Consider the following 56364-nt stretch of genomic DNA (forward strand, 5'->3'; position numbering starts at 1 on the left):
GAGAAAAAGGGCGGAGTCTTATTCGCTCCGCCCTTCTTCTTTGTTCGTTTTTTATTTGTTTCTATTTATTTTCTATCAATTTGCCATTTATTCGAGGAGGTTTTATCAGTGAAACGTTTGATGCAGGCGGCAGTTTTATTTCTGACATTCGCTATGTCCGCGGCGGCGTCCGCCACGGAGATCGCCGTGGTGGACACGGAAAAGCTCCTGGTCCAGTCCGAACCCGGCAAGCTGGGACGGGCCCATCTGGAGGCAGTGCAGAAAGTGCTCCAGAAAGGGTATAACGACCTGCGGGCGCTGTACCGCGGCCAGGAGAACACGGCCGAGGCGCAGAACGCGATCGCGCAGGGACAGGCGGCGCTGGAACGGCAGATGGAAGTGGAACGCGCGGCGGTGACGTCGGTGCTGCAGTCGGAACTGATGGCGTCCGTGGAAACGTGGCGGAAGAAGAATCCGAAGTTCCACGCGGTGATGGCGCGTCAGCTGCTGCTCGACGCGGCGCCCAGGCTGGACGTCACCGACGCCGTGCTGAAGGAGATGAACAGGCGCAGGCCGAAGTTCGCCGCCCTTCCCACGGTGACGGTGAAGAAGCCGGAAGTCCCCGCCAAGGCGGAACAGGCGTCTGCGGAAGCGAAGTAACGGCCGAAACAGGAAAAACGGAACGACAGGATCCCCGAGCGGGGGAGGCGCAAAAAATGCGTCCCCCGATCGGGGATCTTTTCGTCAGGGCTGGCGGGCGGCCGAAGCGGGCTCATACGTGATACGGAAGCGTGCGCAGGAACGCGTCGAGATGCCGTTCGAAGCGGGCGATCATCTTCGTCCGCCCGCTGCCGGGCGATTTGTGGAGGATGAGGAAGCATTCGCGGTCCGGGGGGTTTTCGGCAAAGGCGTGGATCTCGATTTCCTGAGTGTCTCGATAGGCCGCGACGACGGATTCCGGGCACATGGCCCATGTCCCCGGCGCCAGGTAATTCAGCAGCGCCGCCGGCGTGTCGACGTGGACGACGGGATGGGTCGACGGGTTCCACCAGTAATCGTGCCACTGCTGGATGGTTGGGCTCCAGGCGAGATAAATTTCGTCCTGCTTGCGAAGCTGCTGCGGATGAACGGCGTGTTCGTTCCAGGGGCTGCCGGGGCGGCAGATCATGGAGATGGGTTCGCGCAGGACGGAGCGGGTGACGATGTTGACGTAACGGGCGTCGCGAAAGACGAAGCCGACGTCGGCTTCTTTGTTGTCGACCAGGTCGTATATCTCCAGCGACTGCTGGGTGCGCAGGCGCGGAAAATAGCCGAGGCCCGGGAGCCGCTTCAAGAAAGGTCCCAGCACGAAGTTGATCAAACTGTCCGGACTGGCGATGACCAGCGACTGATCCGGTTCCGTGTCCTTTAAGCGGAGGATTTCCTGATAGCTGTTCTCCCACTTTTCCGCCAGTTCGAGAAAGCGCATGCCCTGTGCCGTGATTTCGACGCGGCGGATTCCCTTCTGCCGATCGATCAGTTTGATGCCCAGCTCCTGTTCGAGGCGCAAAAGTCTCTGGCTGATGGCGGACTGCGAGAGCAGCAGCGCCTGCGACGCCTGGGTGATGCTGCGGCTGCTGATGATGGCGCGGAAAAGTTCGATATCGAAAGAGTCCATTCTCCTGTCTCCCCGGGGAATAAATAGTGATTTTATTGATATTAAACATTAAAATTATTCGTTGGACGTTGTAATTAGCCAATGATACCATAAAAAAATAAAAAGATACATGATAATAATATATGAAGGAGGCGTCGGATATGTCTTTGAATTTGAACCGGGAGATCGCTGCGATCGTTCCGTCGGCTTCGATGGTGACCATGGCCAAAGCGAAAAGGCTGAAAGCCGTGGATGCGGAGATCGTGGATCTGGCCGGAGGCGAACCGGATTTCGATACGCCGAAGAAGATCTGCGACGAACTGTTCCGTCAGATCAACGCCGGCTATACGCACTACACCGTGGGCAACGGCCTGCCGGAGCTGCGCGAGAAGATTGCGGCCAAGCTCCGTACCGAGAACGGCTGCGCCGGCTATGACGCCGACAGCGTGATCGTCACGCCGGGCGGCAAGTACGCCATTTACGCCGCTGTGCGTGCGCTGGTGAATCCCGGCGACGAGGTCATGTACCTGACGCCGGGCTGGGTGTCGTATCCGGCCATCGCGCAGGCGGCTGCGGCCGTTTCCGTGGCGGTCCCCCTCGACCCCGACGGGGGCTACCGCATCACCGAAGAGGCTCTGGAAGCGAAGGTGACGAGCAAAACGCGCCTGCTCATTGTCAATTATCCCAACAATCCCACCGGCCGGGTGCTGACGCGCCCCGAAGCGGAAATCCTGCGCGGCTTCATGCTCCGCCACCCCGACGTCGTGCTGCTGTCCGACGAGATGTACGAGAAGATCCTCTTCGACGGAAACGAGAACATCAGCCCGGCCTCCTGCGCCGACATTGCGCTGCGCGTCGTCACGGTCAACGGTTTTTCCAAATGCGTCGCCATGACGGGCTGGCGCATCGGCTACATGGCGGCTTCTCCCGGGATCGTCAAGGTGGCGGGAAAACTGTTCCAGCACACGATCTCCTGTACGAGCGGCTTCATCCAGAAAGCCGCGGCGATGGCCTTTAAATGCGGCGAGGAGATCGAAGCGATGCGCCGCACATATCAGGAGCGCCGCGACTTTTTTGTCGGCGGGCTGAACGCCGTTCCCGGCGTGCACTGCGAGATGCCTGAGGGGGCTTTTTATGCCTGGACGAAATTCGATCTGCCCGGCATGGATTCGAACCAGGGCGGCGAGTATATCCTGAACAACGCCAAGGTGGTGGGCGTGCCCGGCGTTTCTTATGGGGAAGAAAAGGGCTGCTGGATGCGTTTTTCCTTTGCGACCGACGACGCGCAGCTGCGCCGTGCCGTGGAGAACATCGCGAGAATGATGAAAGGGCTGAGAAAATAACATGAGCACGATTGGCTGTCGGATCCGTACCGATTTTCCCCGTCCGCCCCGTGAACTGGTGGAACTGTTTCGCGGCGTTCCTGTGGCGAACATCGACGACTGCATGAACCGCATGGCCGCCGTCGACGCGGCGATTCGTCCGCTGAACGCGGCGCCGCTGCTGGGCACGGCTTTTACGGTCAAGGTCGCCGAAGGCGACAACCTGATGTTCCACAAGGCCATGGACATGGCCCAGCCCGGCGACGTGTTCATGATCGACGCCGGCGGATGCACGGAACGCTCGATTTTCGGCGAGCTGATGCTGACGTACTGCAAAGTCCGCGGCGTGGCCGGCGTGGTCGTGGACGGCGCGGTGCGCGACGCCGGCGCCATCGCCGGGATGGATCTGCCTGTTTACGCGCGCGGCGTCACGCCCAACGGGCCGTACAAGAACGGCCCCGGCGAGATCAACTATCCCATTTCCCTGGGCGGCGTGATCGTCACCCCCGGCGACATCGTGGTGGGCGACGCCGACAGCGTGCTGGTGATCCGCCCCGGCGAGGCCGAGGATCTTGCCAAAGCTGCCCGCGCGGTGGTCGAGAAGGAAGCGACGATCATGGCGGGCATTCTCAGGGGCGAATACCCGCGTCCCTGGGTGGACGCCAAGCTCGGGGAGCTGGGCTGCACGGTCGAATGACTCTTGGCCGTAAAAGAAATCGTCGCGTCCGGATGAACGAAACGGTTTTATCGCAGTTTGCAGAAGGAGGGGTATTATGAACTTTTGGTCCAAGCTGTCCATGTCCCGTAAGATCGTCGTCATGATGTGCGTCGGTATCGCCGCCGGCATTTACTGGGGCCCTGCCGTGACGGTGATCAAGCCTGTCGGCGACCTGTTCCTGCGCCTGCTCAAGATGCTGATCGTGCCGCTGGTGTTCTTCACTCTGGTCGCCGGGGTGACCAGCATGGAGAGCCCCGGGAGCCTGAAAAAGATCGGCGGTTTCATCGTCGCCTTTTACCTTTTGTCTTCTCTCGTTTTTGCCGCTATGGGCACCGGCGTGGCGCTTGCGCTCCGCCCCGGCAGGGGAGCCGAGGGCGTGCTCGGCTCCGTGGTCAAGGAAGTGACGGTCGGCAGGTATTCGGCGATCGACACGATCCTCAACTGGATCCCCGAGAATCCCGTGGCTTCCATGGCCAACATGAACATGATCCAGGTGATTTTCTTCGCGCTGATCACGGGCGTGGCGCTGCTGCACCTGAAAGACAGGGTCCCCGCGGCGATCGCTTTTTTCCGCAACATGGCCGACGTGATGATCAAGATCACCGAGTTCGTCATGGGCTTCGCCCCCTACGGCATCGGCGCGCTGGTCGCCTGCGTGGCGGGCACGATCGGCGGCAAGATGATGACGGCGATCGCCAAGTTCTTCGTCGCCGATTACGCGGCGATCCTAGCGGGCATGTTCGTCGTGTATCCGCTGGCGCTGAAGATCTGGAACGTCCCCGCTCTGCGCTTCTTCAAGCACGTGGCTCCGGCCATGCTGGTGGCCGCCACGACGACTTCCAGCGCCGCGACGCTGCCGATGGAGATGAACATCGCCGAGGAAAAACTCGGCCTCGACGAGAGCGTTTACGGGTTCTCGCTGCCGCTGGGCAACACGATGAACATGAACGGCATGGCCGCCGCTTTCGGCGTGATCGCCGTCTTCGCTTTCGACATCTTCGGCGTGGAGATCACGCCGCTCCGTCTCGTGCAGACCGTTCTGCTGGGGCTCATGCTGGCGGTCGGCGCCGCCGGCGTAAAGGGCGCGGGGATCGTTATGTCCGCCGTGTTCTTCGAGTCGCTGGGGCTGCCGCTTGGCCTCGTCCCCATCCTGGCGGCGATCTGGCCCGTGATCGACATTCCCCATACGACCGGCAACGTCACCGGCGACATGGTCGGCACGATGGCGGCCTGCGCCAGATTCGGCAAGGTGGACTGGAACGTTTTCAACGCCGACGCGTAGAAAACGCCCGGCCGCGCCTTTAGATCTTCGAAAATTCTCTCCGAATGAAAAAAGTTCCCCGCCGGACAGGGCGCGAAGGCGCCGCCGTCCGGCGGGGAACTTTTTTCATTCCTGTGGAAGAGCCGTCTTTTCGGCTTTCGTTCCCGGCTCGCCGGCGCGCAGCCACTGTTCGAGAGCGGCGTCTTCGCTTTTCATGGTCTCGACGAGCATCTGCCCGAGAGCGCTGATGAACTTGGCGGGGCGGGCGCTGCGCGGCGTGACCAGCTCGACGGCGAGCCGGTTTTTGTCCCGGAGCGGGAAGACGCGCAGGCGTTCTCCCGGTTTTTCGCGGCGTTTTTGTCCCTTCAGGCGGTGCAGCTGGCCCCGGGAGCAGATGGTCGCGCAGCCGCACTGCCGGCAGAGGTCGAGCATGATGTCGAAGTTGCTCACCTCGACGTGCAGATTCGGCTTGAGGCCGCTTTTCTGCCAGAGCTCGCGCACGAGCAGCGTCGTCGTGCTCATGTCGTTGCCCTGAACGAAGGGGACGTCGGCGAACGGCGTCAGGTCGGCGCCGCTGCGGCGGAGTTTTGCCGCGGCGGACTCGTCGCAGTCGGGGAACGCGCGGCTCAGCTGCGGTTCGGGAACGACGAGGTAGAGCGGCTCTGCGGCGATCGGCACGAACCGGAACAGCGGGCTGTGTTCGGCGCCGACGCCGACGAACAGGTCGAGCGTGCCCTCGACCGTCATCTTCTGCAGGTCGCGGGTGTCGCGAAGCGCGATCTTCACGTCGACGCGGGGAAAACGGCGCTGGAATTCGGGCATGATCCGGGGGATGAAGATGCGACCGCGCGTGAGGGGGATGCCGAGGCGGACGGTGCCGCGCATGCCCGCGCTGACGTCTTCCATCTCGAGCGCCATGTTCTCTTCCAGCTGGGCGATTCGGCTCAGATAATCCCGGAGCGTCCGGCCTTCGCGCGTCAGTTCGAGCCGGGGACGGCGGTGGAAAAGTTTCACGCCGTACCGCTCTTCGAGCCGGCGGATGTGGTCGCTCAGGCACTGCGGCGTGACGAAGGCCCTTTTGGCGGCGCGGGAAAAACTCAGCTCCTGGGCCGCCAGCAAAAACATTTCCTGTCCTGTGGTCATGACCGTTCTTCCTTTCCCGCGAATGTTCCACGTGGAACATCCGCTCTCGGTTAACGTGCGGCGGAGCTCTGTCCGGCACGCTCCGCGCGTTTTTTACGATGCTACCAGAACGGTCGAACGATGGCAAGTTTTTACTTGTAATAAACGGTGTTAAATATTGTTTTTCTTTTAAGACGGATCATTTTATAATCGAAACAAACGATGCGAACGCCTTCGCTCGTTTGCGAAACAAAAAGGGGGGAGCGCAGATGGGGCAATGGAAAGGACGCGACGCGGACGATCCTCAGGAAGCCTATTGGGCGGGGCTGATGAATTCCTGCGGCTATCGCGTCAAGGATCTGCACAAGCCGGTGATCGGCATCGTCAATTCGTACGCTGACGTCAACCCGGGGCATCGGCCGCTGAAAGATCTGGCGAATTTCGTCAAAGAGGGCATCTGGGCCGCGGGCGGCGTCCCCGCCGAGTTCAACGTGCCGGCGCCCTGCGACGGCATGGCCCAGGGCGATGGCATGCACTACATCCTGCCGCAGCGCGATCTGATCGCCGGCAGCGCCGAAGCGATGGTGAACGCGCACGGCTTCGACGGCCTCGTGTTCATGTGCAGCTGCGACAAGATCGTCCCCGGCATGCTCATGGCCGCCGCCTCGCTGAACAAGCCGACGCTGTTTTTGACCTGCGGCAGCATGATGCCGTGGGAGACGCAGGAACGCACCTTCGTCACTCCCGACCTGAAAGAGTCCATCGGCGAACGCGCCGTCGGGGCGATCAGCGAGGAGACCTTCAGCGAATACCGCGAGAAGATCTGCCATTCCTGCGGCACGTGCAGCATGTACGGCACGGCCAACACCATGGGCGTCTTCGCCGAAGCGATCGGCGTCTGCCCGATCGACAGCACCACGATGCTGTTCTGCTCGTCGGGCAAGTACAAACAGGCCCGCGACGTGGGGGAGCGCATCGTCGAACTGACCCGGGAGGGCGTGCGCTTCCGCGACGTCGTCGGCGAAGGCAGCCTGAAAAACGGCCTGCGCCACATCGCCGCCACCGGTGGTTCCACGAACGCCCAGCTGCACGTCTGCGCGCTGGCCAAAGTGATGGGCATCAAGCTGGACATCGGCGACTTCGACGCGATTCAGAGAGACGTGCCCTGCATCGCCAAGTTCAAGCCCTCGTCGAAGTACAACATCTACGACTACTACAAAGCCGGCGGCGTCGGCGCCACGCTCAAGGCCATCGAACGCCACCTCGACCGCGCGGCGAAAATGGCCATGGGCGGCACCATGGGCGATCTGCTCGACCGTTTCAGCCGCGCGGTCGATCCCGCGGTCATCCACAGCGAAAGCGCCCCGCTTTATCCCGACGGCTGTTTCGCCGTGCTTTACGGCAACATCGCCCCCGGCGGCTGCATCGTCAAGAAGAGCGGCGTCGATCCGGAGATGTTTCATCACCGCGGCCCCGCCGTGTGCTTCGAGTCCGAGGAAGAACTGCGCCGCTGCATGATCGACAGGAGCGTCAAGCCCGGCTGCGTGCTGGTGATCAAGTACGAAGGCCCCAAAGGCGGCCCCGGCATGCGCGAAATGTCCATTCCCGCCGCCATGCTCGTCGGCATGGGACTGCACAAGAGCTGCGCGATGATTACCGACGGGCGCTATTCCGGCGCCACCCGCGGCCCCTGCATCGGCCATGTCACGCCCGAAGCCTGGGACGGCGGCCCCATCGCCGCGGTCCAGGACGGCGACATGATCGAAATCGACATCGACCGGCGCAGCATCCATCTCGAAGTCAGCGACGAAGAGATCGCCCGCCGCCTTGAAAACGTCACAAAGCCCGACCATCCCGCCAAAGGCGTGCTGGCCGCTTACCGCAAAATGGTGAACGGCACCGATTCCGGCTGCACGTGGCTGTACTGAGGTCAAGGGTTCGCTTCAAAAAAATTCCCCTGAAATCGGATGAATCCGTTTTCAGGGGAATTTTTATGGAGCTGTCCTATTCTATTCCAGCGTCTTCATGAACTGGCTGATGCCGTCCAGGCCGGCCTTGAGGTACTCGGCGGTGTTGCCGGCGTAGCCGAGGCGGAAGCAGCCGGGCATTTCGAAGCAGTCGCCGGGGGACACGAACACTCCGGTCCGGTCGAAGAGTTTCTGGCAGAAGTCGTACGAGTTCATGTCGAAATCGTAGTAGAGCAGCGTGATCGAGCCGCCCTGCGGCTTCACCCAGGAGATGTGCGGCTCGCTTTGCACCCAGCCCTCGACGACCTGCAGATTGTCGCGGATCACGCGCTGTCCGCGCTCGATCAGAGTGCCGGCGTGTTTCAGCGCCAGCGCGGCGATGGTGTCGTCGAGGTTGCCACAGCTGACGAGGTTGTAGTCGCGGTGCGACAGGCAGGAGGCGACGAAATCGCGGTCGCGGCAGGCGATCCAGCCCATGCGCAGCCCCGGCATGGAGAACACTTTCGAGGTGCTGCTGGTGGAGATGCCTTTTTCGTACAGATCGGCCACCGAATCGATCCATTCGCCGTTCTGCGTCAGGTGCCGGTAGGATTCGTCGCAGAGTAGCCAGGCCCCCGCGGCGCGGGCGATGCCGACGACGCGGCGCAGCGCCTCGTTGGAGATGACGGAGCCGCAGGGATTGTTGGGGTTGATGATGCAGATCATCTTCGTCCCGGGGGCGGCCAGACGTTCCAGTTCGTCGAGATCGGGCTGGAAGCCGTCTTCCTTGCGGAGCTTGAGCCACTTCACGTCGGCGCCATAGCCTTCGGGGATCGAATAGAGCTGCTGATAGGTCGGTACGATGCTGACCACGCGGTCGCCTGGTTCGATGAGCGTGTAGAAGACGTGGTGGTTCGCGCCCGCGGCGCCGTGCGTGGGGACCACGTCCGCGGGCTTCAGCGTGCGGTACAGGCCGCAGACGCCCTGCAGCAGTCCCGGCGAACCGCCGATGTGGCCGTAGGACAGACGGCGCGAGCAGAGCTCCCCGAGAAACGCTTCCCGATCGGTTCCCGTCAGTTCCAACAGGCCGTCCAGCGTCAGGTTGACCACGCCGGTGCTGGAGATGTTGTATTTGGCGGTCTGTTCGTGAGCGTTGATCCACTCTTCGACTTTAAACGGCTTGATGTACATGGAAATCCCTCCGTCACAGCGGCAGGAACTCGGGCTGATGATTTTTGAACACGCAGTAATATGTGAAGCCCGCGTCTTTGAGAATGTCGCCGGCGATGTCGAAGCACGCGCCGATCCGTTCCGGGAAGTGCGCGTCGGAACCGAGCGTGACCAGTTCGCCGCCCAGCTCGCGGTAGCGTTTGAACACCTCGCGTCCGGGGCTGGAATCGCGCATGCCCACGACGAGAGATTTTGTGTTCAGCTCGACGGCCTTGTTCTTTCTGATCGCCGTGAGCAGCATGGCGTCGATCAGGTCGGCGTACTGCGCGTAAGCGAAGCCCTCGTTCTTGCCGGGGATGTCGCGCAGCACGTAATCCAGATGGCCGACGGTGTCGTAGCCGTCGGTGACGGACAGGTTTTCCAGCTCTGTTTCGAAGTAGGCGCGGATCGAGGCTTCCTTGCTGCGCCCCTCGTAAAGCGTCTGGTCCTCCGTGTCGCGCCCCTCGAAAATGTGCGTCGAGCCGATCACCATGTCGAACGGGTAGTCGGCGTAGACTTTGTTGTGCTTTTCCGCCAGGTGGGGCTGCAGGCCGAACTCGATGCCCAAAAGCATCTCGATGCGTCCTTTGTAGGCTTCGCGCGTTTTCAGCAGTTTTTCGACGTAAGCGCCCACGTTGCCGTTCTCGTTCAGCTGGTAGGTGCTGTGCCATTGAGGATAATCGTAATCCTGGTGGTCGGTGATGCAGACGTACTTCATCCCCAGTTTGACGGCGCGGTCGAGCTGGTCTTCGATGGTCGTCTTCGAGTCGCTCGAAGCTTCCGTGTGAATGTGAACGTCGCAGTACATTTCCGCGCGCCTTTACTGCGCGGCGGCGCGCCGGGCGGCTTTTTCACGCTGCTTGCGGGTCGGCGACGTGCGCAGCCCCAGGCCGGTGAAACCGTAGAAAATGGCGAGGAGCCAGACGATCCAGCTGAAGAAGGAGTAGCGCAGGAACGTCGTGCTCGACGAGAAAAGCACGCTGGCGTAGAGGATCCCCGACGAAGTCCAGGGGAAGAAACCCGAGGTGCCCGTGCCGAAGTCCTCCAGCGTGCGGGACAGGTTCAGCGTGTTGACGCCCATCTCCTCGTATTTGGACTTGAACATGCTGCCGCCGATCAGCAGCGAGACCGTGGAAGAACCGCCGACGGCCGTCAGCACCACCATCGAGATTCCCGTGGTGAGGATCAGGCTGCCCGTGCTCTTGACGAAGCCCATCAGCGAGTCCAGCAGCACGTCGAGACAGCCGCACTGCTCGGCGATGGCCGCGAAGTAGAAGCACAGCCAGGTGGCGACGAACGTCTTGTTCATGTCGGCGATGCCGCCGCGCTCGAGCAGCGTCTTGGCCGCCTTGCTCATGGCCGCGACGTCGAAATCGGGATGCGCCGCCAGCACCATTTTGGAATTGAAGCCGCCGTACAGCACGTTGACGGCGTCTTTGGCGGAGAATCCCTGGTAGAGCACGCCGATGACGACGGCGATGAAGCCGGCGCCGAAGAGCACCAGCGTGGTGGGCTTCTTCGTGAAAGACCCCCAAAGCAGGAACGCGACCGGGATCAGCAGCACCCAGTGGAACTTGAACATGGCGCTCAGCGACGCGAGCAGCGCCGCCGAATCCTTGCTGACCACCGCGGGCGTCTCGGGGGAGTTCATGCCGATGGAGACGTAAATGCCGATGGCGATCAGCGCCGCGGGAACGACCGTCTTGGACATGTTGATGATGTGATCGAAAATGTCGTTGTCCGTCGTCAACGAGGCCAGGACCGTCGTGTCGGAAAGAGGAGAAAGCTTGTCGCCGAACTGCGAACCGGCGTAGCAGGCTCCCGCCACCAGTCCCAGATTGACGTCCGGCATCGCCATGGCCAGCCCCATCATCGCCAGTCCCGCCGTGGACGCCGAACCGTTGGACGTACCGGTCACGGTCGAGAACACGCAGCAGAGCAAAAAGGCGCAAAGCGCGATCCAGCGCGGCGAGACCACCTGCAATCCGTAATAGATCAGCATCGGCAGCGTGCCGGAGAACATCAGCCCGCCCAGCATGAAGCCGATCGCCAGCAAAATCATGATCACCGGCACCGAACGGCCGATGCGTTTGCCCACGGCCGATTCCATCTCGTCCCAGGTGTAGCCGCACCGCCAGCTGATCAGCGCCGAATAGGCGGCGACCACGACCATCAGCGGCACGTAGTTCAGCCCCCACAGCGCGCCGGCGCCGAACGTCAGCAGCAGAAAAACAACCGTTGAGACCGCTTCGAACGTGGTCGGCTTTCTCTTCTCTCGCGCTTTCTTCTCCGCGCTGGACATGGAAAATCCCTCCCGATCGAGTGTTTTATGTGAAGGGAACCGGCGGTTCCCTAAACATCCTTTTGTCGCTGAATAAGTTCTAATTTGTATACAATGAAAATCTTATGACAATAGAATTATACCTTATAACAAAGCTTTGTCAATCGGGGCGAAGATATTTTTTCAAGAACGTTGGAATGCCGCAGCGCAACGACGCGAACAAAAACCGCGCCGGCGGAAAAACGTCGCGCCCGGACAAAAAACGGAGTCGGCCGAGAAACTCGACCGGCTCCGTTTTTTGTATGCGATTTTATTTTTTCTTCAGCTGACGCACCACGTCGATGACCGTGCCGTCGCGCCATTCGATGACGCCGACGATCCGGTCGGTGGTCTCGACGGGATCCATGGGGCCGGACATCCGCCTGGCCTTGTCGGCCAATTCGTCCATGGAGATCACCGGCACGTCACGGATCCCCCGGCACGCCTCGACCAGGTCGGCGCGGCGCGGATTGACGGTGATGCCGTACTCCGTGACGACGGCGTCGACGCATTCGCCGGGCGTCGTCACCGAGTAGACTGTGTCGGTGACGCAGGGGATGCGGCCGCGCAGCAGCGGCTGGGCGATGATCGTCAGTTTGGCGCTGGCCGCCGTGTCCTGATGGCCGCCGATGCCGTGCAGCAGCGCGCCGTCGGCTTCCGTGTTGACGTTGACGTTGAAGTCGCGGTCCACTTCCGTGGCGCCGAGAATGACCACGTCGAGCATGTTGACCGCGGCTCCCCGGTTCCATGGATTGGCGTACATGTCGGCGGAAATTTCCACGTGCCGCGGATCCGCGGCGATGGATCTGACCGCGCCGAGATCGAAGGACTGCACGTCGAGCAGCTTGTCGACCAGCCCCTCGCGAAGCAGGTCGACGAAATAGCTGGTGATGCCGCCCAGGCCGAAACTGCCTTTGATGCCTTTCCTGAGCATGGCGTCTTTCATGAACGCCGTCACGGCGAGGGCGATGCCGCCGGCGCCGGTCTGGAAGGAAATCCCGGTTTGGAAGTACGGGCTCGCTTCGATCAGTCTGGAGGCGTAGCGGGCGATGAGCAGCCGCAGCGGATCTCTCGTCACCTTGGTGGTGCCGGAGACGATGCCCGCGGGATCGCCGATGCTGGGGACCGCGACGACGAAGTCGGCGCAGGTCTGGTTGATCGAGATCGGCGCGTTGGGATAGGGCACGAGGTTGTCGGTGACGGCGACGACGCAGTCGGCGTACTGACAGTCGGTGAAGGCGTAGCCCAAAGACCCGCAGGCCGAGGGGCCCTGCACGCCGTTCATGTTGCCGTAACGGTCGCATGACGGCGCGGCCATGAAAGCCACGTCGATATGCACGTCGCCGCACATGATGGCGCGCGGCCGGCCGCCGTGGCTGCGCAGCACCGCGGGCTCCCCGAGCCCCCCCGCGGAGACGATCTGGCCGATGGGGCCGTTGACGGATCCCCAGATGCGGGCGACGACGCCCGATTGGATATGATCGATCAGATGCTTGTGCACGCCGAAAAGCGCCGTGGGAAAGAGGGTCAGGTCGCGGATTCCCATTTCCGCGCAGGCGTCGATCACCTGGTTGACCACGTAATCGCCGTTGCGCAGATGATGGTGGAAGGAAATGGTCATGCCGCTTTTCAGGCCGGACGCGGCGATGGCGGCTTTGAGGTCGGGCAGCACCTTGTCGGTGCGGTCGGCGTTGGTGACGCGCAGACGCGGGCCGACGACGTTGCCCGACGGCTGAAGGGCGAAAGCGCCGCGATAGGGTTTGACTTTTCCGTATCCTTCGATAAAGGCGGGGATGTCCCGTCCCAGTGCGTTGAGAGGCATGGCTATTCGTCCTCCTTTTCCAGGCCGGCCTTGACGAGAATGTAACGGGCGCGCTTGACCACGGGAACGTCGACCATCCGTCCGTCCACGGACACCGTGCCGAGGCCGCGCGCGCGGGCGTCCTCGGCCGCGGCGATGATGCGCTGCGCCTTTTCGATTTCCTTCTCCGAGGGCGTGAAGATCTCGTGGATGACGGGGATCTGGTTGGGATGGATGATGCTCTTGCCGTCGAACCCCAGATCCTTGGAAAACTGGGCGTCGCGGCGCAGACCTTCGTCGTCGGTGACGCGGGGAAACATCAGGTCGATGGCGTCCACCCCGGCGGCGCGGGCGGCGATGACGATCATGCGGCGCGACCATTCCAGCTCGGTGCCTTCGGGCGTGCGGCTTGTCTTCAGATCGGCGACCAGATCTTCGCCGCCGGGCAGGATGGCGGTCACGCGCCTGGAAGCCATGGCGACGTCGTAGGCATGCCAGATCCCGTAGGCCGTTTCGAGGATGCAGAACAGCTTGATGTGCCCCTGCGCGATGCCGTATTTGTCCTCGAGGCGGCTCAGCTCTTCGTCCACGTCTTTGATGACCTGCGGGCTGTCGGCCTTGGGCAGGCGGATGCCGTCGAGGCGTTTGCAGGGAACGACGGCCTCGAGGTCTTTCTTCCAGAACTCGGTGTCGGCGCCGTTGATGCGCACCGTCACTTCCACGCTGCCGAAGTCGCCGCGCCGGAGAAATTTGGAGATCATGACGCGGGCCGCGTCCTTTTCGGACAGCGCCACGGCGTCCTCCATGTCCATGACGATGCCGTCGGAGCCGAAGAGATGACCGCGCACCAGCATATTGGGATTGTTGCCGGGCAGATAGAGCATCGTGCGGCGCATTATCTCTCACCTCTCAGACGCTTCACGGCCGTCTCGACGCGCGCTTCGAGCACCACGTCGAGCGCGCCGCGGTCGTTCACGTTCACCGTCAGGTCGTTGGCGCCCAGCGCTTCGAGCGTGTCCCTGACGGCCTTTTCCATGGCGGAGCGGAAACGGCTGACGCCGTTCCCTTCAAGTTCGACGACGAGGCCGGAACCGGGAGCTGCCTCGGTCACTGTGACCAGACAATCCATCGATTCAAGCGTGCCCGCGCTTGCTGTTTTCATTCCCAAAAGACCTCCTTAAAAGGGCTTTGTTCAACGGACGAGTATTCTCGAAAAGGTTCGCTCTAAAAATTATTATTGTAAAATTTACAACGAAATGTCACTCTGGATGCGGCCATCTTTGCGTGATGGAACCGGCGGATTATCTATGTTCGTATGTCCTACGCACAGCGAGGCGAGGATTACTTCATCATCCGTAAGTCCCAGTGGCACAAAAAGCGCACGGAGAGCCGGCACATCAGTGAACCAATGTGGTTGGTTGATCCAACATGCGCCAAGTCCCAATGAATGTGCAGCCAGTAGCATGTTTTCGACAGCTGCCGCACATTCAGCCATTCCATTTGTCCTGTCTCGAGGGGCTACGGCAGAGATTAGTACCGGTGCATGATAGATAAAATGGTAATGAGGTGCCTTTGCACGTGCGACCGAAAAATCCATGATATCATTCTCTGTCAATTTATGTGTGAGTAGTTCGCGCTGTATGACAGCATTAATTCTTGCTAAAGACTCATGTTTTGTCTGCACAAACAGCCTTACCCTTTGTGTATTATGCCCAGTTGGCGCATGTAAGCCACAGTCGATAATCGTTCGGAGAAGTTCTAATTCAACCGGTGTATCTGAATAGTTGCGTATACTGCGACGCGAAAGTATGTTCTGAATAACAGTGTTCATAGTTAAGCCTCCTCTAATGGTAGCTCTCATGAAAAACATTATAGACAATAATTATTCGCTTACAAATACTAATACTGTGAAGATCGCCGTTGCTTTAGCAGTACAAAAGCAACGGCGATCTTGGGGATAGCACAGCATACTGCTTCGAACGGACTTAGTCGCGGACGTAGACCCAGCCTTCCATGATGCGGCGCGCCGTGCGATCGAGATTGCCGCTCAGCACGGTATGAGTGCCGTCGGAGTTGTCTTTCAGATCGGCGTAGGCATCCATGACGCCCCAGGGATGGCCGATGCGGATGTGCGCGGCGTGATTGTCGGGGCGCTTGCCGCGGCCGCAGACGATCTCGTTGACGATCGTGCCGGGAGTGTTGGCGGCGGTGATGGTGCAGATCGCGCCGGTGCCCATGTAAGCGTCGATCATCTTCATGTTGACCGAGAATAAACGTCCGACCAGGTCGATATCTTCGGCGGAGATGGGCTTGCCGCTGCCGGCCGTGTAGTCGACGGGCCGGCGTACGAAAGCGATCTTGGGCAGCGTCTGGCTGTTCTTTCTGGCGTCTTCGAGATCTTTGGCGAAGCCCAGCGTGATGGCGCCGGTGCCGCGGATGATCTCGAGGACGCGGCAGATTTCCTGGCAGTTCGGCAAAGCGTTGAACTCCGCCGGAATCTCGGTGCCGGAGACGCCGAAATCCTCTGGATGGACGAAGATCACGGGATTGGCGGCGTCGACGAAGCTGTACTCGTAGGTCGTGCCGTCGACAGTGATGGAGTCTTTGACATGCCCGGTCGGCAGCAGCTTGCCGGAGGCCGCTCCCTGAGGCGCCACGAACTTGAGCGTGACTTTTGCGGCCGTGCCGGGAACGCCGTCGATGGCGAAATCTCCTTCGGTGACGGCGCGGCCGTCTTTGACGGGAACCTGGGCGACGATTTCCTTCTGCGTGTTGGTGTTGAAGATGTGAACTTCCGTCATGGGCTCGACGGCTTTCACCAGGCCTTCGTCGATGGCGTACGGCCCGACGGCGGATGAGATGTTGCCGCAGTTCATGGTCTTGCCGACGATCGGCGCCGTCACGTCGACCTGGCCGAACGAGTAATCCACGTCGATGCCGGGACGGCTGCTCTTCTTGATCACGGCGACCTTGCTGGTGGACGTGTTGGCGCCGCCCATGCCGTCGATCTGGCGGCGATCCGGCGAACCGAAGGCGGAAAGAATCACCTTGTCGCGTTCCGCCACGTCCTGCGGCAGGTCCTCGTCGCGAAAGAACACCGCCTTGCTCGTGCCTCCGCGCATATAGACGCAGGGAATTTTCCTGTTGGGCTTGTAGTCGGCCATCGTAAAACTTCCTTTCTTATCCGCAATTTTTGAGATAGAATGTTTGTGGAAATGTGCAAATTTTATTTGCGAGGTGAAGCGTCGTGCTGAACAATTACAACTATTTCATCACTCTTGCCGAGGAGAAGAACATCTCCCGCGCCGCGGAACGGCTGTTTATTTCCCATCAGTGTCTGAGCAAATACCTGAAAAACCTCGAGCAGGAATACCGCGTCACGTTTTTCGAACGCTCTCCCAGGCTGAAATTGACGGTAGCCGGCGAAGCCATGCTGAACATGCTGCGCCAAGTCCAGTTTCTCGAGAGGAACCTGGAAAGCCAGCTCGACGACATCCGTCAGTCCAGAAGGGGAATCATTCGTCTGGGAACGACCGAGGGACGCTATCGGATCCTGTTCCCCGATCTGCTGTCGCAGTTCAAAAAGATCTATCCCGACGTGCTTCTCGAGGTCAGTTACGCCACTTCCGAACAGTTGACCGAAAGCGTTCTCAAAAATGAGCTCGACATCGTGCTGATGAACAAGAGCTTCGTGAATCGCAGCCAGCTCACCGTTCAGCCGCTGCTGGACGAAAGGATCTATCTGGTCATTTCGGACAACATGCTTGAACAGTACTTTCCGGAGCGGTATCCGGAATGCCGGGAACTCTTCGCGGCGGAAGGCGCCGATCTGAAGATGTTCCAGCACGTTCCCTTTATCCTCAACCGTAAGAGCTTCAACAGCCGTATCATGCTGGACTCTTATCTGCAGGCCCATAACCTTCATCTGAACTGCGTCATGGAACTGACCCAGCTGGATCTGCATTTCATGATGTCCGCCCGCGACTACGCCGCCAGTTTCTGTTGGTCCATGTACATCCCGCTGATCCGGCGCATGAATCGGGCGGATCCCGAACGTCATCTGAACGTATTCCCCGTCAAGGGCGTCGAGGCGCTGAACCATATGGTTCTGGTGACTCAAGAGGGAAAAATCCTGCCGGAATACGGGCGTGAGTTGATCGAAGTGATAAAAAGAAACTGCGCCGGGTTTGAGAAATAAGTCGTTAAGCGGGAGCCTCGTTCAGCAAATTCATGAGCGGTTCCACGGAGTTCTGTTTTTCGAACGCGCCGATGAAAGAGAGGATCGCGCCGATCTTTTCTTCAGACAGTGCGGCAGCGGCATTCGAACGGAACTTGCCTTCCAGTTCATTCCAGCCGACGGGATTGCCGGGCGAGCCCTTCAGGTCGTAAAGCTCTTTTTCGAAAACGCGTCCGTCTTTCAGCGTGATCTTCACCTTGGCCCCGCGCTTTTTGGGGAACGCGGACTGCACGTCGGGGTCGATCACGCAGGTAACTTTCCGGGCCAAAGCGAGAAGCTCCGGATCCCGGTAGTGCTGGGGCGTCAGGTCGACAACGCCGAACCGGCGGTCGCGAAGCGCCACGGCAGAACCGTAAGCAAGGCTGAATTTGGCCTCGCCGGAATTTTGCGGCGCCGTGATGGTGCCTGTCAGCTCATAGGCGACTTTGTGCGTGCCGATCCAGATGCTTTCCACCTGTGCCGGAGTGATATTATTTTCCGACGCCAGGTCGAGGACCGCTTCAATGCCGGGCTGAGCATGGCGGCAGGAAGGATACATCTTGTTGTAGGTGTCGCCGATCGACCAGACCGTGCCGAGACCTTGACAGACCGCTTCAACATCGACGTTTTCCGACTGAGTGTTGAACAGGCCGTTCGGACCTTCCAGCGCTGAAAGACACCCCTCCATGCCGGTCTGGGCGATATAGGCGGCCATGATGCCGTTGTAGGCGGCGTTGCCGACCTGCACGCATTTCGAACGCTGCCCCGACTTCGTCGCTTCCATCGTGCCGCTGGCGAGCATCCCCGCCTGGCCAAGACCGTTGGCAAGCTGTTTCGCGTCGAGCGCGAGAAGTTTGCCGGCCGCGGCCATGGCCCCATAGGCGCCGCAGTTGCTCGAAGGGTGGAATCCCTTGTTGATCTGCGCCGGGTTGACGTGGGCGGCGATACGGTAAGTTATTTCATACCCGATCGCCACGGCGGCAACGATCTCTTTGCCTGTCCGCCCGAGCGCATTCCCCATCACGAGCGCCGTAGGAACAATGACTGCCCCGGCGTGGCAGCCGGCGTTTTTGTGTCCGTCGTCGAGCTCGACGGCGTGGGCGTACGTCGCGTCGATCATGGCGGCGTGGGCGGCGGGAAAAACTTTTTCATTTGAACCGATGACGCCGCAGTTCCCGATTCCCAGATGCCTGCAGGCTAATTTGATCTGTTCGCGATAATCCCAGTTGATGCTCCCGGCGACCGCAGCGCCGAGAGTGTCCATGATCCGTTCCTTGGCCAGATAGACGACGCTTTCCGGAAGCGATTCATAGTTTGTTTCGGCAATAAAACGTGCGAATTTCTCGGTGAGGTACATTTCTTTCATCGGCCTTTCTTGTGAGAACTGCGTCGATTGTGCGTGATGCGGCTCTCGTTCCAAGGATGATAAAGATTTCCAGGCGCTGAGAGTTCTTCAAAATGGGCGAGCCTTTCAGCAAGTTCCGAAGCGTAAGGCTGGTAAGGCGTGTTCTCCGTCATTCGGCAGAATTTTTGTTTCAGTTCTTCCCACGAGAAGGGGTTCTCCGCTTCTCCCCGCGGCAAGGAGACGAACGTCTCGTGTGTTTGCCCGTCCTTTGTTCCCACGGATACCCGGACTGAGCCCCAACAGCTGGGATGAGCCTGCACAAAGGCGCTGACCTCTGGGTCCATGACGAGCTTTATTTTCTGAGCTGTTGCAAAAACGTCAGATTGTTTCATGGCAGCTGCCAGTACGCGTTCGCTGGCGATGTGTCCATTTTTCAACGCCACAGCCATGGTGAATTCGAGGCTGTTCTGTGCCGAAATCTCCGTCCGAGGACAGGGTTTTGACAAACGCCCCACAAAAGGCGTGGTGTAGACGATGATTGAATCTATGTTCTCGGGAGTCAAATGGAATCTTTCTCGCAGATCGAGAACGGCGTCGATAGCGCAGTGGAGGCCGCGCATACAGGCGTGAGCTTTGAAGTAGATTTCGGAGATTTTGAAGACGGAGCCAAGCTCCGCTACGGCTTTTTCCGGTTTGGGATGGTTGGAGAATGCCTGAGCGAAACCTTTTTTCCCTTCGAATATCGCTTCCGGGCCCGTAAAGCCGCTGAGCGCCAGTTGTAGAGACATCTTGGCGTTTCTGATCGCCCAAGCGCCGCTGAGCACCTTCCCCATGGATCCATCATTTTGGTATTCGATGAGCTCTCCTGTGAATGTTGCTGCGAGACCAAGAGCGTCCTTCATCTGGGCTGCATCAAGATTGTAAAGTTTACCAAGCGCGGCTGTACACGCTACGGAACCGGTGACGCTGGTTGATTCAAAACCGCGCTCACGGTACGAAGAAGGGTTGATTGTTTCCCCGATCCGGATGTACGTTTCATATCCGGCGATAACGGCTGTAAGCATCTCTTTGCCGTTCGCGTTCATAACCTGACCATAAGTCATCACGGCGGGAATGAGGAAACTGCTGGGATGCCCCATAGCAACACGGTGACCATCGTCTAAGTCCGACGACCGCGCCATCAATGTAGAGATGAAAGCGGCATCGTCGGCGGGAAAAGAATCCCCTCCGGGAACAAAGACGAGTGATCCTTTTGCGTCGCCGGGAAAAGCCTTGATATGTGCTTTTGCTTTTTCGCCGACGGCGGTGCAGCAACCATAGAGCATATTGCCCGTTGAATCGAGGATACACTGTTTGGCTGAGTCAAGCGTCTTATTGGGAATGTTTTTATAATGTAGTTCCACGAGGAAATCTGCTAACCGTTGTACGAGTCCAGTCATGCTAGGACCTCAGGTCACAGAGTCTCTGTGGACTGGTATAAAATCTTTCCATTTACGATGGTCATTACAGCAGATAGAATTTGATCCCCATAAAGTGTATTGTTAAATTTGTCGAAGAAAAGAACATTCTTTTGAATAATTTTAAGGGCTGTGATATCAGCTGTCGTACCAAGTTTGAGTGTACCAAGGTCAACTTCTTGCATTGCTTTTGCAGCTGTAACAGTTGTGGTGCGAATAACATCGTTCAGAGACATGCCGAGAGCCATAAATTTTGACATGACTGCAGTAAGGCTGAAAACCATAGGGTTGTTCCAGTTACTAGCGTTTAAATCAGTGCTGAGTGTGTTAGGATAAAATTTGTCCTCAATGGCACGCTTAGCAACCGCTAGCGAGAAATTACCTTGACCTGGCGATACGTCTATGATGACTCCTCGATCTTGTGAGTCCCGTATCTTTCTATCAATAGAACCTGTAGCATACAAATGTAGTCCTGTACCATGGAAAATATGACTAAGAATGTCACCAGGACGCAGAAGCTCTGCGACAGTTCCCATTTCTTCAGGGGGATTGGTTGCATGGATCATAACTTTTTTCCCATAATGTTCCGCGAGTTCAATAGTTTTTTCTAGAGGGTATAATCCCTGCTCTCCGATAATGTTTTTACTAATACGAATCTTGAAACCCCAGATTCGGTCTTGACCATATTCTATCGCTTCTTCAAATGCGTCCATATCCCACAATGCTGGATCAACTGGTTCATTGACCTTGGTTGTCATGATTAACCCAATGGGGCTGACGTTCAGTGCGATCTTTGAACGAGTGTCGTAGTTTGCAAGCATCTGCAAAAGAGCCTTGTAGGCTGATATACCTGTGCTGCCGGCATCGAATGCATAGGTGACTTCATAGGGTATATCGGCAAGATCGACAGGCATCCCATTTGCTTGCCCGCGATAATTAATATGAGTGTGGATGTCAATCAAACCAGGACAAATAATATAACCTGACATGTCATAAGTTTTTTTAGCACTTGCTTGTGTCGGTGCTCCCAGGTAAGCTATCTTTTTTTTGTTGACGGCAATATCTCCGATCATGTCAATGTTTTGAGATGGATCAATAATTCGTCCATTTTTTAAAAGTATATCAAATTTATTATCCATCACTTTACTAACTCCTCATTAATGGTCTGGTCTAAAATATGGAGTTTTGAAAAATCAATAGGACATTGCTTGTCAATATTGCTGATAAATGTCCATAATTCCTGAGTGGGATCAACCCCGTATACGGGAGTCACTAGGATATCAAATTTTGATTTGGTATCATCTTCAGTAAACGGATTTTCGAATTCTCCCTTAGGGTAAATCTCTTCTGCTCTAAAGGTACGCCCAGTATGAGTTATAACTGAAAGCTTGGCAGCACCCCATAGACTTTTATCCTTTTGGGAAAGAAGGATAAACTCTTGATCTAATTCTACGGTCACTTTTTTTGCTAGGGTCGAAATCATTGTATTACCAATATTTGAACGAACATCATCTTCAGTGACATGTCCATAATGCAAAAGCAAGGCAAGATTATAGGGAATACAAGTTTGTGCCTGTGCGAGGTTTTGAGGATCATAAAAGCCAGCCGGTTGAAGAAATTCTCCGCCATATACCGTGATTCGCTCGATATCTTTTTCGGTCAAATCATTGTCATGAAGAATTGATTCAAGTAAATCAAGTTGGGTATGGATCCTGCGCACACAAGAAAATTTCTTAGTATAAACGCGTAGAATGTCATTTCTTAACTGAGGATTATTTAGTACATTGAAATTAGGTTCGGGAGAAAAAGCATTGCAGAACCCCAATTCCCCTTCTAATGCGTGACTTGGGCCATCAATTCCGGCTTGGGCCATTTGTGCAGCAGTGATACCCAACTGTGCTGCCCAGCCCGCTAGGATATATTTTTGAGATGAGCCGTCGATCGCAGCTTGATTTAACCCACCGCATAAAGTTGCTGCAAGGGCAATTGCATTTTTTGTCTTCTGACTATCTAAATCCAGAATATGCGCAGCGACAACGGCAGCAGCTGATGCACCGCTAATCGCGGTGGAGTCAAAGCCTCGCTTGGTATAGGCTGAAGGATTAACACTGCGTCCTAGGTAACAATACATTTCATATCCACGTACAAGAGCCTCAATGTATTTGCTCCCATCAATTTGTTGCGCTATATAAGCACACGCTAATGTCGCAGACTGAACGACAACCCCTGGATGTCCCATAGCATAACGATGTCCATCGTCAAAATCTAATAAACGAGAAACTGTACCAAGCCAACAAGCTAAAACCTCAGGATATTGTATTTTCCCTTGTAACGCCGCTAAAAGTTGTTGAGCTTCCGTCTTTTGTGAGCCGGCAATCAGAACCCCCAAATAATCACTTAAGAGTAGTTTAGCTTTTGATTTTACTTCTGCAGGTATGACGTCAAAATGAATTGTATTTAAAATGTCATACATTTTTTCGATACACGTCATAAAATTCCTCCTCTTTGAGCAGGCACTGTCCTTGTTTTGTTCTCCCTTTGCAGTTAGATTATGGGCTCATTTTAGAGCGGATGCGCTAGTTAAAGAGCGAAACAGATTTGTTCATGAAAATCTGAAAGCGCAAGCGTAAAAAATATGAAACGACGCAGAAAATTAAAGCGATTTTCTATTATGATATGAATCATCCTTGTGAATTGTTCTCTGTAAAATGAACTCTTTGAGAAAATGTCATTAATCAAGCGCGTCTTTAACTCTTCAATGTTTCCCCTGCTTCTTCATATACCCAAACAATCCCCCCGCTTCCATGATCTCGTGCTCGAGGTCGCTGACGGCGTCACCGTGAAATTCCTGGTTGCTGGTCAGATCACGGATCGAACCGGTGTCGAGGTCGACTTCCAGCTGATCGCCGTTTTTGATTCGGCCGTTGTGGATGGCGTCGGACAATCCTTTGACGAACAGCACGGGATAGCCGTTGTTGATGGCGTTGCGGTAGTAAATGCGCGAGCAGGTTTCGGCGAGGACGCAGGGGATTCCCGCGTATTCGAGGCAATAGACGGCGTGCTCGCGGCTGGATCCGCAGCCGAAGTTCTTGCCGGCGACGACGAAGTCGCCCGGGCTTGCCTCTTTGGCGAAGTTCTCCTGCCCGGGATAGTATTCGAAGGCGTACTGGGGCATCTGCTTGGGGTCGGTCTCGGCCAGGTATTTATTGTGATAGATCAGGTCGGTGTCGACGTTGTCGTCGAAAACCCAGGCGCGTCCGGTCAGTTTGCTCATGTTCATTCCTCCTGTCCGAGAATGTCGCGGGGGTCGGTGATGCGGCCGCGGACGGCGCTGGCCATGGCGGTCATGGGGCTGGTCAGGTAGGTGTGGCTGCCTTTGCCGACTTTGCCGATAAAATTGCGGTTGTTGGTGGCGATGCCCACGTCGCCCGAGGGCATTGCGCCGTAGTGTTCGGCGGTGCAGAGGGCGCAGGTGGGATTGGTGAAGACGATCCCGGCTTCGAGGAAGGCTGCGGCCAGCCCGTTTTTGATGCACTCGAGCTGCACTTCCGTGGTGCTCGGCGTGATGATCACGCGCGTTCCGGGATCGACGGCGCCGCCGCCGGCCATCAGCACGTCGTAGGCGGCTTTCATGTCCTCGTAGCGGCCGTTGGAGCAGGAACCGATATGCACCTGGTCGATATGGGCGCCGGCCACTTCGCGGACCGGTTTGACGTTGTCGGGAGCGTCGGGGCACGAGACCAGCGGCTCCAAAGCGCTGACGTCGTAGCGAAGCGCCTGGCAGTACTCGGCGTCGGGATCGGCGGAAAGAGTTTTGACGCGTTCGACGACTTCCCGTCCGGCGCGTTCGACCAGCCATTCGAGCACTTCGCCGCTGGGCATGATCAAAGGCACTTTTCCGCTCATCTCCGTGACCATGGAGCAGAGGGTGATGCGCTCGGCCAGCGTGGCGTTGTCGATGGTTTCGCCGGTAAATTCGACGGCGAGGTAGTCCATGCCGTTGGCGCCGAGGTCGCCGACGATTCTCGTCAGCAGGTCACGCATGCATACGCCCCTTGGGAACGAGCCGGTCACTTCGATCTTCATGGTCTCGGGCACTCTGAACCATGCCGTGCCGTTGATGTAGGAGGCGGCGACGTCCGAATTGCCGACGCCGGTCGCGAAAGCGCCGACGCCGCCCAGCAGGTTCATGTGGCTGTCGGTGCCGAGCACGACGTCGCCGGGCTTGATCAGGCCCGCTTCGAGCATGACGTGTTGGCCGACGCCGTGATTCACGTCGAAAAGATGTCGAATGCCTTGTCGCTTGGCGAACTCGCGGATGATCTTCTGATTGTTGGCGACCTTTTCTGAATGAGCCGGCGCCTGCAGGTCGAACGTATAAGCGACTTTGTCCGGATCCCAGACTTTGGCGTCCTTGCCCATCTCCTTTTCAAACTGGAGCACGCAGTTGGCGCCGCCGAAATCACGGGCGGACGCCAGGTCCACACGGCACCAGACGCGTTCGCCCACCCGGACCGGGCGGCCCGCCGCGCGCTCCATGATTTTTACGATGCAAGTCTTTCCCATTATGATGGCGTTCCTTTCATTTCATATTTTTAGATCGATTGATTAAGAAGCAGCACGCGCTGATCGTCTGATAATGACTCTTTATTGATAGTCAAAATTTATCACGATTGAAGATGAGAGAAAAGCACATAAATTTTATATGGGGGCATCTTTTGGTTGCCAAGAGGCAAAATATTCTGGAAACAGCTTAATGGTAAGCAGCGAAAAGTTCAACGAAAACGCTTTCCGCGGTGCAAGAAAATTTTGCACGAGGGGAGATATGTTTTGCTTTTCAACAGCGGCCTTTCTTTAATAAAATGTAACAAATTTTGTTAAAGGAGCGCTGCCCCATGAACAGCTCAGAACACCCCTTCTCGTTTGCCATGCCCGAAAACGCGTGCAATTCCCATCTGCACATCATTGACCCCGCCTTCCCCAACGACGGCAAGGCCGAGGCCCAGCGCGGCACCGTGGAGGAGTACAAGGCGGTCGCCGCGGCGCTGAAGCTGCCCCGTGCCGTCTTCGTCCAGGCCAAGCCCTTCGGCACCGATAACGCGTGTCTGCTCGACGCGATCGAGAAATTCGGGGCGAAAGACGCCGTCGGCATCGCCGTGGTGAATCATTCTGTCGCCGACGCGGAGCTCGAACGCCTCAACGCCGGCGGCGTCAAGGGACTGCGCTTTTCCGTGTGGAACCCCAAGAACGCCGTCGTCTCGTTCGACGACTGTCCGCCGCTGTCGGAACGCTGCGCTGACATGGGCTGGAACATGCAGCTGCACATGAGCGCGAAACAGTACCTCGAGCATGCCGACGTGATCCGCAAGCTGAAAGGCAAAGTGGTCATCGACCACATGGGTCGTCTCGACCCCGCTCTCGGCGTCAAGGATCCCGCGTATCGATTTATCTGCGAAATGATCGATCGCGGCGCCACGTGGGTCAAACTGTCCGGCGCTTATCTGAACACCGTCGCTGGCCGCCCCTGGAACGACGCTACCGCCACGGCCGTTGAGCTGGCCGGGTTCGCGCCCGAGCGCGTCGTCTGGGGCAGCGACTGGCCGCATGTCACAGAAAAGGTCAAGCCTGACGAAACTGAGCTGGCCGAGCTGATCGCGACGTGGTTCCCCACGGAGAGAGCGCGCAGGCTGGCGCTTGTGGACAATCCCGCTGAGCTGTATGGGTTTTAGTCTCCATCGGAATAAAAGCAGCCGCGGGAACCGTGAATACGCCTGCGGCTGCTTTTTTGTGCATCCTGTGGATCTTTTTCGCCGCGCGGTCCGAAAAGGCGTAAAATCAAGAACAATCATGATTCGGTTGTGTGCTGATATTTTGATTAAGGAAGAGGGGAGAGCACATCGTGTTTTACGGAAAACTGCCGATTTTGCTGCTGGCCGAGCTGGTGGAGCATCCGTCGGACGCGACGAACGCGCGGATCGCGTCCTACATCCTCACGCACATGGGCGAGCTGCGCGATCTGTCGATCAAAGAGCTGGCCGCTGACTGCTACGTTTCGACCGCGTCGGTGTCGCGTTTCTGCCGCGACATCGGCCTGACTGACTTTGCCGATCTGCGCCGCCTCATCAACAACACGGACCTCAAGTTCGAGATCGCCTCGAACGCCCCTTCGCCTGCCGCGCAGAAGAAGGAATACATCGGCGCGGTCATCGACGCCATCGCGCTGGCGCGCGACAGTCTGGACATGAGGATGATCGAGCTGCTGGCGCGCGACATCGAAAAGTTCGATAAAATTTCGGTCTTCGGTCCGCTCAAGGCGGCGACCGCGGCGCTCAACCTGCAGACCAATCTGCTCATGCTCGGCAAGCTGGTCAACACCAGTCTGCGCTATTCAAAACAGATCGACTATCTGGAAAAAGCCGATGAGAACGACCTTGTGATCATCTTCAGCTATTCCGGCATCTACTTCGGCTACAAGTACAGTCAGAACCGTATCCATCCGAACATCAAGCGCCCGAAGATCTGGTTCGTCACGGGCAATCCGCTCGTGCGCGAAAACGATTACCTCGACTGCGTGATCACGTTCAAATCGAAGCAGGATCAGGCGTCGCACCCGTATCAGCTGCAGATCGCCGCTGACCTGATCGCGCAGAGTTACGCGCATCTGAAGAATTCCGCGCAAGCGAAATAGGCATTGGCCGAAAAAAAACGCGAAAACAGCCTCGAACAGGCAGGTAATCCTGTTCGAGGCTGTTTTTTCGCTGTGTGCCCGCGTCCGCTCTGAATAGGCTTTTTCGCGGCGCGTTTTCATTTCCTGAAACGGTTTTCGTCATCGGTAAATTTATTGAAATTCAAATTTTTGACCGCTATACTTTTCGCCAGAAAATATTGAAAAAGGAGGTCGTCGGCAATGACGAAGAAGGTCTGCGTCATCCTCGCCAACAACTGCGAGGAAGGCGAAGTGAGCGAGATCATCGACGTGATGCGCCGCGCCGGTTTCGACACCGACGGCGTGAGCATCGAGGGCGAGATCATCACGGGACAGCACAAAGTGCGCATCCTCGCCGACAAGGTGATGGGAGAGGACGTCGAGCCGTACAAGGATTACGACGCTCTGGTGCTCCCGGGCGGCTGGGGCGCGGCCGACACGATGAAGGCCGATAAGCGCGTGCTCGATCTTGTGAGATATTACGCGGGCGATCCGAACAAGTACATGTGCGCCATGTGCGCTGCGCCTGCCGTGCTGGCTGCCGCCGGCGTGAGCAGGGGCAAGACGCTCACGTCCTATCCCGGTCCCAAGATGGAGCCGCTTTTTACCGACGCCAATTACGTGACCGACACGGTGGCTTTTGACGACGACAGGCATTTGATCACCAGCCGCGGTCCGGGCACCTCGCTGCCGTTTGCGTTTGCGATCGTCGACTCTCTGGGCGGAGATTCCGCCTTCATCAAGGGGCGTTTCCTCTACAACGCGCTCAAGGACTGGCCTGACCGGGCATAAGCGCTGTGTCGGATTTCAATCACATTCTTTAATATAGAAAGGATCTGTTTGTACAATGACCGCACAAGTCGCAACGCTGCTGGCGATCCTTGCCGCCATGTCCGTTTCTTTCTTCGCCGAGCTGCTGCCCATCTCGTTCACGGCTCTGATGGTCCCCGTCGCCCTCCAGGCCACCGGCATCCTCAAGCCCGCTCAGGCGTGGGCCGGTTTCGCCAATACGACGATTATCACGTGGTACGGCCTGTTCATCATCGGCGGCGCGTTCGTCAAGACGACGTTTACCAACAAGATCAAGCACTTCGTCAACCGCAACGCGCAGGGCAGCTCCGTGCGCGTCACGCTGATGGTGCTGATCGCTTGCTCCGTGATCGGCATGATGACCAGCGCCGGCGGCACGATCGCTCTGCTCAGCCCTTTGCTTCTTGAGATCTGCAAGGATACCGGCATGGACCCGAAGAAGCTCTTCAAGCCCACGGCCGACGTGTGCAACTGGGCCTCGGTGCAGATGTTCCCGATCGGCGGCTCGATCGCTTATTTCATGTGGTTCAACTCCTACCTTGAGCAGACGGGCTCGCCGCTGCGCTACGGCTTGTTCGACTTTACGTTCATCAAGTTCCCGATGTGGCTGATCCTTGTCGCCTATTACCTGTTCACGAGCCGCGGACAGAAACTGAAGAGCGAATCGGTGGCCGAAGTGGCCGAAGCGGCCAAGCCGGCACGCTATGCGCCCAAGGAAGAAAAGGTCATCGTCACGATCTTCTTTCTCAACGTCATCCTGATGGTCGTCGCCAGCATGACGAAGATCATCGCTTCTTACCTCGTCAGCCTGTTCTTCGCCGCCGTCATCATGGGCAAGGGCTACCTGACTGAGAAGGAAGCCTTCCAGTCGATCAGCTGGCAGACCGTGTTCCTCGTTGCCGGCACCCTGCCTCTGGCCACAGCGATCAACGTTTCCGGCACCAGCGAGTGGATGGTTGGGCTCGTCCAGCAGATGTTCCCCTCGATGACCAATCCCGTCGTGCTCGCTACCGCGTTCGCCGTCATCTCGATGGTCGTCACGCAGTTCATGAGCAATCTGGCCGTGTGGGCCGTGTTCGGCCCCATCGCCGCCTCGATGGCCGTGTCGCTGGGCATGGATCCTCGCCTCGTGCTCGCCGGCGTCGGCGTCGGTTCGATCATCTGCTTCGCCACGCCCATGGCCGCGCCTGCTCCCGCTTATGCCTATTCGGCGGCGGGCTTCAAGATGAAGGAGTACATCAAGATGGGCTGGTTCCCTTGCGTGCTCATGACCGTCGTCTTCGTCCTCTGGGCGCCGCTCGTCCTCAACTGGCTGTACTAAAAGGCACGCACAGTCATTCCCCTCATACACGCGTCCCGGTCTTTCCTGTTGCGAAAGGCCGGGGCGTTTTTATTGACGGGCGGGCATGATTATAGCGGGGCAAAACCGGTTAGAGGACAGGGGACGACTCGGACGCAACCTTTCGGCGCAGTTGTGGGAAATAAAAAATACTCACGAAGGTCGCTTGAAAAACTGACGCGAGCCACCCGAATTTTTGCGGAAAAAGGAGCGCCTGGCGGCTGATATGTCCCCGGGATGCTGGTCACATTGATTGCTGGGAAACATTTTTTATGCTCGCTGTGCCACGGGCGAAAGTAATACTATTTCTTAATTAAAAGGCCGAACGCAAGGGGGCTGCGGGGGAGTTCAGTCGCTTGGACATACTCGACCACTACGCGGTCTGCACAGCTCGCTTTGTGAATCTCCCCCGCACCCCCCGGAAAACTATGTTAATACTTTCTATCAAGAATTAGTATAAGATCGTGGCCGGCGAGAGTATGGCGGCGCCGCGACAGACGCGGCGCTGTTTTGTCAAAAAGAGAAATCTGCTTGACAATTTATTAGTTTTATTCTCGTGTTGTCAGTTTCCATGGCTAATGAAATGAGGTAAAATGGAACAGAAGCAGGACTTTAAGGATTTTCATGGCGCTGGATAAATGAGACAGTGGAAAATCAAAAAATTATGTGTTAAAATAAGCGCCCGTAAAAATCGCTGCACGAGGCTTGCGCCTTAAAAATTCTGAAGCGCTGGAAGGGAATGGATATGGAAATGATGAGTGATGAAGCACTGGAGAAGATGACATCGACCCTCGTGGAGTTCTGCGAGAGGTTTTACGGCTGGGAGGCGTCGGTGGCGAAGCTGGGGCGGCTGTCCGCGCCGCAGCTGCGTACGATCTGCGTGATCGGGCGCAATGAAGACATCCGCATGAAGGACATCGCCGACCGCATGGAGCTGACCACGGGAACGGTGACCGTGATGATCGACCGCCTTCAGGTCATGGGACTTGTGGAACGCTGCCGGAACGAAAACGACCGCCGTTCTTACAAGATTCTCCTTTCCGAAAGAGGGCGCGCTTATTACGAGGAACACCGCAAGCGCCAGAAAGAGCTCGTCCGCAAGTTGGCTCTGAAAATTTCCGACAGCGATCGCGAGGTGTGCGAGCGCGTGCTCGAGAACTTCATGCATAGCATCTGATCGTCGACGAATCGTTCGATTTCGGCGGTTCGCCAAAAGAAAGGTGGAAGCGGCTTTCGTCCTGCAAGCCGCTTCCACTTTTTCTTGTCCGAGGCCCCGGAGCGGACAGAAAATTCTGACGGCGGCGGAAAATATGGCGCCTGGATTTTTACCGTCCGAGACGGGCGCGGGTGGATTCCCGGAGATGAAGGGCACGAATGAATGGCATCATGCTATGATCTGCAAAAATTTCATCATATCTGCGAGTATCTTGAGGAACCATACTGAGAAATGACGGACAAAAAAAGAGTATTGTACAAAAATTGTATTTTTATTCGCGAAGCTCTGCACAATGTAAATTTTATCGTATAATGAATAAGTAATTCTGTTTTTTTCTGTTCAAAGTGTGGTGAGTTGGGTGAGATGTCCTTACTGCGGCTCAAAAGAAATAAGAGATGTCATCTATGGTTATCTGCCCTTTGACATGGCGCGGAAGAAGGAAGAGGGAAAAATCGTTTATGGCGGGCTCTTTATGCCGGAAGGCGCCGCAAGTTACCAGTGCGCTCGTTGCGGCAAGCGTTGGTGAGTGACGGTACGGATCGGACCGTGGGTATTTTTGAAAGGGCGCACGTCGCTGCGTTTTTTCTGGAAAGCCGGCCGGCATGCGCCGGCACGTTGATTTTGGCTGGAGGGGGGAACAGGGATTTGTTTGTCTTTGTGCTTACGTTTATCACCTATCTGCTTCTTTCCTGGTCAGGGGAGGCGCTGCCCGCTTATGAGTACGCGATCGCGCTGCTGGTGGCGGCGATCCTGTACCTGTCGCTGGGACGGAAGAACCGTTCACGGCGCTACGGCTGGGAAGGCCTGAGCCCGAAACGCTGGGGGCTGTTCATCTGTTATTTCTTCGGGCCGTTCCTTTGGGCCTTGATCAGGGCAAATATCGACGTGGCGCTGCGGATCGTCACGGGACGGGTGAAGCCCGGCATCGTCAAGGTCTCTTCGGGACTGAAAAGCGGGCTGGGGCAGACGGTGCTGGCCGATTCGATCACGCTGACGCCGGGGACCATGACGGTGGATATCGATCCTGAAAACGGCGATCTGTACGTCCATTGGATCAACGTGACCGACGTGCGCCCGACGGAGGAAATGATCTACGGCAGCTTTGGCGCCTGGGCGAGGAGGCTGACTCAATGACGTTTGCGCGTTCGCTCTTTGGTTTTGCGGCCGCGGTTCTCGGCGTGCTGGCCTTCGGCTCGGTGGCGCGCATCGTCTGGGGGCCGACGGACGCCGACCGCGCCGTAGCTCTGGATACCATGAATTCGCTGGTCATTGCGATCATGATCCTGCTGGCGGCCGCTTACGATTCGGTGCTCCTGGTGGACCTGTCCATCGTGTACGGCGGGCTGTCCTTCGTGGCGACCATGTTCCTGGCCCGTTATATCGAGAGGAGGAGCCGCTCATGAGCTGGATCATGTACGTGCTGATCGTTCCTTTCGCGTTTCTCGGCATGCTGGTCAACTCTCTCGGCGTGATCTCGCTGTACCGTTTCAAGGACGTCTACATGCGCATGCACGGCGCCACCAAGTGCAGCACGCTGGGGACGATTTTCTGCGCGGCGGCGGTGATCGTCTACTGCGCAGCGAGGATCGTCGCCGGCGGCGAGCTGCGGTTTGCCGTGCTGATCATTCATATCGTTATGGCGCTGTTCGGGCTGCTGATCGGCAATTCGACGAGCGCTCACGTGCTTTCGCGCGCGGCCTACCGTTCCGGCATCAAACCCCGGTTTGCCGTGGTGGACGAATTCGACGGCTTCTGCAAAAAAGAGCTTGAAGAGGAAGCCGCCGAGCTGGCGCAGGAAAAGGAGCGTGAGTAAGCGTGGACTGGCTACATTTTATAGTTCTGATCCTTTTGCTGGTTTCCGGCTTTTTCACGGTCTGGTTCCGCGACCTGCTTTGCTCGGTGATCTGTGCCGGGGCCTTCAGTCTGCTGCTGGCGCTTGAGTTTTACATCCTTCAGGCGCCCGACGTGGCGATCGCTCAGGCGGGCATCGGCGCGGCCCTCGACACGGCGATCTTCATCATCGCCCTGACGGGCATCGGTTACGTGCATCGCGGAAACGGAGGCGGACGCCGATGAAATCCGTGCGGATTCTTTTCGTCATTGCGGCCATTGTGATGGGCGGCGCGCTGATGGGCGCGGTTTCGTCGCTGCATCCTTTCGGCGTGCCTTCGGCTGAAGGACGCGCGGTGGACGAACACTATCTGGACCGCGCCGGCGCGGACCTGTCGTGCGAAAACGTGGTCACGTCCATCGTCTTCGACTACCGCGGTTTCGACACGATCGGCGAGTCGACGGTGTTGTTTGCGGCGCTTCTCTCGGTGATGATGCTGTTCCGCAAGGGGGGCAGAAAACAATGAAGAGCAGGAGCATGCGCCCGCTTTCCGTGATCGCGCGCACGGCCTGCGACATGTACGCGTGGTTCATGGTGGCTTTCGGCGCCTATGTGATCGTCCACGGCGACATCACGCCCGGCGGCGGCTTCCAGGGCGGCGCGATCTGCGCGACGTTCCTGGCGCTGATGCTGGTCACCCAGGGCAGCTCTTACGTCTCGGCGTGGCTGAACGAGAATTTTTACAAAGTCTGCCTGTTCCTGGGGCTGTTCATGTTCATCGGTTTCGGCCTGATGGGATTGGGCTGGGCGATGGACGGCACGATGATGCTGAACTGGGCTGCGGTAGCTCACGACCGACTGGCGGCGGTAAAGCCCTGGTGGCCGCCTTCCGGCACGGTCGCGCTGATGGATATCGCCGTCGGCATCGAAGTCGCCGGCGGACTGAGCCTGATTCTGATGACGATGTTCCGGGCCATTCGTCTGGGCACGGTTCAGGAGGACGGCATGGGAAAGGAGACTGGTCATGATCAGCGCTAATCTGCCTTATTTCGTGGTGGCCGTGCTTTTCTTGATCGGCCTTCTCGGCGTCCTGCTGGAGACGAACATGATCAAGATCGGCATTGCCATCGACGTGATGGAATCGGCTGCCAACATGTTCCTGATCGTGCTGGGGTACCGCGAGGGCGGTTATATCCCGGTCAAGTTCCTGATGCCGGCCGGCACGGAGAACTTTGTGCTGCCTACGCCTCAGGCGCTGACGCTGACGGCCATCGTCATCGCGCTGGCGACGTCGGCGCTGATGCTGTCGCTGATCGTCATGCTGTATCGCCATTACGGCACGCTTGACGTGCGCGAGATCAGGAGGCTGAGAGGATGAGGCTGATGAACCATCTTCCGGCGCTGGCGCTGGCTCTGCCTCTTTTGGCCGCTTTTGCGACGCCGCTTTTCGCCGCGGTGAGCGCCAAGGCGCGCAACCGTTGGGTGACGTGCGTCTCCGCGCTGGTGACGCTGGTTGTCTTCGCGCTGCTGCATCGCGTGCTCGTCCAGGGCACGCAGATCTACGTGATGGGGGCGCCTTCGTGGAACATCTCGTTGCCTTCGGGATTTGCCATTCCCGTGCGCATCATCCTCGAAGTCGACGCGTTCAACGCGCTGGCGGCCTGCGCGGCGGCTCTGGCGCAGCTGGCGGGCACGATCTACGGCCTGAAATTCGTGAAGAAATTCACCGGGCTCGAGTTTTACAGCGCGCTGTTTCTGCTGTTGACGGCCGGCACGATGGGCATGATCCTGACCGGCGACCTGTTCAACTTTTTCGTGTTTCTCGAGATCAGTTCGGTGGCGTCCTTCGGCCTGATCGCGTTCTGGCGCGACCGTCCCGAGTCGGTCGAGGCTTCCTACAAGTACATGCTGGTGTCGCAGCTGGCGGCCCAGCTGGTGCTGATCGGGCTGGCGTTCATCTACGGGCGTTACGGCGTGCTCAACATGGCCGCTTTCAGCCGCGCCGTGCAGCCCGACCTGATCAGCAAAGTGGTGCTGGTCTTCATTCTCGTCGCGCTGGGCATGAAGTGCGGCGCGTTCCCGATGCACATGTGGATGCCCGATTCCTACGCCGAGGCCCCCGCTTCCGTGACGGTAATGCTGGTGGCGACCAGCCAGGCTTCGCTCGTGGTGCTCTGCCGCTTCTGCTTCTCGCTGTACGGTACGGCGATCGGTTCGGCGGCGGTGCCCTGGGCGCTGATCGTCATGGGCTGCCTGTCCATGTTCGGCGGCGTGTCCATGGCGGTGGTGCAGCACGAAGTGAAACGCCTGATGGGCTATCACTCGGTGTCGCAGGTGGGGTACATGCTCACGGCGTTCGGCGTCGGGCTGCTGGCTTTGGGCGACGCGACGGCCATGAACGATTACGGCCTGGCGGCGGTATCCGGCGGACTTTATCACATGATCAACTACATTCTTTACAAGGGATTGCTGTTCCTCTGCGCCGGCGCTCTGTATTACGTCGCGGGCAGCCGCGATCTCGACAAAATGGGCGGCTTGGCGCGGCGCATGCCGGTCACGAGCGTGCTGTTCCTGATCGCCGCGGCCGCTATTTCCGGCCTGCCGCCGTTCAACGGTTTTGTCTCCAAGTGGATGATCTACGAGAGCGTCTACGCGGTCCATCCGTTCCTGATGGTGGTGGCGCTGGTCTCGTCGGTGCTGACGCTGGCTTCCTTCGTCAAGGTCTACCAGACGGCGTTCCTCGGTCCCGAGCGCTCTCAGTTCGCGGCGGTCCGCGAGGTGCCGAAGTCGATGATCGCCGGCATGGTGGTGCTGGCGGCGGCGATTCTCGTGCTTTCGCTGTTCCCCTCGTGGACGGTGAACACGCTGGTGCGCCCGGCGGCGGAGGCTCTGGTGGACAAGGCCTCTTACGGAGCGGCAGTGATGGGAGGTGCTTTGTGATGTTCGGCAGCATTTTCTCCGGCGCCGGTTTCTGGGATGCGGGGGCGTGGATCCTGGCGTTCCTCTTCGTGGGGGGAGCGGCGCTTTTCATCCGCCGGATGGGACGCAGCGATTACAAGAAGGGGACTGACCAGGACGAAATTTACTATTCGGGCAACGTCATCCCCGACGCGGAGGTCTTTACGGTCCCGGCCAGCTCTTCCTACTGGGGATTCCGCGAAGCGCTGAAGGGCTATTATTCCCACCTGACGGCGCTGCACCGCGGCATCGCTACGGAGTACGTGGGCTGGTTCGTGTTCACGGCCGCCCTGATTCTCACGTTTGTGCTCGTTTAGGAGGCTGCCGTCATGAAGCTGGAAAATTATCTTCAGGTCTTGCTCAAGTCGCTGTGGTTTTTTACGCTCAACAGCGGTTCCTGCAACGGCTGCGACATCGAAATCGTCGCCAGTCTGACGCCCCGTTACGACATCGAGCGTCTCGGGCTGAAGCTGACGGGCACGCCGCGCCATGCCGACGTTCTTCTGGTCACCGGCCCGGTGACGCGCTTCATGGAGCCGAAGCTGCGCCAGATCTACGCGCAGATCCCCGACCCCAAGGTGGTCATCGCCGTGGGCAACTGCGCCACGTCCGGCGACGTGTTCTTCAAATCCTACAATCTCGTCGGCCCCGTGGATCGCATCGTGCCCGTAGACGTGTACGTGCACGGCTGCGCCATCCGCCCCGAAGCGTTGATCGAGGGCGTGGCCAAGGCGGTCACGTTGTTGGAAGCCAAGCGGGCCGCGCTGCTGGACAAAAGCGCGGCGGGAGAGGGGGCGTAATCCGCGATGGACATGCTGGCAAGCGCGCAATCGAAAAAATATCCCACGTCGATGGAAATCTACGCGGATAAAAATGTGAATTACAAAACGCCTCAGGAAGCGCTCGAATTTCTTCAGAGCCGTTTCGGCGACGCCGTGACGGAAACGGAGCTGCGCGAGTACAAAGAGGGCGTATGCCAGTATTCGCGCTGGCATCTGCTGCTTACCGTCAGGCGCGAGAGGTTCCTCGATCTCGTGGACGCCCTCGGTGAGCTGGACTTTCCCCATTTTCACGTGACCAGCGGCAACGACGACGGCGACGCGATCCGGCAGATCTACCACTTCTCGCTGTTCCGCCGCGAAGGACGCGGCAAGGAACTGACGGTCACGGTCACGGTGCGCGTGCCCGAGACCGACCTGGTCATGCCGTCGCTGCACGGGCGCAATCCCGGCGTCGGTTTCAGCGAGCGCGAGATGAACGAGATGCTCGGCGTCGCTCACGACGGACAGCCCAACACGGATCTCGTCTTCCTGCCCGACGGCTGGGACCGCGCGATCCTGCCCTGGCGCCGCGACGAGACCGGCCCCGAGGGCAAGGGCGTCATCAATGAGCTCGATTAGGAGGTGCCGTGATGACCAAAACCTATAAACTTCCCATCGGTCCCGCGCACGTGGGGCTCAAGGAACCTGTCACGGCGTGGCTCGACATCGAGGGGGAACGCATCGTCGACGCGACGGTCCGCCCCGGCGCGATCCATCGCGGCATCGAGTTCATGAGCCGCGAGCGCAATCCCGTCCAGGTCATCTTTCTGGCCGAGCGGATCTGCGGCATCTGTTCGTTCAGTCATTCCATCGCCTATGCCAAGGCCGTGGAAGACGCCGCCAAAGTCCAGGTGCCCGTGCGCGGTCAATACATCCGCTCGCTGGTGCTGGAACTGGAGCGCGTTCACTCCCACATCCTGTGGCTGAGCGTGGCCTGCTATTCGATCGGTTTCGACAGCGCCTTTCACCTCGGCATGGCCCTGCGCGAAAAGGTCATGGACGTCCTGGAAGCGCTCACCGGCAACCGCGTCAACTACGCCGTGACGGCCATCGGCGGCGTGCGCTGGGACGTGACGCCGAAGGTGGACCGCGTCGTGCGCGACATGATCGCTTATTACCGCAGCGAGTTCCACGAATATTACGACGCCGTGATCAACGATCCGGTGGTCAAGGCCCGTCTGCGCGACGTAGGCGTGCTCCCCACGGGCGACGCCGTGCGTCTGGACGCGCTCGGGCCGACGTCGCGCGGCAGCGGCGTGCGCGCCGACGTGCGCGAGTCGTCGCCCTACGACGCGTACTGCGACATTCCCGTCAAGGCCATCGTGCCTCAGGACTATTTCGGCGAAGTTCACGGCGACGTGCTCGACCGTTTCCTCGTGCGCCTGCTCGAGGTCTATCAATCGCTCGATCTGCTCGAAAGCATCCTCGAGGGGCTGCCCGAAGGCCCGATCACGGCGTTTCCGAAGCCGGTCGCCGGGCTGGCCAAACTGAAGGCGGCCGGCGGCTTTGGCTACGGCTGCATCGAGGCGCCCCGCGGCGACGTCACGCACGTGGTGGAGCTGAAAGCCGGCGACGAGAACGTCTTCATGTGGAAAGTCCGCGCCCCCACCTACGCAAACGCCCAGGCCTGGCCGCTGATGTTCATCGGCAACGAGATCGCCGACGCGGCGCTGATCATCAACAGCATCGACCCGTGCATCTCCTGCATGGAGCGCATGGTGCTGACCGACCGTGCGGCGAACCGTCAGGGCGTGGTCACCAAGGACGAACTTTTGAAGATGAGCCGCGAGAAGACGGCTGACCTGAGGAGGAAGATGGGCCAATGCTGATTCTGAAAATCATCCTCGCGCTTCTGCTGTCGCTCTTTGTCGTTCTCTTCGCGTTGTATTTCCAGGCGCTGGACCGCATCGGTCATGCCCGCATGCAGCGTCGTCTCGGGCCGCCCCTCCTGCAGGGATTTTACGATTTCTTCAAGCTGCTCGGCAAGGAGAACATCACGCCGCGCCGCGCGGTGGGCTGGATTTTCAACGGCGCGCCGGTAGTCGCGCTGGCGGCGGGGCTGATGATCTTTTTGTACATCCCCATGGGCTCGGTGCCGGCGGTGCTTTCCGGCCGCGGCGACATGATCACCGTGCTGTACCTGATCACGCTGTCGAGCATCAGTCTGGCCATGGCGGCCTTCGCTTCCGGTTCGCCGATCGCCACGATCGGCGCTCAGCGCGAGATCGTGCTGATGATGAGCTTCGAGATCCCCACGGCGATCATCGTCTCCTCGATCGCGTGGCTGGCCAGTCGGGCCGGCGTGCCGGGCGCGCCTTTCGCGCTGTCGACGTACAACGTCAGCAGCCCGTGGAGCATGGTGGGCTGGAGCGGATTCATCGGCCTGCTCTGCTTCCTTTTCTCGGCGCTGATGATCACTCCGGGCGAAAGCGGCACGGGGCTGATGGACATTGCCGAGGCCAAGACGGAGATCCTCGAGGGCATGACGGTGGAGTTCAGCGGCGTCAACCTGGCGCTGGTCAACCTGTCGATCACTGTGCGCTCGCTGGCATTTTCGGCGCTGATCGTGGGGCTGTTCTTTCCCGGCTCGCTGTTCGCCGGCAGTCTGCCCAAAGCCGCGGTCTACGTCGTGGATTTCTTCTGGTTCTGGCTGAAAGTGCTGGCGGCGGCGCTGATCGGCGTCACGTATCTGCGCAGCGTCTTCGGACGGCTCAAGATCTGGCAGGCCGCGCGTTTCTACTGGGGGTACGTGGGACTGCTGTCCCTCGCCGGCATGATCCTGATCACCGTCGAGATCATGCTTCATTAAAGGAAAGGGAGGAGATCCGCAATGCTGAACGCCATGTCGCTGACGGTGCTCCGTCAGTTCTTTATGCACTGCCTGACCCGTCCCTTCCCCGCCATGCGCATGCCCGATTCCATGAGCGGCGCGCTGCAGGCGGCGGCCGAGGGCAAAGTCGTTCTCAATCCCGCCGTGCCGCGTTGGGGGCGCTTCCGCGGGCGCCTGAATTACGACCGCGCCAAGTGCATCGGCTGCGGCATGTGCACCAAGGTCTGTCCGGCGCGCGCCATCGTCTTCGATCCCGACACCGAAGGGCAGAAGCCCCGCAAGGTGATGCTGCACGGCGATCGCTGCTGTTTCTGCGCGCAGTGCAACGACGTCTGCCCGGTGTCGGCGCTGAGCATGACGACCGATTTCGCCTTTGCCAGCTCCGGCGACCGCAAAACCGGTACGACCCGGAAGGACACAGGCACGGCGGCCCGCCTGCCGTTCCAGAAGGAATGGCTCGACCCCAAACCGGGCGAAGTGGAGGAGTTCCTGCCGCCGGAACTGCCCGAGGAGGCCCCCTCGGTTTCCGCAGAACCTCCGGCGCCTGCCGCGCAGCCCGCTGCGGTTGAAGGGGAATAAGCGCGTTTCATGCGCGCGCAAAAAAATCGCCCGGTCTCGCGAAGACCGGGCGATTTTTTTTGCGCACTCCGTCCCTTTTTTACGCGGGCGCGTGAAAAATCCTTTTTGGTCACTTGATTCATTTTTTGCGAGTGTGTATCATAATAAAACGTTGCCCTGAAAAGAGCCATACTATTCCTCAATGACAAGGCCAAACACAAGGGCGCTGCGAGGAAGATCCACGAAGCGAGCTGCGCGCCCCGCGCAGCGGTCGAGCTCCTTTTGAGTGACTGGACTTCCTCGCGGCGCCCGGCAAACCGTGGTGACGCTTTTTAGCAAAAAATAGTATCGGGGCGTTTCCATGAGAAGGAGGCGGTCGGAAACCGATGGACCAACACGCTGACGGTATCCCCTTACGATTCGGCACACTAGCTCCGGCGGTTTTCGCTCGGCTCTGACGTTCCTTTCGCGTCGGCTGCCGCCGCTGCCGGAACGCGAAAGGAGTGTTTTTTTTTGGAACGCAACAAACTTTTTGAGCAGATCGAGAACTGTATCGACCGGAAGCGCTTCCGCGAGGCCAAAGAGCTGCTCTCCGACATGGAACCGATCGACATCGCCGAAGGGCTGGAGCGCGATCTGCCGCCGGCCCGCCTGGTATTTTATTTCCGCCTGCTGCCCAAAGATCTGGCCGTCGAGGTGTTCGAGCTGCTGGACATCGAGGAGCAGGAACGCTTTTTGCAGCACGCCACGGACGACGAAGTCAAAGAGATCATCGAGGAGATGTCCGACGACGACCGCACGGAACTGTTCGACGAGCTGCCGGCGACCACGGTGAAGCGCCTGCTGCAGAAGCTGTCGCCCGAGGAACGAAAGCTGGCCAACACGCTGCTGGGCTATCCGCAGGACAGCGCCGGCCGCATCATGACGCCCGAGTACATCGACCTCAAGGCGCACATGACGGCCGAAGCGGCGCTCGTGCGCATCCGCCAGAAAGCGCGCAGCAAGGAGACCATCTACACGTGCTGCGTCACCGACGAGGGACGCCACCTGCTCGGCATGGTCGAGCTGGAGGACCTGATCCTCGCCGACCCGCAGACGGAAGTGCTCGACATCATGGACGGCGGCCCCGTCTCCGTGCCGACCACCGCCGACCAGGAAGAAGCCGCACAGATCATCTCCCGCTACGACCTGCACACGTTGCCGGTGGTGGACAAGGAAAACCGCCTGGTCGGAATTATCACCTTCGACGACATTCTCGACGTCGTCGAAGAGGAGGCTACGGAAGACTTCGAGCGCATGGCGGGCATCGAGCCGGTCGAGGAAGATTACCTCGACGCCGGGCTTTTCACCGTCGCGCGCAAGCGTTTCATCTGGCTGATCGTCTGCATCGTCGCCGAAGCGCTGACGTCGACGGTGCTCAAACATTACGCGCCGATCGTGCAGCACGTCGTTTCGTTGACTTTTTTCGTGCCGCTGCTGATCGGCACCGGCGGCAACGCCGGCACCCAGGCGGCGACGCTGATGATCCGCGGCATGACCGTGGGAGAGGTGCAGTGGCGCGACCTGGGGCGGATCATCCTGCGCGAGACGATGACCGGGCTTCTGCTCGGAAGCGCGCTGGGCCTGTTGGGCATGGCGCGGGCCTGGATGATCGGCACGGGAACCGCCGTGGCCTGGACGGTGGCGGCGGCGGTAACGCTGATCGTACTGCTGGGCAATCTGGCGGGGACGCTGCTGCCGCTGCTGGCCCGCGCCGTCAGGCTGGATCCGGCGATCATGTCCGGGCCGCTGATCACGACGGTCGTCGACGTCTGCGGGCTGATCGTCTATTTCGAGCTCGCCGGCGTTTTTATCGGCCTGAGTTGAGCGGTCTGTGTCCGCGATGAGGTGACGAACATGAAAAAAATCTGCGTTTTGGATCGGGAGGACGACCCGCCATGTCCGCCCGCATGGGATACAGTTCTCGTCTGAAGACGCTGCTGCAGCAGGGGCGCCTGGACGAGGCCCGGCTGATGATCCGGGGCATGACGCCGGAAGTGCTGGAGGAGGAACTGCTGCGTCTGCCGCCGCGAAGCGGCCTGGCGCTGTGCAGCATTTTGAAACCGGCCCGTCTGGCCGTGCTGATCGAAGGCCTGTCGCGCCGCGAAAAACAGAAGCTGCTGAGCAGCGCTTCGATCCCCGAGCTGCGGGGGCTGTTCCTGTCGCTGCCGGAGCGTCTGCTGCCGGAGCTGCTGAACGCCCTGCCTTCGCGCCAAAAGCATCCGTTGCTGGAAAAACTGCCGAAGAACCTGCAAAAGCTTTTGCAGCCCAAGAAAGAGTGGCCGGAAGATTCCGTCGGCTACATCATGAGCGGCAACGGCGTGGTCCTGTCGCCGCGGGACACGGTGGCCGGAGCGCTGGACAAGATCCGGCGCGACGCGCCGGGCAAGGATCTGGTCTATCACTGCTTCGTCATCGACGGCGAGCGTTTCGCCGGCACGGCGGCGCTGGAAGACCTCGTTCTCGCCGCGCCGGAAGTGAAGGTCGAGCAGCTCACGGAAGAGGACTGCCACGCCGTGCCGCCCGAAATGGACCGCGCCGAGGCGGCGCGCATCATGTCGCGCTACGACGTGCAGGTGCTGCCGGTCGTGAAGGACGGGCGGCTCCTCGGCGCGCTGCCCTTCGACGACGTGCTCGACGTCATGGAAGACGAAAACACCGAGCTGTTCCACCACGCCGGCGGACTTTACGGCGACAACGACGAGGGCAGTCTGTGGGGCGAAGCGCTGCGGCGCTTCCCCTGCCTGCTGCTCTGTCTGGTGACGGGCATCCTCACCACGGGCATCATGGAAAACTACGAGGACATGCTCTCGCAGGTGCTGGCGCTCTCGTTCTTCGTGCCGCTGCTGATCGACACGGGCGGCAACGTGGGCGCGCAGATCTCGGTGCTGATCATCCGCTCGATGGGGCTGGGGCGTCTGGAAAGCAGCGTGCTGGGGCGGGTGCTGCTGCGCGAATTGGTCACGGCCCTGCTGCTGGGCGGCGCCATGGCCCTGCTGGCGGCGGGACGGTCGCTTTTCATCGGCGCGGGCGCGCAGGTCACGTTCGTGGTCGCCATGGCGATGATCTGCGTGGTCGTGGCGTCCGACCTGCTCGGCGCGCTCATGCCCTTCGTCGTCAAACGCCTCGGCTTCGACCCGGCGCTGATCTCCGGGCCGCTGCTGGCCACGATCGTCGACGTGCTGGGGCTGGCGCTGTACTTCGCCGTGGCGAGCATGGTGCTGCTGTAGCCGTTTGTGAAAAAAAGGGAGCGCCACGCTCCCGAAGCGGGGAAGAGGCTGAAAATGAATCGAAACGCGGAGTCGGGGGAAAAGAATTCATCGTATCGTTACGTCATTGCGGCCGTGAGTTTTATGTTCATGTTTGTAGCCATGGGGCTGGGCAACGCTCCCAACGGGCAGTATCTTGCCCCGGTGACGCGGGAGTTCGGCCTGAGCCGGGCCGATTTTTCCCTGACCTTCAGCATGAGGTATCTGTTCACGACGATTTTCAATCTGCTGTGGCTGAAAATTTTTACGAAGATCGGCATCCGCCGGACGGTCGGCGCCGGTTTTCTGTTCCTCGCGGCGGCGTTTTTCATCTTTTCGTCTTCCAGCACGCTGCCCGGGTTTTACGCCGGCGGCATCCTGCAGGGCACCGCGCTGGCCCTGTGCACCAGCGCGTCCTGTTCTTATCTGGTGGACAACTGGTTCACGGAGCGCAAAGGCACCGTGCTGGGCATTGTTTTTGCTGCCAGCGGCATCGGCGGCGCCCTCGGCAACGTGCTCGTGGCGCGCTGGATCGCGCAGAACGGCTGGCGTTTCTCCTACCGTTTGACTTCGTTCCTGATCCTGGGCATCGGCCTCGGTCTGACGTTGTTCGTGCGCGTGCGCCGCAGGCCGGAAAACGCCGCTTTGCAAAAGGCGCGCGCAGAGCCTTCCGACGCCGGACCGTCGCTTGCGGAGCTACGCCGTACGGGCCGTTTTTACGCGCTGTTCGCGATCGTGTTCGTGCTCGGCTGGCTGTGCAATCCTGTCTATACGATCGCTCCCGCGCATCTGGTGGATCGCGGTTTCGATCCCGTCTTTGCCGGGCAGATGACGGGGCTGATGTTCATCGTGCTGGGCGCGGCCAAGGTCCTCTGGGGCGCGCTGTACGACCGTTTCGGGCTTCGGCCTGTATTCCTGACGAGCTGCGCGTGCGGCGTCGCCGCGCTGCTGACGCTTTCCCGCGCCTCGGGCGAGCTTTCCGCCGTCGCGTTCGCCGTGCTGCTGGGCTTTGCCATGCCGGTGGAGACCATCATGGTGCCGCTGCTGGTGACGAATCTTCTGGGGGCTCGGGCGTATACGGCGATGATCGGCGTTTTCTTCGCGCTCATGTCCGCCGGCATCGCCGTCGGCAACCCGCTGATCAACTTCGGTTACAGCCTCGCCGGCAGTTACTCGCCCGTGCTGATCCTCTACGCCGGGCTCTTTGCGCTCTGCGCCGCTCTGTATCTGTGGTGCGAACGCGAGGCGGAACGTTTTGGAAAAAGAGCCCATTGAAAGATCGCGACAGAAAAAACTCGGAAACAGCCGCTCCGTTTCTGAGTTTTTATTGTCCGTGCGCCGCGACGTCATGAAGGTGGGAACGATGAAAAGAATTTTCTTGTGTTTGGTTCTGGCGCTGGCGGCACGTTCCGCTTGCGCCTTCGAAGACGCGAGGCAGAACGCTGCGGTCGATTTGATGCGCCGCTGCGAGGCGGTGCTGTGGGAAGAAAAGTTGAGGCGCGTGCCCGATTTCGACGTGCGCCTCGATCCCGATCGTACCGGCTTGGTGGGCGAGGAGTTCACCGCGCTGGCCACGACCCCCGGCAGCTGGCACGACAAGCGCGCGGCCGCCCAGCCGGAAATGGCCGGGGCCCTGGCCGGCTATCTGATCCGCGCCGGCGTCAGAGAAGGAGATTGGATCGGCATCAACGCCACCAGTTCCTACCCCGGTTTCACGATGGCCGCGCTCTGCGCGGCGCGAACGCTGAAACTGAACACGGTCTTCGTGCTCTCCTACGGCGCTTCCATGTATGGCGGCACGCTGCCGCAGTTCACCGTGCCGGTGATGCTCGACGCGCTGCGCGAACGCGGCGTCATGGACGTGAAGATCGACGCGCTGACGCCGGGCGGCATGGACGACCGCATGCGCCGGAACATCCTCGATGAGGATGTGCTGCCGCTCGTGCGCCGGCTCATGAGCGAGCGCCGCGAAACCTGCATGATCCCGGCAGATCTCCGCATGTCCATGGCTTTCCGGCAGATGCTCTTCGCTGCAAAGCCCATCACAGCCTTCATCAGCTGCGGCGGTTCGTGGCTGAGCCTTGGGCGCAGCATGGAAGAAGGCGCCGTTCTGCCTCACGGGCTGATCATGCCGCCCTGGCCGGTAAAGCCGAAAACGTGGGATCGCGGCCTGATCATGGATTTTCTCGAAAAAGGCGTGCCCTGCATCCATCTGCTGTTCACCAAAGGTGTGTGCCGCGACTGGGATCTGCCTCACGGCACGGGGCCCGAACCGAATTTCTGATACCGGTTTTCAATGGAAAGGCGTCGTTGAAAATATTGCGCATCGGCGCGGGAAAAAATGAGAATTGACGATAAATCGGGATTGTTCCACGTAGAACAGTCCGCACGAAAAAGCCTGCCGATCGAGCGATCGGCAGGCTTTTTCCGTTTGTCGCTTTTTCGTTCTTCTTGGCGTTCTTCGCCGCCTTACGCTCACTGATGCGTGCCGTTGGCGCCGTAAATGTCGCGGAAGCGGGGCATGGCGGCGATGGCGCCCCTCTTTTCGCAGACGCGGGCGGCGACGGCCGAAGCGCCGGAACCGATCCAGCGCGCCTGTTCCGCGGTCAGTTCGTCCCAAGCGGTGGCGTCGGGCAGGCTGAACAGGCCGCGCAGCAGACCGGCGGCATAGCCGTCGCCGCAGCCGGTCGTGTCGGCGACGGCGACCGAGTAGGCGAAGAGGCGCTCGCAGACCTGGCCGGAAGCGATCAGCGAACCTTGCGCGCCGGCGGTGAGGACGGTGAGCGCGCCGCGGCGGGCCTGGTGCATGGCGGCGAAGCTGTCGTTGACGTCCTCGCCGGGGAAGAACCATTCGATGTCGTCGCGGCTGAATTTGACGAGCTGCGGGCGGATCATGAATTTCAGCGCCCGTTCGCAGTAGTTTTGCTTGTCGGCGATCAGCGCGGGACGGACGTTGAGATCGAACGACACGGGAACGCCGGCATCGTAGAATTTTTCCGCCAAGGCTTCCTGCGCGGACGCGCCCGGTTCGGAGGCGAGCATGACGCCGCCGCAGTGCAGGCCGCTGAAGTCGTTCGGGTCGATCTCTGCCACGTCGTCGGGCGTCACGGATTCGTCGGCGCAGCCCGCGCGGCGGAAGGCGAAGTTCGGTTGCCCCGAGGTGGCGAGGCGCACTTGCGCAGCGGCGGTGGCGCGGTCTTTTTTGTAGACGGTGAAGCGGTGGTCGATGCGCTCGCGGTCGAACAGCCGCAGCAGCGCGCGTCCTTCCTCGTCGCCGCCGATGCCGCCGCAGAAGGCCGCCGGTAGTTCGAGCCGCGCCGCGCCGACGGCGGCGTTGAGCACGGAACCGCCGGGCAGGGAGCTTTGCAGTTCGCCTGCGGCGTCGTAAAACTGGTCCATCAGCGCTTCCCCAAAGAACAGAACTGGTCTCATCGTCTTTTTCTCCTTTTGTGCCGCTGGGACGGCGCGTTCGTTTTCACAAGTCTACCATAGCCGGGGGCCTTTCGGCGAGACGGTCTTGACGCGTCCGCCCGGAACGATGATAATAAAAGCAGGAACCGGGGGCGTCGGCGTATCCGGCTGAGAGGAGACGAAACGGTCTCGACCCTTGGAACCTGATCCGGTTCATACCGGTGCAGGGAAGGTGCGGGTTTTCCCGTCCCCTGTAAATCTTTTGATTTTACGGGAGGTCTTTTTGATGTATCAACGCAGCAAAACGCAGTCGGTGGTGGAGGCGGCGCTGTGCATTGCGCTGGCGGTGGTGTTCTCGCGGCTGAGGCTGTTCCGTCTGCCTCAGGGCGGTTCGGTGACGCTGGAGATCGTGCCGCTGCTGGTGTACGCGATGCGCTGGGGACTGTTGAAGGGGATCGGCGCGGGCGCCGTGGCCGGCCTTCTGCAGTACGTGATGGGCGGCTACGTGGTCCATCCCGTGCAAGGGATGCTCGATTATCCGCTGGCCTACGCGGCGCTGGGGCTGGCGGCGCTGGGCGGGGAACACGTCTTCGCCGGCATCCTTGTCGCCGTGGCGGCGCGGATCGTCTGCCATGTGGCCTCGGGCGTGGTGTTCTTCGCGTCCTACGCGCCGGCGGGCACGCATCCGCTGGTCTACTCGCTGCTGTACAACGGCAGCTTCATGGCCGCCAACATGGTGATCGCGCTGATCCTGGTGCCGCTGATTTTGGCGCGGCTGAAAAAATTCTGAGCGATACGGAGGTGGCGCCGTCGTGAAAAAGAAGCGTCTTCTGAAAATCGCGGCGTGCGCTCTGCTGGCGCTCGCTTTCGCGGCCGCGCCGTCGCAGGCCTCCGTGGAGAGCGCGTTGGAAGCGTGCCGCTCCGAAAACGGCCTGCTGCCCGATCGGCCCGGCGGCAGCACTTATTCGTCGGAAGTGCTTGTGCGCGAACTGCGCCTGCGTCTGCTGCAGAACGACCGTGAGCGCTTTGAGGCGCTCTACCGCTTGGCGGTGAAGCACTTCCAGTCGCCGCTGATGCTGCTGTACCGGCAGCTGGACGCTTCTTTGCAGCCGGTAGCGTGGGAGGACCGCACCGCGACGGACCTGCAGTTCTGCCGCGTGCTGCTCGACGCGGCGGAACGATGGGACGAGCCGCACTACCGCGAGCGGGCGCTGAAAACGGCGGGGCGCATGCTGCGCTTCAACGTCTACCGCAACGTGCTGATCAACGGCGCCTCGTGGAAAGAACGGGAGTCCGGGATTTTCAGCATTTACGAGCCCAGCCACCGTCTCAGCCTCGGCGCTGTCGACGTGAAGGCGCTGCTGCAGCTGCAAAGTTTTTCTTCCCAGTGGGAGCCGGTGGCGCAGCGCTGTCTCGGCATCCTGCTGGCGGGGAGCGGCGCGCAGACGCTGCGGCTGGCTTACGACGTGGACAAGCGCAGTTACGTGGACAGCCAGGACGGTTCTCTCGACGCGCTGTTGATCATGGCCAATCTGCTGGACGGCGGCCTTGTGCCGCTTCATTCCATGGACCGTCTGGTGGAAAGGCTTCGCGCCGAGCCGACCTGTTTCGTCGAAGGCGAACAGGCGTCGCTGGCGGCCGCTTCGCTGGGCGCTTACGTGCTGGCTCAGGCGGGGCGCGCGGCGGAATCGCGTCAGGTCTTTCTGCTTCTTGAAGAACAGTTCGGCGCCGGCGGAGAGCTGCTGCGCGCTCCCGGGCAGCAGCCGTCGATCCTGCACAATCTCATGTATCTGATCGTGCGCGAGATCCTCGAACCGGAAAGAAGCATGGAGGCCCGCTGAACGAGAAGCTTTTCCGAAAAGAAAAACAGGGGCGGACGACCGGGAAAATTTGGCCGTCCGCCCCTGTTTTTGCCGCAAAAGCCGGTTCGCATGATGGTATAATGGCGAAAAATCGCGGCCGCTCGGGCCGATCTTCGAGGAGTGCGATCATGAAACAGGAACGACATTATCCGCGCTTCGCCGTCACGCCCAAGGCGGAGCGCAGCGTCAAAAGCGGCCATCCGTGGGTCTACGGCGAAGAGGTCACGGACGTTCGGGGACAATACGCCCCCGGCGATCTCGTCGACGTGGTGAGCCGCGGCGGAACGTACCTCGGCACGGGGTTCGTCAACGACCGTTCCAAGATCCGCGTCCGCCTCATCTCCGCCAACGCCAACGACCGCTTCGACGCCGCTTTCTTCGAGCGCCGTCTGCGCTACGCGCTGAACTACCGCAAAACGGTGATGGGCGATCAGTACGACTGCTGCCGTTTGATCTTCGGCGACGCCGACAACTTTCCCGGCCTGACCGTGGACCGCTTCGACGACGTGCTGGTGGCCGAAGTGCTGTCGCTCGGCATGGACAAGTTGAAAGAGCTGCTGTTCCCCATGCTGGTGCGGCTGCTGCGCGAGGGCGGGCAGAAGATCAGCGGCCTGTACGAGCGCAGCGATTCTGTAATCCGCGACCTTGAGGGCCTGCCGCGGCACAGCGGCGAGTTCGCCATGGACGGCTGCTCGCTGGCCGGGCGCCGCACGGCGCGCATCTGCGAGAACGGCGTGCTCTACGACGTCGACTTCGTGGAGGGGCAGAAGACGGGCTTCTTCCTCGACCAGAAGTTCAACCGCGCTGCGGCGGCCCGCCTGTGCGCCGGTCTGAACGTGCTGGACTGCTTCACCCACACCGGCTCGTTCGCGCTCAACGCCGTCAAGGGCGGCGCGGCGCACGTCACCGCCGTGGACGTTTCCGCGAGCGCTCTGGAGATGGCGCGCCGCAACGCCGCGCTGAACGGCTGCCTCGACCGCGTGGACTTCGTCGCCGCCGACGTCTTCGACCTGCTCGCCGACATGGCCTGCCGCGCCCGCGGCGAGTACGGCATGATCATCCTCGACCCGCCTGCCTTCGCCAAATCGCGCCGCAGCGTGCGCGACGCCGCCCGCGGCTACAAGGAGATCAACCTCAAGGCCATGAGGCTGCTGCCCCGCGGCGGCTACCTCGCCACCGCCTCGTGCTCCCACTTCATGACCGACGAGCTGTTCCGCCAAACGCTGGCCGCCGCGGCCGCCGACGCCAAAGTCAGCCTGCGCCGGATCGAAGCCCGCGGCCAATCCCCCGACCATCCCGTCCTCTGGGGCGTGCCGGAAACCGAGTACCTCAAGTTCTATCTGTTTCAGGTGGTATAAAATCAGCGTCAGGGGTGAGAAGACGTGGCGATTCCCAAAATCATCCATTACTGCTGGTTCGGCGAAAAGAAATTCCCCGCGCTGGGACGCCGGTGTCTTGCTTCATGGAAGAAATATCTGCCCGATTACAGGATCGTTCTTTGGAACGAGCTGAATTTCGACCTTTCCGCGTTCCGGTTTACACGGGAAGCGGCGGCCATGAAAAAATGGGCCTTCGTCTCGGATTTTCTGCGGATTTACGCCTTGTATCATCAAGGCGGGGTTTATCTGGACAGCGACGTCGAGGTGCTGAAGCCGCTCGATGGCTTTTTGCGGCATCGCGCTTTTACTGGATTCGAGCGTCCCGGCTGTCCCGTGACCGGGATCATGGGAGCCGAGGCGGGACACCCGTGGATCGAAGGATTGCTCGATGACTACGTGCGGAAACGTTTCGTCGATGAAAACGGCGCTCCCGATCTGACCCCGAATACGGGACTGATCACGCGGGACCTTCAGGAACGGTACGGCGTGCTTTTGAACAATCGAAAGCAGTTTCTTGACGACGGCCTGTGTATCTATCCGCAGGAGATCTTTTGCCCGCTGACCCTGAAAGGTGAAAATTACGGAAAAAATTTTGCCGGCGCCTTTACGGTCCACTGGTTCGCGGGCAGCTGGCGTCCGCCGGGCGCCCGTCTGGTGAGCGGGCTGGGGAGAGTGCTGCGGAAAGTCCATCTGTATAATGCGGCGCGGCGGATCGTGCGGGGGAAAGACGCCTAGTTCCCGTCCCGCCGGGAAACTTGCCCTCCCCGTCGCGGCGGCACAGCGCGGAACGGAATTATCGTTTCTTTTGCCGAGGCGCGGGAGCTGAAGAGAGAAGTCCGGCGTAGAGTTGTTCGTGCATTTTTTGGAGGCGTTCGATGGCGTAGTTTTTGACCTTTTCCGAGGCCCGTCTGACGTGCTCTCGGCAAGGCGCGGGCGCGCCGAAAACGGCGTGGAACGCGTGTGCCAGCGCTTCCGTGTCGCCTACGGGCACGAGCGTGCCGCAGCCGCCGGCGAGCAGGTCGCGCGTGCCGCGGACGTCGGCGCCGATCGCCGGCGTGCCCATGGCCATGGCTTCCAGTATCGAACGGGGCAGACCTTCGCGTTCCGAGGGCAGCACGGCGGCGGCCGCGCCTTTGAGCAGCGCGGGGACGTCGTCGCGCTGGCCGAGGAAGTGGCAGCGTTTTTCGACGCCGCAGCGGCGGGCCAGCGCTTGCGTTTCCGCGAACAGCGGCCCCTGTCCGGCGAAGGCGAGATGAAGGCGCGGCTCCTCGATTCGTGCGAGCGCCCTGACGGCGTCGCGGTGGCGTTTGCCGGGATTGAACTCGGCGATCATGAGAAGGTAGAGCTCCTGCGGCATCAGCTGCATTTCCCGGCGCGCGGCGGCGACCTGCGCGTCGCTGACGGCGCCGCTGCTGTATCGCGATAGATCGACGCCGATCCCCGGCATCAAGGCGACGTTTTCGCGCGGAACGATGCGGTGTTTCTGCGCGGCGTCGTAGTCTTCGCGGTTGATGACGACCAAACGGTCTGTCCAGCGCCCGGCGAGTTTCTCGAGGGCGATGAACAGGCCGTTTTTTATTTTCGAGTTGCCCTTGAAGAAATGAAAGCCGTGCGCGGTGTACACGACCTTGACCTGCCCCGCCGCGCGCAGGCCGCGCAGGGCGAAGCGGGCGACGAACGCCGCTACGGGCGTGTGGACGTGAACGATGTCGTATTTTTCGCGAGCGACCAGTTCGCGTACGGCGCGCGGCGCGCGCGCGAAATTATGCGGGTCGAGAGGGCGGCGTCCCCAGTCGACGGCGTAAAAACGATCGAAATGACTTTCCGCGGCGGGAAAGGGATCGCGCGCGTTGGCCATCGCGTCGACCTGCCAGCCTTGGGCGCGGAAATAATCGCCGTAAGGAAGCAGGAAGTCGCGCAGCGTTCTTTGGATCGTTGTCGCAATAAGAAGTTTTTTCATCGTAAATTCTCGAATGCGTTCAGCGTTTCCACGAGAGATTGCTCGAACGGCACGATATCGTACTCTTCGCATCGACTTAACTCCCGAGCGTAGCAGAGAGAGCCGAAGGCCTTGTCGACCGCCGGCGTGAAGCGGCGCAAAAAATACAGCGTGGGATTGAGAAGTCTCGTGAGAGTGATGTTCCGCCCCTGGAGCGCGCCCAGACGGCGCACCAGATCGGAAGTGCCGACATAAGCGCTGTTTTGCGGGAAGAACGTGCCGGAGTCCTCCCGGTCGACGATCAGGCGGAGCTGTTCGCAGAGGTTGCCGATATAGATCATGCTGCGGCGGTTTTCCACTTTGGGAAAAAGCGGCAGGCGGCGCGCGCATCCGATCAGCGCGGGAAAGTTCCCCCCGCAGCCCGGGCCGTAAATCAGAGGGGCGCGGACGACGGCGATCCTGAACGCCGGCGCGGCGAGCGCGGCGAGTCTCCCTTCGGCTTCCAGCTTTGACTGTCCGTAAATGTTCGACGGCGCGGGGACGGTCCCGGCCGCGATGATTTTTTCCTCTCCCGGCGGCGCGCTGTCGCCGTAAACGGCGATGCTGCTCATGAAGACGAACTGTCCGACGCCCTCGCGACGCGCCTTGAGCGCGGTCTCCTCGGCGAGGTCGCGGTTGACGCGCCGATAAAACTCGTCGGGCGCGGCGGACAGGTGCGCGATCCCCGCGCAGTGAATCAGGGCGTCGTAACCGGCGAAGCTGTGCCGGCGCCACTCCGCGCCGCGCAGGCTGACGAAGTCGGTCCGGTAGCGGCCGCCGAAGCGTTCCAGCCATCTGGCGAAAGAGCGTCCCACAAAGCTGCGGGCGCCGGCGACGAGAATTTTTTTCATGGCGGTCAATCCTTCGCGCCTTTGATCTTTTCGAGCGCGCGGGGCCGCTTGATCTCCGTTGGCGGCGCGATGATCGTTTCCCCTTCGCCGGCGTCGATGCCGTTGCGGCGCAGGACGACGGCGGCGGTGCGCCAGAGGATCTTGAGGTCGAGCCACAGGCTGAGGCGGTCGACGTATTCGAGATCGTACTGGAGGCGCTTTTCCCAGCTCATGGCGTTGCGGCCGTTGATCTGGGCCAGTCCCGTGAGGCCCGGGCGGACGGAGTGGCGGCGCGCTTCCTCTTCGCTGAAGAGCGGTAAAAAATCGACCAGCAGCGGACGCGGCCCGACGAGGCTCATCTCGCCCTTGAGGACGTTCCACAGCTCGGGCAGTTCGTCGAGGCTCGAACGGCGCAGCCAGCGGCCGAACGGCGTGAGGCGCTCCCGGTCGGGCAGCGGGCGTCCCGAAGCGTCGACGGCCTGGCGCATGGAACGGAACTTGTAGTTCAGAAAAATCTTTTCGCCGCGCCCCGGGCGCGGCTGAGCGAAGACGACGGGAGAGCCCAGCTCCCTTTTCACCCGCAGCGCGACCCGGATCATCAGCGGGGAAAAAATCAGCAGCGCCCCCAACGATCCGACGATATCCATAAGCCGCTTGAGCGGCAGATAACTTTTTCCGCTGATCAGGATCATGTCTTTGGCCTCCGCGAAGATTTTTTTCATTATATCCCACCGGCCGCGAAATGGGGCGCGGTTCCTTCCCGCCGCGTTTCGTTTTGCCGCCGCCTTGATTTCTTCGGCGCTTCCTGTATGATGATTGGTATTCGTGGAAGAAAGGGGGCGGCGGCGTTGGAAGACATTCTCGAAGGGCTGAGCGCGGCCCAGCGCGAGGCCGTGACGGCGACGGAAGGTTACGTGCGCGTCATCGCCGGCGCCGGATCGGGCAAGACGCGCGCCCTGTCGCGGCGCTTCGCCTGGCTGGTGGAAGGGCTGGGCGTGATGCCTGGGCACATCCTCTGCGTCACCTTCAGCAACAAGTCGGCCAACGAAATGCGCCAGCGCATCCACGCGCTCACCGGCGACAACGACACGGGCTACGTCAACACGTTTCACGGCTTCTGCGTCTCCGTCCTGCAGGAGGACAGCCACGCCGTGCAGTATCCGAAAAGCTTCATCGTCCTCGACAACTCCGACATCGACGACATCCTCAGGATCGTTTACGCCGAGCGCGGCCTGACGCTGCGCGACATGACTTTCGCCGAGGCGCGCGACATGTTCGAGATCCGCAAGCTCTTCAAGGAACCGCTGTACTGCCGCGACCTGATCGCCCTGCCGCTGGAGCGGCTGCGCAAAAAGTACGAGGAAGCCGCGGAGCCGTCGGACATTTTGTTTTACGGCTATCTCTATCAGCAGAAGAAATGCTTCGGCCTCGACTACAACGACCTGATCGTCTTCACGCTGCACATCTTCGAGCGCGAGCCCGAGATCCGCCGCAAGTGGCAGCAGCGCCTCGAATATATCATGATCGACGAGTTCCAGGATATCGACGGGCTCCAGTACCGCCTCATGGAAGCCCTTTGCGGCTTTCACAAGAACCTGTTCGTCGTCGGCGACCCCGACCAGACCATCTACACCTGGCGCGGCGCCAGCGTCAGGTACCTGCTCGATTTCGACGCCCGCCACCCGGGCACGCGCACGATCATGATGATGGAAAATTACCGCTCCACGCCGCAGATCCTCGCGGCCGCCAACAGCCTGATCGACAAGAACGAGACGCGCGTCAAAAAAGACCTGCTCCCCGTGCGCGCCCCCGGCGCCCCGGTGCGCTGCTTCCACGGCGAGACGGCGGAGGACGAGGCGCGCTGGATCGCCGCCGAGATCAAAAAGCTCCGCGAAGCGGACGCGCCCTACAAGTCGTGCGCGGTGCTGTATCGCGCCCATTACCTGACGCGCAGCCTGGAAGCGGCGTTTTTGAAGGAGAAGATCCCCTACACGATCTACGCCGGCGTGCAGTTCTACGACCGCGCCGAGATCAAGGACGCGCTCGCCTACCTGCGCCTGGTCGCCTACCGCGACGACCTCGCCTTCCGCCGCGTGGTCAACGCGCCGCGGCGCAACATGGGCGCGCGGCGCATGGCCTTTTTGGAAGAACAGGCGGCGTCTCGCGGCTGCTCGCTGTGGGAGGCGCTGACCGCGACGCTGGACGAGGAGATCTTCAAGGGCACCCGCGCCGCCGCCTTCGTGAGCCTGATCGAACGGTTTGCCGCCGCCGGCCCGGCCTTGCCCGTGTCGGAAGCGCTGTCCGGACTCCTCGACGAAAGCGGCTACGAAGCGATGCTGCGCACCGAGGGAGCTCAGCAGCGCCTCGACAATCTGGCCGAGTTGAAACAGTCCGTCCACGAGTACGAGACGACCTGCGGCGAGGAAAGCGGCGTCGCCGATTACCTCCGCCGCGCGGCGCTGTTCACCGACGGCGACCGCGCCGAGTCGGCCGACACGGTGCGCTTCATGACCGTGCACGCGGCCAAGGGACTGGAATTTCCCCACGTGTTCCTGTGCGGCATGAACGAAGGCGTGTTCCCGACGCGCCGCACGCGCACGCTGCACGCGATGGAGGAGGAGCGCCGCCTCGCCTTCGTCGCCGTGACCCGCGCCCGCGACGCCCTCTGCCTGACGGAAGCCGACGGCCGCACGCTGGACGGTTCGCCGCGCTATCCGAGCCGCTTCATCCTCGACATCGACCAGGGACTTCTGCAGTACGTCACGCCGCCGCGTCCCGGCCTGATCGAAGAGGCCCGATACCGCATCGCCGAGAGCGAAAAGCAGCTGCGCCGCGACAGCCGGATCGAGGCGCTGCCGCTAGGTACGGCTGTGACGCACCCGGTTTTCGGTCCCGGCGTGATCGTCGAAGCGGATGCGGGCGAACTGTGCTACACGGTGCGCTTCGACCGCCTCGCCACGCCGCGCCGCCTCAGCTTCAAAGCGCCGCTGACCAAGGTGTAGCCCGCGCGTTTTGACGAGCCGGGCATGTTCGATGCGCGAATATTCGATCCAAGAGCAACGAAGTCGAGTGGAAAACCTTATCAGGAGATTTCCAGCCAAGACATTTACGCGGGCGAATGTTTAAGCGGTTGACATACATTTGGATGATTTCGTCGGGTATCTCCGTAACATCCCTCTTTAATTGGGAAAATATCCCCTCAAAAGCCCGTCGGTGTTCTCGTTCGTTCCTCTCCGTCATGGTTGATGCGGCTCGGGATAATAGAGCTTGATCCCTTCAAGACCGGCGCTGATCTGTTCGCAGTTGGAGAACTCGCAGCCACGGTCGGGGGCAACGCTCTTATGCGGCGGGTCTTTCAGCAGGTCGATGACGGTCCTGGCGACGCAGTCGGCGGTCTTGCTCTCCGCCTTGCGGCACAGAAGCATACGGCTCTTTCGGTCGACCAGAGCGGCACGACAGGCTTTCCCTATTGTGCCGCACACGGTATCGGCTTCCCAGCCGCCCAACCGCCGTCTTTCATTGGCGACCTTGGGACGCTGGGTAAGCTTGAACATGAGTGGAACATTTTATGAAAAGAAGTGGATGGAACGATGGACGCGGGGATGAGAGAAGAACGGCTCGAGATCGACGGCATTCCCATTTTGATCCGTGGAGAGGCGGCTGAAAAGGCGTTTTTGATGATCCACGGTCGGGGCGGCTGCAAAGAAGAGTGCCGCGATTTTTCGGGATTGGCGGCGAGCCGGGGCTGGCAGACGGCGGCGCTCGATCTGCCGGGGCACGGCGAGCGCCGCGGAGAGCGGAGCGGCCTTGTGCCCTGGAATGCTGTGCCGGAACTTAAGAGGGTGACGCGCTGGGCGCGTTGCCGGTGGGAATCGGTCGCCCTACGCGCGGTCAGCATCGGCGCGTGGCTTGCCATGCTGGCTTGCGCCGACGAGAAACTGTCCGGCGTCCTTTTCGTTTCGCCGCTGCTCGATATGGCCGGTTTGATCCGCAGGATGATGCAACGCGCCAGAGTGAGCGAGGAGCGTCTGCGCCGCGAAAAAATCGTCCGCGCGGCGACGGGGGAGGAGCTTTCATGGCCGTATTACGAATACGCGCGGCAGCATCCGGCAAGCGTCTGGCGTCAGCCGTGCGAAATTCTCTTGGCAGGCCGTGACGAATTGACGGACCGCGGCGCCGTGGAAAAGTTCGCGATGGCTTCGGGCGGCCGCGTGAC

Annotated in this window: 56 protein-coding genes and 1 riboswitch (1 of these 57 only partly in view); of the genes, 35 read left to right on the forward strand and 21 right to left on the reverse strand. The window is 60.0% G+C overall.

The features are described from left to right. Nucleotides 1-108 precede the first annotated feature (108 nt). Complete coding sequence (locus B0D78_RS07265; protein ID WP_078016312.1) at nt 109-639, forward strand: OmpH family outer membrane protein; 531 nt, start codon at nt 109-111, stop codon at nt 637-639. Nucleotides 640-751: 112 nt separating this feature from the next. On the opposite strand, the gene B0D78_RS07270 is transcribed toward B0D78_RS07265, so the two are convergent. Beyond that, on the reverse strand, nt 752-1636 hold the full coding sequence (locus B0D78_RS07270; RefSeq protein WP_078016313.1) for a LysR family transcriptional regulator: 885 nt from the start codon (nt 1634-1636) through the stop codon (nt 752-754). A 140-nt stretch (nt 1637-1776) separates the two neighbouring features. On the opposite strand from B0D78_RS07270, the gene B0D78_RS07275 reads away from it, so the two are divergent. The 3 genes from B0D78_RS07275 (at nt 1777) to B0D78_RS07285 (ending at nt 4937) form a co-directional block, all read left to right on the forward strand. Further along, entirely contained in the window at nt 1777-2958 is a 1182-nt protein-coding gene (locus B0D78_RS07275) for a pyridoxal phosphate-dependent aminotransferase (protein ID WP_078016314.1), read from the forward strand. Nucleotide 2959: 1 nt separating this feature from the next. After that, nucleotides 2960-3634 (forward strand): RraA family protein, encoded by a 675-nt coding sequence (locus tag B0D78_RS07280; RefSeq protein ID WP_078016315.1) that lies wholly within the window; start codon nt 2960-2962, stop codon nt 3632-3634. 76 nt (nt 3635-3710) lie between these two features. Further along, nucleotides 3711-4937, forward strand: a complete 1227-nt coding sequence (locus tag B0D78_RS07285) for a dicarboxylate/amino acid:cation symporter (protein WP_078016316.1) — start codon at nt 3711-3713, stop codon at nt 4935-4937. A 105-nt stretch (nt 4938-5042) separates the two neighbouring features. Here B0D78_RS07285 and B0D78_RS07290 read toward each other — a convergent pair whose 3' ends face one another. Then, nucleotides 5043-6059: a LysR substrate-binding domain-containing protein gene (locus B0D78_RS07290; protein ID WP_078016317.1), complete on the reverse strand. Its 1017-nt coding sequence runs from the start codon at nt 6057-6059 to the stop codon at nt 5043-5045. 248 nt (nt 6060-6307) lie between these two features. Here B0D78_RS07290 and ilvD point away from each other — a divergent pair, with 248 nt between their 5' ends. Then, nucleotides 6308-7966, forward strand: coding sequence for a dihydroxy-acid dehydratase (gene ilvD / locus B0D78_RS07295; RefSeq protein WP_078016318.1), 1659 nt, complete (start codon nt 6308-6310; stop codon nt 7964-7966). Nucleotides 7967-8047: 81 nt separating this feature from the next. Here the strand turns inward: ilvD and B0D78_RS07300 are convergent, their stop codons facing one another. The 8 genes from B0D78_RS07300 to B0D78_RS07335 form a co-directional block, all read right to left on the reverse strand. Then, entirely contained in the window at nt 8048-9175 is a 1128-nt protein-coding gene (locus B0D78_RS07300) for an aminotransferase (protein ID WP_078016319.1), read from the reverse strand. Nucleotides 9176-9188: 13 nt separating this feature from the next. Continuing rightward, nucleotides 9189-10001 (reverse strand): histidinol-phosphatase HisJ family protein, encoded by an 813-nt coding sequence (locus B0D78_RS07305; RefSeq protein WP_078016320.1) that lies wholly within the window; start codon nt 9999-10001, stop codon nt 9189-9191. A 12-nt stretch (nt 10002-10013) separates the two neighbouring features. After that, the gene (locus B0D78_RS07310; RefSeq protein WP_078016321.1) at nt 10014-11495 is read right to left on the reverse strand and encodes a Na+/H+ antiporter NhaC family protein; all 1482 of its coding nucleotides are present in this window, start codon (nt 11493-11495) and stop codon (nt 10014-10016) included. 289 nt (nt 11496-11784) lie between these two features. Beyond that, nucleotides 11785-13335 (reverse strand): citrate lyase subunit alpha, encoded by a 1551-nt coding sequence (citF, locus tag B0D78_RS07315; RefSeq protein ID WP_078016322.1) that lies wholly within the window; start codon nt 13333-13335, stop codon nt 11785-11787. A gap of 2 nt (nt 13336-13337) precedes the next feature. Next, on the reverse strand, nt 13338-14210 hold the full coding sequence (locus B0D78_RS07320) for an HpcH/HpaI aldolase/citrate lyase family protein (RefSeq protein WP_078016323.1): 873 nt from the start codon (nt 14208-14210) through the stop codon (nt 13338-13340). Then, on the reverse strand, nt 14210-14476 hold the full coding sequence (gene citD / locus B0D78_RS07325) for a citrate lyase acyl carrier protein (protein ID WP_078016324.1): 267 nt from the start codon (nt 14474-14476) through the stop codon (nt 14210-14212). Before citD ends, B0D78_RS07320 begins: the two co-directional genes overlap by 1 nt. A gap of 84 nt (nt 14477-14560) precedes the next feature. Then, on the reverse strand, nt 14561-15145 hold the full coding sequence (locus tag B0D78_RS07330; protein WP_168170050.1) for a nitroreductase family protein: 585 nt from the start codon (nt 15143-15145) through the stop codon (nt 14561-14563). A gap of 154 nt (nt 15146-15299) precedes the next feature. After that, on the reverse strand, nt 15300-16478 hold the full coding sequence (locus B0D78_RS07335; RefSeq protein ID WP_078016326.1) for a 2-methylaconitate cis-trans isomerase PrpF family protein: 1179 nt from the start codon (nt 16476-16478) through the stop codon (nt 15300-15302). Between the two features lie 83 nt (nt 16479-16561). Between B0D78_RS07335 and B0D78_RS07340 the strand changes: the two genes are divergently transcribed. Next, on the forward strand, nt 16562-17512 hold the full coding sequence (locus B0D78_RS07340) for a LysR family transcriptional regulator (RefSeq protein WP_078016327.1): 951 nt from the start codon (nt 16562-16564) through the stop codon (nt 17510-17512). A gap of 4 nt (nt 17513-17516) precedes the next feature. Here the strand turns inward: B0D78_RS07340 and B0D78_RS07345 are convergent, their stop codons facing one another. The 6 genes from B0D78_RS07345 to B0D78_RS07370 form a co-directional block, all read right to left on the reverse strand. Continuing rightward, nucleotides 17517-18896 carry an MmgE/PrpD family protein gene (locus tag B0D78_RS07345; RefSeq protein WP_078016328.1) on the reverse strand — a complete coding sequence of 460 codons (1380 nt, stop codon included), beginning with the start codon at nt 18894-18896 and terminating at the stop codon, nt 17517-17519. Next, nucleotides 18893-20314, reverse strand: coding sequence for an MmgE/PrpD family protein (locus B0D78_RS07350; RefSeq protein ID WP_078016329.1), 1422 nt, complete (start codon nt 20312-20314; stop codon nt 18893-18895). The genes B0D78_RS07345 and B0D78_RS07350 overlap by 4 nt, the downstream gene beginning before the upstream one ends. Before the next feature lie 14 nt (nt 20315-20328). Beyond that, the gene (locus B0D78_RS07355; protein WP_078016330.1) at nt 20329-21471 is read right to left on the reverse strand and encodes an amidohydrolase family protein; all 1143 of its coding nucleotides are present in this window, start codon (nt 21469-21471) and stop codon (nt 20329-20331) included. Then, nucleotides 21471-22823 carry an MmgE/PrpD family protein gene (locus tag B0D78_RS07360; RefSeq protein WP_078016331.1) on the reverse strand — a complete coding sequence of 451 codons (1353 nt, stop codon included), beginning with the start codon at nt 22821-22823 and terminating at the stop codon, nt 21471-21473. The genes B0D78_RS07355 and B0D78_RS07360 overlap by 1 nt, the downstream gene beginning before the upstream one ends. 264 nt (nt 22824-23087) lie before the next feature. Continuing rightward, nucleotides 23088-23606, reverse strand: coding sequence for a LeuD/DmdB family oxidoreductase small subunit (locus B0D78_RS07365; protein WP_240496141.1), 519 nt, complete (start codon nt 23604-23606; stop codon nt 23088-23090). A 2-nt stretch (nt 23607-23608) separates the two neighbouring features. After that, nucleotides 23609-24898, reverse strand: coding sequence for a 3-isopropylmalate dehydratase large subunit (locus tag B0D78_RS07370; RefSeq protein WP_078016333.1), 1290 nt, complete (start codon nt 24896-24898; stop codon nt 23609-23611). A 329-nt stretch (nt 24899-25227) separates the two neighbouring features. On the opposite strand from B0D78_RS07370, the gene B0D78_RS07375 reads away from it, so the two are divergent. From B0D78_RS07375 to pgsW, 23 genes are all read left to right on the forward strand, one after another. After that, nucleotides 25228-26061, forward strand: a complete 834-nt coding sequence (locus tag B0D78_RS07375; protein ID WP_078016334.1) for an amidohydrolase family protein — start codon at nt 25228-25230, stop codon at nt 26059-26061. 170 nt (nt 26062-26231) lie between these two features. After that, nucleotides 26232-27020, forward strand: a complete 789-nt coding sequence (locus B0D78_RS07380) for a MurR/RpiR family transcriptional regulator (RefSeq protein WP_078016335.1) — start codon at nt 26232-26234, stop codon at nt 27018-27020. Between the two features lie 219 nt (nt 27021-27239). After that, nucleotides 27240-27830, forward strand: coding sequence for a DJ-1/PfpI family protein (locus B0D78_RS07385; RefSeq protein ID WP_078016336.1), 591 nt, complete (start codon nt 27240-27242; stop codon nt 27828-27830). Nucleotides 27831-27885: 55 nt separating this feature from the next. Beyond that, complete coding sequence (locus B0D78_RS07390) at nt 27886-29169, forward strand: SLC13 family permease (protein ID WP_078016337.1); 1284 nt, start codon at nt 27886-27888, stop codon at nt 29167-29169. 763 nt (nt 29170-29932) lie between these two features. Next, complete coding sequence (locus B0D78_RS07395) at nt 29933-30364, forward strand: MarR family winged helix-turn-helix transcriptional regulator (protein WP_199674723.1); 432 nt, start codon at nt 29933-29935, stop codon at nt 30362-30364. Between the two features lie 696 nt (nt 30365-31060). Beyond that, the gene (locus tag B0D78_RS07400; RefSeq protein ID WP_240496143.1) at nt 31061-31537 is read left to right on the forward strand and encodes a Na+/H+ antiporter subunit E; all 477 of its coding nucleotides are present in this window, start codon (nt 31061-31063) and stop codon (nt 31535-31537) included. Then, a complete protein-coding gene (locus B0D78_RS07405; RefSeq protein ID WP_009164171.1) occupies nt 31534-31806 on the forward strand; it encodes a monovalent cation/H+ antiporter complex subunit F in 273 nt (90 codons plus the stop codon). The genes B0D78_RS07400 and B0D78_RS07405 overlap by 4 nt, the downstream gene beginning before the upstream one ends. Beyond that, complete coding sequence (gene mnhG, locus B0D78_RS07410) at nt 31803-32216, forward strand: monovalent cation/H(+) antiporter subunit G (RefSeq protein ID WP_078016339.1); 414 nt, start codon at nt 31803-31805, stop codon at nt 32214-32216. The genes B0D78_RS07405 and mnhG overlap by 4 nt, the downstream gene beginning before the upstream one ends. A gap of 2 nt (nt 32217-32218) precedes the next feature. Further along, nucleotides 32219-32479, forward strand: coding sequence for a hydrogenase subunit MbhD domain-containing protein (locus tag B0D78_RS07415; protein ID WP_078016340.1), 261 nt, complete (start codon nt 32219-32221; stop codon nt 32477-32479). Then, nucleotides 32476-32760, forward strand: coding sequence for a hydrogen gas-evolving membrane-bound hydrogenase subunit E (gene mbhE, locus B0D78_RS07420; RefSeq protein ID WP_078016341.1), 285 nt, complete (start codon nt 32476-32478; stop codon nt 32758-32760). Before B0D78_RS07415 ends, mbhE begins: the two co-directional genes overlap by 4 nt. After that, nucleotides 32757-33272, forward strand: a complete 516-nt coding sequence (locus B0D78_RS07425) for an MnhB domain-containing protein (RefSeq protein WP_078016342.1) — start codon at nt 32757-32759, stop codon at nt 33270-33272. Before mbhE ends, B0D78_RS07425 begins: the two co-directional genes overlap by 4 nt. Beyond that, entirely contained in the window at nt 33259-33612 is a 354-nt protein-coding gene (locus B0D78_RS07430; RefSeq protein WP_009164176.1) for a sodium:proton antiporter, read from the forward strand. The genes B0D78_RS07425 and B0D78_RS07430 overlap by 14 nt, the downstream gene beginning before the upstream one ends. After that, nucleotides 33609-35174 (forward strand): proton-conducting transporter transmembrane domain-containing protein, encoded by a 1566-nt coding sequence (locus tag B0D78_RS07435; RefSeq protein ID WP_078016343.1) that lies wholly within the window; start codon nt 33609-33611, stop codon nt 35172-35174. Before B0D78_RS07430 ends, B0D78_RS07435 begins: the two co-directional genes overlap by 4 nt. Continuing rightward, a complete protein-coding gene (locus B0D78_RS07440; RefSeq protein ID WP_078016344.1) occupies nt 35174-35509 on the forward strand; it encodes a hydrogenase in 336 nt (111 codons plus the stop codon). The genes B0D78_RS07435 and B0D78_RS07440 overlap by 1 nt, the downstream gene beginning before the upstream one ends. A gap of 12 nt (nt 35510-35521) precedes the next feature. Next, nucleotides 35522-35992: an NADH-quinone oxidoreductase subunit B family protein gene (locus B0D78_RS07445; protein WP_078016345.1), complete on the forward strand. Its 471-nt coding sequence runs from the start codon at nt 35522-35524 to the stop codon at nt 35990-35992. A 6-nt stretch (nt 35993-35998) separates the two neighbouring features. After that, nucleotides 35999-36592, forward strand: a complete 594-nt coding sequence (locus B0D78_RS07450; protein WP_078016346.1) for an NADH-quinone oxidoreductase subunit C — start codon at nt 35999-36001, stop codon at nt 36590-36592. Nucleotides 36593-36603: 11 nt separating this feature from the next. Beyond that, nucleotides 36604-37842, forward strand: a complete 1239-nt coding sequence (locus B0D78_RS07455) for a hydrogenase large subunit (RefSeq protein ID WP_154528446.1) — start codon at nt 36604-36606, stop codon at nt 37840-37842. Next, nucleotides 37836-38822, forward strand: a complete 987-nt coding sequence (locus B0D78_RS07460; protein ID WP_078016348.1) for a respiratory chain complex I subunit 1 family protein — start codon at nt 37836-37838, stop codon at nt 38820-38822. The genes B0D78_RS07455 and B0D78_RS07460 overlap by 7 nt, the downstream gene beginning before the upstream one ends. A gap of 21 nt (nt 38823-38843) precedes the next feature. Beyond that, nucleotides 38844-39422, forward strand: a complete 579-nt coding sequence (locus B0D78_RS07465; RefSeq protein WP_078016349.1) for a 4Fe-4S dicluster domain-containing protein — start codon at nt 38844-38846, stop codon at nt 39420-39422. Between the two features lie 492 nt (nt 39423-39914). Continuing rightward, entirely contained in the window at nt 39915-41267 is a 1353-nt protein-coding gene (gene mgtE / locus B0D78_RS07470; protein WP_078016350.1) for a magnesium transporter, read from the forward strand. A 71-nt stretch (nt 41268-41338) separates the two neighbouring features. Then, nucleotides 41339-42670, forward strand: a complete 1332-nt coding sequence (mgtE, locus tag B0D78_RS07475) for a magnesium transporter (protein WP_078016351.1) — start codon at nt 41339-41341, stop codon at nt 42668-42670. Nucleotides 42671-42793: 123 nt separating this feature from the next. Further along, nucleotides 42794-43963 carry an MFS transporter gene (locus B0D78_RS07480; protein ID WP_240496144.1) on the forward strand — a complete coding sequence of 390 codons (1170 nt, stop codon included), beginning with the start codon at nt 42794-42796 and terminating at the stop codon, nt 43961-43963. 88 nt (nt 43964-44051) lie between these two features. Then, nucleotides 44052-44972, forward strand: a complete 921-nt coding sequence (gene pgsW, locus B0D78_RS07485) for a poly-gamma-glutamate system protein (protein WP_168170052.1) — start codon at nt 44052-44054, stop codon at nt 44970-44972. A 191-nt stretch (nt 44973-45163) separates the two neighbouring features. Here the strand turns inward: pgsW and B0D78_RS07490 are convergent, their stop codons facing one another. Then, entirely contained in the window at nt 45164-46120 is a 957-nt protein-coding gene (locus tag B0D78_RS07490; protein ID WP_078016354.1) for a carbohydrate kinase family protein, read from the reverse strand. A gap of 117 nt (nt 46121-46237) precedes the next feature. After that, a riboswitch (TPP riboswitch) is annotated at nt 46238-46347 on the forward strand. 38 nt (nt 46348-46385) lie between these two features. Here B0D78_RS07490 and thiT point away from each other — a divergent pair. The 4 genes from thiT (at nt 46386) to B0D78_RS07510 (ending at nt 50075) form a co-directional block, all read left to right on the forward strand. After that, entirely contained in the window at nt 46386-46889 is a 504-nt protein-coding gene (thiT, locus tag B0D78_RS07495; RefSeq protein ID WP_078016355.1) for an energy-coupled thiamine transporter ThiT, read from the forward strand. Nucleotides 46890-46911: 22 nt separating this feature from the next. Then, nucleotides 46912-47940, forward strand: coding sequence for a hypothetical protein (locus B0D78_RS07500; protein WP_078016356.1), 1029 nt, complete (start codon nt 46912-46914; stop codon nt 47938-47940). A 149-nt stretch (nt 47941-48089) separates the two neighbouring features. Beyond that, nucleotides 48090-49319, forward strand: a complete 1230-nt coding sequence (locus tag B0D78_RS07505; protein WP_078016357.1) for a class I SAM-dependent rRNA methyltransferase — start codon at nt 48090-48092, stop codon at nt 49317-49319. Nucleotides 49320-49343: 24 nt separating this feature from the next. Beyond that, entirely contained in the window at nt 49344-50075 is a 732-nt protein-coding gene (locus tag B0D78_RS07510; RefSeq protein WP_078016358.1) for a glycosyltransferase family 32 protein, read from the forward strand. Nucleotides 50076-50133: 58 nt separating this feature from the next. Here the strand turns inward: B0D78_RS07510 and B0D78_RS07515 are convergent, their stop codons facing one another. Genes B0D78_RS07515 through B0D78_RS07525 form a run of 3 tightly spaced genes read right to left on the reverse strand, consistent with a single transcriptional unit; the run spans nt 50134 to nt 52840 of the window. Continuing rightward, a complete protein-coding gene (locus B0D78_RS07515) occupies nt 50134-51300 on the reverse strand; it encodes a glycosyltransferase family 4 protein (protein WP_078016359.1) in 1167 nt (388 codons plus the stop codon). Then, nucleotides 51297-52169 (reverse strand): NAD-dependent epimerase/dehydratase family protein, encoded by an 873-nt coding sequence (locus B0D78_RS07520; RefSeq protein WP_078016366.1) that lies wholly within the window; start codon nt 52167-52169, stop codon nt 51297-51299. The genes B0D78_RS07515 and B0D78_RS07520 overlap by 4 nt, the downstream gene beginning before the upstream one ends. A gap of 5 nt (nt 52170-52174) precedes the next feature. After that, nucleotides 52175-52840, reverse strand: a complete 666-nt coding sequence (locus tag B0D78_RS07525; RefSeq protein WP_078016367.1) for a sugar transferase — start codon at nt 52838-52840, stop codon at nt 52175-52177. 156 nt (nt 52841-52996) lie between these two features. Here B0D78_RS07525 and B0D78_RS07530 point away from each other — a divergent pair, with 156 nt between their 5' ends. Continuing rightward, on the forward strand, nt 52997-55150 hold the full coding sequence (locus tag B0D78_RS07530; RefSeq protein WP_078016360.1) for an ATP-dependent helicase: 2154 nt from the start codon (nt 52997-52999) through the stop codon (nt 55148-55150). Between the two features lie 234 nt (nt 55151-55384). On the opposite strand, the gene B0D78_RS12565 is transcribed toward B0D78_RS07530, so the two are convergent. Beyond that, complete coding sequence (locus B0D78_RS12565; RefSeq protein WP_143521780.1) at nt 55385-55702, reverse strand: IS30 family transposase; 318 nt, start codon at nt 55700-55702, stop codon at nt 55385-55387. Nucleotides 55703-55738: 36 nt separating this feature from the next. Here B0D78_RS12565 and B0D78_RS07540 point away from each other — a divergent pair, with 36 nt between their 5' ends. Then, nucleotides 55739-56364: the 5' portion of an alpha/beta hydrolase gene (locus tag B0D78_RS07540; protein WP_205948274.1), read on the forward strand. 103 nt of this gene lie beyond the right edge of the window; only the first 626 of its 729 coding nucleotides appear in the window; it begins with the start codon at nt 55739-55741; its stop codon lies off the right edge, out of view.

The organism is Pyramidobacter sp. C12-8 (genome assembly GCF_002007215.1).
Taxonomy (GTDB): Bacteria; Synergistota; Synergistia; order Synergistales; family Dethiosulfovibrionaceae; genus Pyramidobacter.

Excerpts from the sequence above, each read along its gene's own strand:
- B0D78_RS07270 (WP_078016313.1), bottom strand. The coding sequence starts at position 1,636 with ATGGACTCTTTCGATATCGAACTTTTCCGCGCCATCATCAGCAGCCGC.
- B0D78_RS07275 (WP_078016314.1), top strand. The coding sequence starts at position 1,777 with ATGTCTTTGAATTTGAACCGGGAGATCGCTGCGATCGTTCCGTCGGCT.
- B0D78_RS07280 (WP_078016315.1), top strand. The coding sequence starts at position 2,960 with ATGAGCACGATTGGCTGTCGGATCCGTACCGATTTTCCCCGTCCGCCC.
- B0D78_RS07285 (WP_078016316.1), top strand. The coding sequence starts at position 3,711 with ATGAACTTTTGGTCCAAGCTGTCCATGTCCCGTAAGATCGTCGTCATG.
- B0D78_RS07290 (WP_078016317.1), bottom strand. The coding sequence starts at position 6,059 with ATGACCACAGGACAGGAAATGTTTTTGCTGGCGGCCCAGGAGCTGAGT.
- ilvD (WP_078016318.1), top strand. The coding sequence starts at position 6,308 with ATGGGGCAATGGAAAGGACGCGACGCGGACGATCCTCAGGAAGCCTAT.
- B0D78_RS07300 (WP_078016319.1), bottom strand. The coding sequence starts at position 9,175 with ATGTACATCAAGCCGTTTAAAGTCGAAGAGTGGATCAACGCTCACGAA.
- B0D78_RS07305 (WP_078016320.1), bottom strand. The coding sequence starts at position 10,001 with ATGTACTGCGACGTTCACATTCACACGGAAGCTTCGAGCGACTCGAAG.
- B0D78_RS07310 (WP_078016321.1), bottom strand. The coding sequence starts at position 11,495 with ATGTCCAGCGCGGAGAAGAAAGCGCGAGAGAAGAGAAAGCCGACCACG.
- citF (WP_078016322.1), bottom strand. The coding sequence starts at position 13,335 with ATGCCTCTCAACGCACTGGGACGGGACATCCCCGCCTTTATCGAAGGA.
- B0D78_RS07320 (WP_078016323.1), bottom strand. The coding sequence starts at position 14,210 with ATGCGCCGCACGATGCTCTATCTGCCCGGCAACAATCCCAATATGCTG.
- citD (WP_078016324.1), bottom strand. The coding sequence starts at position 14,476 with ATGAAAACAGCAAGCGCGGGCACGCTTGAATCGATGGATTGTCTGGTC.
- B0D78_RS07330 (WP_168170050.1), bottom strand. The coding sequence starts at position 15,145 with ATGAACACTGTTATTCAGAACATACTTTCGCGTCGCAGTATACGCAAC.
- B0D78_RS07335 (WP_078016326.1), bottom strand. The coding sequence starts at position 16,478 with ATGGCCGACTACAAGCCCAACAGGAAAATTCCCTGCGTCTATATGCGC.
- B0D78_RS07345 (WP_078016328.1), bottom strand. The coding sequence starts at position 18,896 with ATGAAAGAAATGTACCTCACCGAGAAATTCGCACGTTTTATTGCCGAA.
- B0D78_RS07350 (WP_078016329.1), bottom strand. The coding sequence starts at position 20,314 with ATGACTGGACTCGTACAACGGTTAGCAGATTTCCTCGTGGAACTACAT.
- B0D78_RS07355 (WP_078016330.1), bottom strand. The coding sequence starts at position 21,471 with ATGGATAATAAATTTGATATACTTTTAAAAAATGGACGAATTATTGAT.
- B0D78_RS07360 (WP_078016331.1), bottom strand. The coding sequence starts at position 22,823 with ATGACGTGTATCGAAAAAATGTATGACATTTTAAATACAATTCATTTT.
- B0D78_RS07365 (WP_240496141.1), bottom strand. The coding sequence starts at position 23,606 with ATGAGCAAACTGACCGGACGCGCCTGGGTTTTCGACGACAACGTCGAC.
- B0D78_RS07370 (WP_078016333.1), bottom strand. The coding sequence starts at position 24,898 with ATGGGAAAGACTTGCATCGTAAAAATCATGGAGCGCGCGGCGGGCCGC.
- B0D78_RS07375 (WP_078016334.1), top strand. The coding sequence starts at position 25,228 with ATGAACAGCTCAGAACACCCCTTCTCGTTTGCCATGCCCGAAAACGCG.
- B0D78_RS07385 (WP_078016336.1), top strand. The coding sequence starts at position 27,240 with ATGACGAAGAAGGTCTGCGTCATCCTCGCCAACAACTGCGAGGAAGGC.
- B0D78_RS07390 (WP_078016337.1), top strand. The coding sequence starts at position 27,886 with ATGACCGCACAAGTCGCAACGCTGCTGGCGATCCTTGCCGCCATGTCC.
- B0D78_RS07395 (WP_199674723.1), top strand. The coding sequence starts at position 29,933 with ATGGAAATGATGAGTGATGAAGCACTGGAGAAGATGACATCGACCCTC.
- B0D78_RS07405 (WP_009164171.1), top strand. The coding sequence starts at position 31,534 with ATGACGTTTGCGCGTTCGCTCTTTGGTTTTGCGGCCGCGGTTCTCGGC.
- mnhG (WP_078016339.1), top strand. The coding sequence starts at position 31,803 with ATGAGCTGGATCATGTACGTGCTGATCGTTCCTTTCGCGTTTCTCGGC.
- mbhE (WP_078016341.1), top strand. The coding sequence starts at position 32,476 with ATGAAATCCGTGCGGATTCTTTTCGTCATTGCGGCCATTGTGATGGGC.
- B0D78_RS07425 (WP_078016342.1), top strand. The coding sequence starts at position 32,757 with ATGAAGAGCAGGAGCATGCGCCCGCTTTCCGTGATCGCGCGCACGGCC.
- B0D78_RS07430 (WP_009164176.1), top strand. The coding sequence starts at position 33,259 with ATGATCAGCGCTAATCTGCCTTATTTCGTGGTGGCCGTGCTTTTCTTG.
- B0D78_RS07435 (WP_078016343.1), top strand. The coding sequence starts at position 33,609 with ATGAGGCTGATGAACCATCTTCCGGCGCTGGCGCTGGCTCTGCCTCTT.
- B0D78_RS07440 (WP_078016344.1), top strand. The coding sequence starts at position 35,174 with ATGTTCGGCAGCATTTTCTCCGGCGCCGGTTTCTGGGATGCGGGGGCG.
- B0D78_RS07445 (WP_078016345.1), top strand. The coding sequence starts at position 35,522 with ATGAAGCTGGAAAATTATCTTCAGGTCTTGCTCAAGTCGCTGTGGTTT.
- B0D78_RS07450 (WP_078016346.1), top strand. The coding sequence starts at position 35,999 with ATGGACATGCTGGCAAGCGCGCAATCGAAAAAATATCCCACGTCGATG.
- B0D78_RS07455 (WP_154528446.1), top strand. The coding sequence starts at position 36,604 with ATGACCAAAACCTATAAACTTCCCATCGGTCCCGCGCACGTGGGGCTC.
- B0D78_RS07460 (WP_078016348.1), top strand. The coding sequence starts at position 37,836 with ATGCTGATTCTGAAAATCATCCTCGCGCTTCTGCTGTCGCTCTTTGTC.
- B0D78_RS07465 (WP_078016349.1), top strand. The coding sequence starts at position 38,844 with ATGCTGAACGCCATGTCGCTGACGGTGCTCCGTCAGTTCTTTATGCAC.
- mgtE (WP_078016351.1), top strand. The coding sequence starts at position 41,339 with ATGTCCGCCCGCATGGGATACAGTTCTCGTCTGAAGACGCTGCTGCAG.
- B0D78_RS07480 (WP_240496144.1), top strand. The coding sequence starts at position 42,794 with ATGTTCATGTTTGTAGCCATGGGGCTGGGCAACGCTCCCAACGGGCAG.
- pgsW (WP_168170052.1), top strand. The coding sequence starts at position 44,052 with ATGAAAAGAATTTTCTTGTGTTTGGTTCTGGCGCTGGCGGCACGTTCC.
- B0D78_RS07490 (WP_078016354.1), bottom strand. The coding sequence starts at position 46,120 with ATGAGACCAGTTCTGTTCTTTGGGGAAGCGCTGATGGACCAGTTTTAC.
- thiT (WP_078016355.1), top strand. The coding sequence starts at position 46,386 with ATGTATCAACGCAGCAAAACGCAGTCGGTGGTGGAGGCGGCGCTGTGC.
- B0D78_RS07505 (WP_078016357.1), top strand. The coding sequence starts at position 48,090 with ATGAAACAGGAACGACATTATCCGCGCTTCGCCGTCACGCCCAAGGCG.
- B0D78_RS07515 (WP_078016359.1), bottom strand. The coding sequence starts at position 51,300 with ATGAAAAAACTTCTTATTGCGACAACGATCCAAAGAACGCTGCGCGAC.
- B0D78_RS07520 (WP_078016366.1), bottom strand. The coding sequence starts at position 52,169 with ATGAAAAAAATTCTCGTCGCCGGCGCCCGCAGCTTTGTGGGACGCTCT.
- B0D78_RS07525 (WP_078016367.1), bottom strand. The coding sequence starts at position 52,840 with ATGATCCTGATCAGCGGAAAAAGTTATCTGCCGCTCAAGCGGCTTATG.
- B0D78_RS12565 (WP_143521780.1), bottom strand. The coding sequence starts at position 55,702 with ATGTTCAAGCTTACCCAGCGTCCCAAGGTCGCCAATGAAAGACGGCGG.